The sequence below is a fragment of the Bacillus cereus group sp. BcHK124 genome (assembly GCF_027712065.1).
Taxonomy (GTDB): domain Bacteria; phylum Bacillota; class Bacilli; order Bacillales; family Bacillaceae_G; genus Bacillus_A; species Bacillus_A pacificus.
This window is the reverse complement of the sequence record NZ_JAQFPJ010000001.1, coordinates 1-56818: the sequence shown is the minus strand read 5'-3', so window position 1 is coordinate 56818 and position 56818 is coordinate 1. Positions and strand designations below refer to the sequence as shown.

The window sequence follows — 56818 nt, the reverse complement described above, 5'->3', positions numbered from 1 at the left end:
TCGCCTTCTACTCCGTCGGCGATTCCATCCACACCATCAATTATATCAATAACTCCAACTGAGAAGACGCCTACAGCTGCAACCTTCGCTAATTCTTTTCCTGCTTCTATCGCTTTATCAGTATCTCCCTCCCGTATCGCTTGCACCGTTTCAACTCCCTTTTCTGAAACATGTACAATACCTTTCCCAATTGTCGTTGCTGTATCTTGAACCGTTCCCAGTATTTCTTTGTATCCTCGCTTCGCTTGCTGTTTATCATCTGTAATGAGACCGCCTATAGCATCATACGTCCCATCAGCAAGATTCCCAACGATTTCTCCAGTTTTAACCGTAGCTTTATTAACCCCTTTTCCAACATCCTTTATGAAATTACTGTTCGTAACTTCGCCTACTACTTCTATCGCACCGCCCACTACTTCAGCTGCAGCTTTAGACACTGCTCCAGTTACTGATTTTATTAAACCCATACCGCATCCCCTTTTTCAAATAAATCATTATATAATATTATTACAATTATAATTATATAGCTGTAGTCTATATAACTACAACTTATTTCACATACTTCACTATAAATACAAGACAAACTAGCACAATAATAGCTACTGCCAACACATAAGGCGGAAGAAACTTCAAAGACCACAATGCCATCATAATCGTAGCTACTGTTAAATAAGATTGCCTTGCATCTTCTGTCATTTTTTTACGAAGGCAGAATACATACAAATAGCCAATTGGCGGCGTAATAAAGCAAAGAACATATATGATTTTAGATTTCAAATACCATTTTTGTTCCCCTAGTTTCTTTATATCTTCTTCTATTCTCTTATGCTCTTGTTCTCTCGCTTCTTCTACAAGCGGATCTTCCTCTTCTCCTCGCTTTTCTTTCATATAAGGAAGAAAGTGCATAAAAAAATAGTATGCAAATACGAACGCTCCAAAGCCAATATTTAATCTTTCTAATGGAACATGCTCACTAAAAAAGACAGCAGTAAGCGCTAAGGATAAACAGTACGTCATCATCCAAAATGAACGTTTTCTCTTTTTTCGTTCCATTTCTTTTTTATCTTGTACATGTTTTCTTTTCGAAAGCCATATTGAAATACAGCAGTCTACTACAAATAGAATAAAGATAAATATCCCGATATGTACTGTTTCTACATCCTCAAATGAAAAAACATTTGGGAATGCAACATGTAATACAATTAATGTGTACAAAATTAACCCTATAAAATAAATACGTCTCATTTTCCATCCCTTTCTTATTTCCTAACATTACGTTAACATACATTTTTTAGAAATAGACGGACAAAATATATATGTTTAAAAAAGGAGGATGCTACATGGATGATTCTGAACGTATTATTTTAGATGTGAATGGGAAAGAAATCGAAATGTTAGATACAATTCGCGCACATTTTAAAGAGAAACATGGAGTTGAACTAAGTAACGGTGCACTGCTTAGAGATTTGATGGATATTGAGTATATCCGAATTACGGAAGATCGACATAAGTATGATTAATCGATACATTGTAAGCCTAGAGCAAATTGCTCTAGGCTTACTTACATCCACACGAAAAATGCTATAATTAGGAAAAATGTGGAGGCTGTCAAAATATGAAATCTGAAAATATCTCAAAACATTTTCATACATTACATGTACAAAGGAACGAATTCCTTCCTCATCTCCATTCACTATCAAAAGAACAACTATGGTATAGGAAAGAGGACAAAAAATGGTCTATTGGTGAACACTTTTATCACTTATATTTAATTGCAAAGATGCTTAAAGTAGCAATTAAATTCTCTTTCACCCTTATCCCTTATGCAAAGCTAAGAAAAAACGCCCCATTTGCCACTGAAATACATGACATTTATGCCGAATATAAAGAAAAGCATGGCAAAGGAATGAAAGCACCTTGGATTTTAATCCCTTCAAAAAAAGTCTATCAATCTATGAATGTAACTCAATTAGAAGAATTACTTACACGTGAAACAAATGAAATAAAAAAACTCGTTCAAAATATAGAAGAAAATATTGCAGGGCATATCGTATTTTTAGATCCAATTGCTCACTATCCTAATTTGATTCAATCTATTCAACTATTAGCGATACATGAGAAACATCATTTTATGAGTATGAAATGATAAATACTCCTATAAAAATCTAAATACAAAAAGGTAAGGTGCTTTCTATAAAAAGCACCTTACCTTCTATCTCATACATCATTTAATTCCTACAAACTCTCCAACTAATCCTTTCGCCTTCTCCAAAGCTTTTTCAATTTGCTCAAATCCAGTCCCACCAGCACTGTTACGGCGCTTTACAGCCGCATACGGTGACAGCACTTCATACAAATCTTCTTCAAATAACGAGCTCATTTCTTTATACGTTGCAAGTGGTACATCTACTAAATAAATTCCTTTTTGTGTGCAGTGTAGCACTAGCTTTCCAACAATTTCATGAGCTTGACGGAATGGTAGTCCTTTGTTTGCTAAGTAGTCGGCAATTTCTGTTGCGTTAGAGAAATCTTGCGTTACAGCTTGCCCCATTTTTTCTTTGTTTACAGTCATTGTCTCTAGCATGCCTGCCATAATATGAAGGCATCCTTCTACTGTTTTTACTGTATCAAACATTCCTTCTTTATCTTCTTGCAAGTCTTTATTGTAAGCGAGCGGTAATCCCTTCATTACTGTAAGTAAACTAAATAAATTACCGTATACTCTGCCTGTTTTACCACGGATTAGTTCCGCCATATCTGGATTTTTCTTTTGCGGCATAATGCTGCTTCCCGTTGCATATTGATCGCTCATTTCAATAAATTGAAACTCTTGGCTACTCCATAAAATAAGTTCTTCGCAAAAGCGCGATAAGTGCATCATAAGCATAGAGGAGTTACTTAGGAACTCCAGTATGAAATCACGATCGCTTACTGCATCTAAACTATTTTCATACATTCCATTAAATCCAAGAAGCTCCGCACTATATTCTCGGTCAATTGGGAATGTCGTTCCTGCTAACGCTCCTGCTCCTAATGGGGAAATGTTAATACGCTTTAATGAATCTTCATAACGATTCACATCACGCTCTAACATCCAAAAATAAGCGAGAATATGATGCGCAAATGAAATTGGCTGGGCACGCTGCAAGTGCGTATAACCAGGCATAATTGTTTCAATATTATTTTCTGCTTGATGAACAAGAACAGTTTGCAATTGTTTTGTAGCTTTTATAATATGTTCTACTTTTTCTTTTAAATATAAATGCATATCTGTCGCGACTTGATCGTTACGACTTCGGCCAGTATGAAGTTTCCCGCCTACTTCACCGATTTTTTCAATTAACATCTTTTCGATATTTAAATGAATGTCTTCCGCTTCAACGGAAAAATGCAATTTATTTTGTTTCGCTTCTTCTAATACATATTGAAGACCTATCTTTATTTTCTCTGCTTCTTCTTTCGTAACGATGCCTTGCTTTGCTAGCATCGTTACGTGTGCAATACTTCCGTTTATATCTTGATTTACTAATTGTTGATCGAAGGAGATGGATGCTCCGAACTCTTCAACCCATGCTTCCGCTTCTTCTGTAAAACGTCCGCCCCAAAGTTTGCTCACGCTTCCACCTTCTTTTGATTCACTTGGCTGTATACTTTCGTCGGTAAACCGAATAATGAAATGAATCCAACTGCTGCATCATGATTAAATTCATCCTGAGCAGTATACGTTGCTAATTTTTCATCGTATAAAGAGTACTCAGATTTACGTCCTTCTACAATCGCATGGCCTTTAAATAATTTCACACGCACCATGCCTGTTACATTTTTTTGCGTTTCTTGTAAGAAAGCATTCAGCGCTTGTTTTAAAGGCGAGAACCATAAGCCGTTATAAATAAGTTCTGTTATTTTCTGCTCAATCATCGGTTTAAAATGCGCTACTTCTTTTACGAGTGTTAAATCTTCCAGTTCCTTGTGCGCCGTAATTAATGTCATCGCTGCTGGGCATTCGTATACTTCACGCGATTTAATACCAACAAGGCGATTTTCTACGTGATCGATACGTCCAACGCCATGTTTTCCAGCAAGTGCATTTAACGTTTTAATAAGTTCTGAAAGTGGGTATGCAGTACCATTTAAAGTTGTCGGTACGCCTGCTTCAAAACCGATTTCTACAAACTCTGGTTTATTCGGTGTATCTTCTAATGCTAATGTCATCTCATATGCATCTTCTGGCGGTGCTGCCCATGGATCTTCTAAAATGCCACATTCATTACTGCGTCCCCATAAGTTTTGATCGATTGAAAATGGGCTGTCTAAATTAATCGGAATTGGTACATCGTTTTCTTTTGCATAGGCAATTTCTTCTTCACGTGACCATTTCCATTCACGTACAGGCGCAATCACTTCTAAGTAAGGATTTAACGCTTGAATAGAAACTTCAAAACGAACTTGATCATTCCCTTTCCCTGTACATCCGTGTGCCACTGCAGTCGCTCCTTCTTGTTCTGCAATCTCTACTAATTTCTTCGCGATAAGCGGACGTGATAACGCTGAAACGAGAGGGTATTTCCCTTCGTATAACGTGTGCGCTTGCATCGCCATCAATGCATATTCATTTGCAAATTCTTCTTGAACATCAATCATATATGATTTAATTGCCCCTACTGAAAGTGCCTTTTCTTTTACAAATGCTAAGTCTTTACCTTCCCCTAAGTCTAAACAAAGCGCGATAATATCATAATTCTTCTCTTGTAACCATTTAATTGCAACGGAAGTATCAAGGCCTCCAGAATATGCTAATACAACTTTTTTCTTCTCCATTTTGCATCCCCCTAAAGAATAAATATTCATTTTCTTTTATAATAATTCACACTTTAACACCTTTTACAAAATGTATCAAGAGTCATTTTCAAATTTTTTCAAACAATTTCGTCGAACTTCTTTCTGTTTTTTTGTACAATATAAGCAGGAAAACGGGGGTGAACTTATGGAAAAGTATTTCTTATACGATGAACATCTCGGAATTGAAGTTCCGCATTTACAAGAAGACTGGGAAGATATCCCCGAAAAAATGCAACATGCGATTTTATTAAAATGGGAACAAGTTCGCGGAAAGATTCCTGATCGTATAAAAGAACTCGAACATTATATTAATGCAAAACAGCATCATTTAAATAACGAAGAAGACTTCGAAATTTCTTGCAAACTGAATTCAGAAATTGCCGATCTCGCTTCCATCATTAATGACCTTTGGCTTTGGTATCGACTCACTCAAAATGTATCTGAGGGGAAAGCACACCAATGAAAAAAGCATGCCCCTCAATTATTTTGGGTCATGCTTTTTTGTCGTAACACGATTTACAATATATTTCTTGTGCTGTTTTTGCCAAACACGCATCAAATGGACCAACTAATATACTTCTTTCTTTCGGCAACTTTACAAAAGCAACAAGCTCTTCTTCATATTGAATCTTTTTCTGACATGAAACACATGTTAACTCTTTTCTTTTAAACATGTCTTTTAGCATATTCTCACTCTCCTCTTTATCTATCTATATTAATATACTCTCATAATAGTTAAAATTTGTAAAAATATGACACATTATAAAGTAAATGATTCATATACTATGTACAAAAGGAGGCCTTACACTTATGCGCGCTTTCGTTATTATCGCTTTAACTTTTTTAAGTGTGATTAGCTGGGATGCGTTTTTTAAAGATAAAAATGATGATAAAAATACAACTGAATAGAAACTCTTCTTTTCTTACTTATTGGACAAACTAAAAAAACTGTCCAATTCTCCAAAATAACTTAGGCTTTTCTACAAAAATATTTAAACATAACAATTTTTGTAGATTTCCTCCGTTTATTGTCGGTTTCCATCCGCATACATTTTTTGAAAGTATGATATAATAATATAAATCTTGAAGGAAGGGATTTTGATATCATGATCGCTCGAAGGAGCATGTGGCATCGTATTGATGAATCATACACGTAGCGTATTTTCCAGCTCAGATACTTTAGTCTAGCGAAAAAAATACGAGAGTGGGGAAATTATGATTGCCCGAAGGATAATTTGGCAAAAAAAAGACTCTTCTTACACATAGCGTTTTGTTTAGGGCTTAATTGTTACTAGCTAAACAAAACAAAGAAGAGCAGGATTGCTAAATGAAGAATCCTACTCCACGTTTTGTTTAGTCGTTTTAAGACTTAAACTAAAACGAAAGTAGGGAGAATTGATGGACGAGAGGATTATTCGTTATTTCTTCAGCGACATATAGCGTAGTTAGTTTTTTCGTAAACTAACTGAAGCTACATGTGAGCTCGTAGTTAGTTTACAACACAAAAAAGGACTACTAACTACGGAAAGAAGGAATAACGATGAGGAACATCCAAAGTCGACAAATTATTAAAGAAGTTTTTATGGTTTTAATCGGTTCATTTATTTTAGCAGCAGCGCTATATCACATTCACTTCCAAAACCACTTAACAGAAGGTGGTTTTGTAGGTATCGCACTATTCATCCAAAATTTTTATGATATTTCACCATCTATTTCAACTGTAATGATGGATATCCCAATTATTCTACTATGCGCGTCATTGTTAGGTAGAAAAATGGTTGGCTATTCATTCTTAGGTTCAATTTCATTCGGAGTATTTTATTCTCTTATGGAAAATTATTCTCCATTTACGGTCGATTTATCAAACAATTTATTTATAGCTGCAGTAGTTGGCGGTGCGTTAGCTGGTATTGGACTCGGTTTTATATTGCGATTTGGCGGTGCAACCGGTGGAGACGATATTTTAACAATTGTATTAAGTAAAAAAACACGTTTTACAATTGGGCAAATTTTCTTCGTCTTTGACGCGATTGTTCTTGCGCTTTCATTATATTATTTAAATTGGACAGAAATTGCTTTTACTATTCTTTCGATTGCCGTACAGGCAAAAACATTGGATTTAATTTATTATCCAAAAACAGAAAAAGCAGAAGAAAAGCAGCCAGTATCTATTCCAATGTCCAAAAAGCATGCAACAAATTAAAAAAGCGAAAGGCTTCGGCCTCTCGCTTTTTTTATGCTCTTTTTTCCTTCTCGACTATGTGGCGCACTTGATAAAATCTATTTGCAAATTCAGTAACGTTTCTTGTTAAACGATAATTCACTGTAGACCCGATTGCCATTCCAATTACCGGAATACCTTGGAATAATTTACGACGAAGAGCATAAATCGAAAATGTTTTCAAAATTTGTTTTAAAATAATTTCAGTAGAAGCTGGTTGTAACACCGCTTCGTCTCCTTCGTAGAAGAAGGAATCTTCTTGTTCTAACTCTTGCAGTAAATTGTACCATGCGTATTGCTGAAGTCTTCCTGGTAGTAATGACGCATGAAATACTTTTAACGCAAGCATCATTTCATACGGCTTATTCACATCATGCCCAAATGACGTTGCAATAAGTTGGACAGCCTTCACATTTAACGCAATCATAACCGGAAAATCAGCTGTTAATAATAATAAACCTCCAGCACCCGTTGCTCCGCCTTGTACGAATGAATATAGGCGATGGCGTGCTGTTTGCTGCTCTGCTATGTATGTTAATTGGTCAATAGATAATGCTTTTAAATCCTCTAGTTGCTCAATCGATTCATCAAATAATCTCGATGTTCCTAAAATACGATTACGCGCATCTAACTGTGATTGTGAACTTTGAATCAATGCATGCAAATGAAAGAGCCATCCATCTGCTTTCGTAAAGAAATCTTTTCGTTTTTTCTCAGGTAGTTTCGCAATTGTAGTATGTACCCATTTATCAAACAGTTTTTGAAAATCAGTCGCTTCTTGCTCAACTAATTGCGATTCCCATTCTTTTATATTGTCTAAAATGGCTTGTTCTCGCTTCGATCGCATCGTAACAACCACCTCGTTCGATTTTTTTCTATTGTAACATATTTCTGCTTATTCTTTGCAAATATGCTTGTCTATCTTTATTCACATACCATTTTTAGTGACATAAAATATTAACAAAAAGGATGAGATAAATCACATGAATCTATCCGATATAAAAAAAGAATATCATGCAGTATTCAGTTTAGGACAAAACTGCTGGCCTGCTTGGGCATTATATCAATTCAAATTATCACCATTTTTTGGCGTTATTGATTTTATGCTAAGCCCATCATTAGAAAAAGTGAATATATTATTACAAAATCGATTTGACCGTTTTTTACAGTTAGAAAACTTATCCTTCATCTCATTTTGGGATGATGGTGCGAAATTAAGACTCCGGGACAATCTATATGAAATCGACTCCTGCCACGACTTTAAAACAGATGTAAACACACCAACTTCTTGGCCTTCTTATACAGAAATCAAACTAAATTATGAGCATCGTATTACTCGTTTTCTAAATACAATTGAAACGGCACAATCCATATTGTTTATTCGAACTGGAGGAACATACGAAGAAGCACGTTCCTTAGAACAGATTTTATCTCAAATCGTTACACATACATTCTCTGTCCTATTACTCATTCCTGAAGATGTACCAACTGTTACGGAAGAAGATTGGGGATTGCAAAATATTTGCGTTATAAAATGTCCTATTATGGATGTATTTCAGTACAATGAAGCATTTTGGAATGACTTATTTAATGGCATCGTAATTCGACCACATTCTTAAATACACGACACTTTTATTACGCAATACATTATAATCATCCTTATACAAAATAAAGTGAAACTTTAATCAGTGGGGGTTTTGTTCATCCCCCACTGATTATCAGCCCTCACCAATCGGACTTTTACGGACAGTTGATCCCCCACCTAACTTCTTTGCTTCCGCTGAATTTTGAGGTGGGGGTCTTACTGCCCGTTAAAGCGGGATAAATAAGGAGTGATTGTATATGTATCCACGTGCAAAAGCTTTCGGTCTTGCTATACATGACAGTCGCCTTCTTGTACAAGAATATCATACAGGCGATGAAACATATTACCGGCCTCTTGGCGGTTCAATTGAACTTGGTGAAAAATCAGCACATACCGTTATTCGTGAATTTCAAGAAGAGCTTCATACAGAAGTGGAAATCACCGATTATTTAGGTTGCTTAGAAAATATCTTTCATCTTGATGGAGAAATTGCTCATGAAATCATTCAACTATATTCTTTACGCTTATTAGACACATCACTATATGGAATGGAAAAAGTGAAGATACAAGATGAGCAAACAGTGTCATATGCGAAATGGATTCCCATTACAGCATTCATTCAGGAGAAAAAAGCACTATATCCAGATGGAATTTTAAACTATATTCAAAAGAAAAAAGACGAAATCCTATAGGATCTCGTCTTTCTTTTCATATATTAACCAATGTTTCCAAGACGTAGTACGTCACGAGCGATCATAACTTCTTCGTCAGTTGGAATTACAATAATTTTTACTGGAGAATGTGGGAAGTTGATGAATGCTTCCTCGCCGAATACGTTATTGCGTTTTGCATCGAAGTATACACCCATGTATTCAAGGCCTTCTAATACGCGTTCACGAATAATCGCACTGTTTTCACCTACACCAGCTGTGAAGATGATTGCGTCTACACCTTTCATACGAGCAGTGTAAGAACCGATGTATTTGTGGATACGGCTTACGAATACATCAAGTGCTACTTTCGCACGGTGATCGCCTTCTTCTTCTTTCGCAATGATGTCACGTAGGTCACTAGAGTAACCAGTAAGACCTAACATACCACTCTTCTTGTTCAATACGTTAACTACTTCTTCTACTGTTTGGCCTGTTTTTTCCATGATGTATGGAATTAACGCAGGGTCAATGTTACCAGAACGTGTACCCATTGTTACACCAGCAAGTGGAGTGAAGCCCATAGAAGTATCGATAGATTTACCGCCTTCTACTGCTGCGATACTTGCACCGTTACCTAAGTGACAAGAAAGTAAGCTTAAGCTTTCAAGTGGACGACCTAATAGCTCAGCTGCACGCTCAGTTACATATTTATGAGAAGTTCCGTGGAAACCGTATTTACGGATACCGAATTTTTCATAGTACTCATATGGTAAGCTGTATAGGAATGCAGATTCCGGCATTGTTTGGTGGAACGCTGTATCGAATACTGCTACTGCTGGTACGTTTGGTAATACTTCTTGGAATGCTTTAATACCAACAACGTTTGCTGGGTTGTGAAGTGGTGCTAAATCGCTTAATTCTTCGATATCAGCTAATACTTCATCAGTAATTAGAACAGAGTCAGCAAATTTTTCGCCGCCGTGAACAACACGGTGACCGATACCGCCAATCTCGTCTAGAGATTTAACGATTCCGTTTTCAGTTAATTTTTTAAGAAGCATATTAACTGCTACTGCGTGATCTGGAATGTTTGTAATTTCTTTTTGTTTTTCGCCATCTACAGTAATAGTGAAGATACTATCTTCTAAACCGATACGTTCTACTAAACCTTTTGTTAATACTGTTTCACTTGGCATTTCAAATAATTGGAATTTTAAGGAAGAGCTTCCTGCGTTAATCGCGATGATTTTTGACATCTAGTCTTTCGCCCCTTTTTCTCTTGGTAGTTGTGTGGATGTTTCCACAAACCGCTCGATTTTATCTGATCAAATTTACTAAATATGAAAACGTTTCATCATTAGCAAATTTTATACTCACGATTTTAATTTAAACATCGTACGACATATATTTCAAGTGAAAAAATTGTAACACCAAGAAAAAAAATATATTACAGATTTCAAAAAAATTCAGTTAAATCTTGTATATATTTAAAAATATGACATATCATATAAAACTGTACTACATGAATTACTAACCCTGTTACATATACCTGGCCTTATTTATGCGTTGCAAACCAAGTATTTAATTGGTCCATAATGTCCTCCATCGCCTTCATGTTGGAGAATTTAGGTAACTCCACTAATAACGCCTGTTTTGGCATCGTTACACTAGGGCCTTTCTTTTGGAGAACAAATATACTTTTTGCATTTTTCTCGTTTTTAAACATGGAAACAGGTAGCTGTAATAACCCCTGAATAAAGCATGTTTCTTTAATAAATGCATGCAATTTCGGTGCTTGATCACTTTCAAAAATGAAGTTCGGTACTAGGAAGAATAAGTATCCGCCTTCTTTCGTATGCTTCACACTTTGTTCAATAAATAGGTGGTGGGCATATGACATTCCTTCATCTGCTTTTAACTTATATTCACTTGCACCGATTTCATTTGGATAGTAACCAACCGGTAAGTCTGAAACGACTGCATCAACTGGATCGATATAAAGCGGTGCTAGTCCATCTTGATGGAAGAATTCGATTGCATGCTTTTGTAAATTCGCATTTACTAAAGCAAGTTTAATTAGCACTTCGTCCACTTCTACACCAAATCCACTCATCGTAATGTTTTCTTGAGCACTATTGAAAACTGTCGTCATCAAGTTACCCGTTCCAATTGCAGGGTCTAACACAGTAATTTCATTTTGACCCTTCATAAATTTATGGAATAAGTAGCTCATGAACATACCAACTGCATCAGGCGTCATTTCGTGATTCGCTTGTACGCCTTCTTTCATTCCTTTTAAGATGGCTAACTGAAATGCTTTACGAATTTCTTCACCTTTATATGTTTCTTCATTAAACGTACTATATTCACGATTCAGCCTTTCAATTGCTGATTCTGATAATTCCTCTTGTAAAATCGCTCCTTCAAACAAGTTATCCCCTGTTTCTACAAGCGCCTCTAAATATGTTACATCTAATTCTTTACGTAAAACTACCGCAGAAGAATCAAAAATAGAAAATAAAGTTTCTACTGTCTGACTCACGTACATTCCTCCTTCTCTCTTTTACACATAACTTATATCATACCATAATCTGATTTTTTCCCAAAAGAAAAAGCGACCTCTTTTTTAGAGCTCCCTTTTTAGTGATGTATGATGTAACGTCTTCTCTCGTATATCGATTCCATATAGCAATATATGAGAGAAGACGACCTCTTTCAAAGAGGTCATCTTCCTTCACATTATTTTGCAGCTTTTGCTGCTTCTAATGCTGCTTCATAGTTTGGATGGCTTGTACCTTCGCTTACGTATTCTACGTAAACTACTTTGTCGTTGCTATCTACTACGAATACCGCACGAGCAAGTAAACGAAGCTCTTTCATTACTAAGCCGTAAGCTTCACCGAATGAAAGGTCGCGGTGGTCAGAAAGTGTAACAACATTTTCTAAACCGTTTGCTGCACACCAGCGTTTTTGAGCAAATGGTAAGTCAACGCTAATTGTTAATACTTTCGCGTTTTCAATACCTGCTGCATCTTGGTTAAAACGACGTGTTTGTGCATCACACACACCTGTGTCGATTGAAGGTACAACACTAATTAATTTCACTTCACCTTTGTATGTTTCTAAACTTACTGGAGATAAGTCATTTGCTAGCACTTGGAAGTTTGGCGCTTGATCGCCAACTTTAACTTCTGTTCCAACTAAAGTCATTGGGTTACCTTTAAAAGTTACGTTTGCCACTTGAAAATCCTCCCTTATTTAAACAAAATATGTACAATGTAAATGATAGTTTGTCCCTATCGATAATGCAAATAAAATCGCTTTATTTACAAAAAAATTAAAGAAGCTAATCCATTGATTAGCTTCTTTATTCGTTAAATTTGAAATTCCGGATCGTCTTCTTTTCGTTTATCCATCATTTCTTTCACTTTATCAACAGCTTGTGGCGCTAATTCAATTATTTTATCGATGACGTGTGTTTGCTTATCTAAATGTAACACTTTTACGCCTTCTCCATTTATAACGAGAAAAGCAACAGGATTAATAGAAACTCCTCCACCACTTCCCCCGCCAAATGGATGACGGCCTGAATGTTCTATTTTACCAAATTCACTTCCACCTGCAGCAAATCCGAAGCTAACTTTTGAAACGGTAAGAATTACACTTCCATCTGCCGCTTTAATTGGATCGCCTACAATTGTATTTACATCAGTCATTTGTTTTAAATGCTGCATTGCAGTTGTCATTAAACCTTGAATTGGATGGTCCATTCTATATCCCCCCTTATGCTTGAACAGAGTTTTCAGTCGTACCAGATCTTTGTTTTCTCATAAACGCGATTAATTTAATACCTGTTTTTATAGCACGGAATATACGAAAGGATGCTGTTAATTCACATCTTGACGCAAACCCTTTCCCTTGAAAAACAGGAGTAATTTCAAATTCTGGTACGTCGACAATATGCATATATTGTCCTACAACTCCAGCAGCCATTCCTTTTGTCCCCCATGCATATCCGGTAACAATTCCAGTACTAGCTGCATCACCTGCACCAATTTGCGTGTGCCATCTCCAACCATTGATTTTCACTCGTTTGAGAAAATCTTTAACGATAGTATGAACTTCTTGAAGCTTTTTTATCAGTTCCCCGATGCTATCAAGTTGTGCCATAATTTTATTATCGAGCCCGCCATCCTCTTCAGCTTTTTCGATTTTTTGCCCTGTTTTCTTCTGTTGCTTCTCAATTCTTTCCAACACATCAAATGTATAGCGAATCATCCATATTTTCACTTGAAACAAACATTGCTTTTCCATTTCTGAATATAAAAATGTCACTTTAAGCTTTATTTTCGACAATAGTATAAGCAAAATAAAAAGGAGAAGAATTATTATTCCAATTACGAACCACTTCATACGTATCATCCTTTCACTCCGTACCCATTATCGACAACTTTATTCATCATTAAACAGAGTTTCATAAGATTGAATATAAAAATTTTTCTAAAAATAAAAAGGTATTTTGACAATTTATATCGAAATATATTATTTGAACATATCATCAGGGAACGGACTCTAATGATATGTAGCACGAAGCATAGAAAATTTAACTGCAGTGGAGGGATACATAATGGCAGATCGTCGCAATTTATTTTTCTTTTATGGTGATGACAAAGCAAAGCTCGTTGAAAAAATGAAACCAATCTATCGTATTTTAGAAGAGAATGGATTTACCATATTAGATCATCCAAAAAATGCAAACGCTATCGTCAGTGTTGGAGATGATGCAACTTTCTTACAAGCCGTTCGTAAAACTGGTTTTAGGGAAGATTGTTTATACGCAGGGATTTCTACGAAAGATGAAATTTCATTCTACTGCGATTTCCATATTGATCACGTTGATATAGCCCTTCAAGAAATTACAAAAAATGAAATTGAAGTGCGAAAATATCCAACAATTGAGGTAGATGTGGATGGCAGCACATCCTTCCATTGTTTAAATGAGTTCTCATTACGTTCTAGCATTATTAAAACGTTCGTTGTAGACGTTCACGTTGATAATTTATATTTCGAAACATTTAGAGGTGACGGTTTAGTTGTTTCTACCCCAACAGGAAGTACAGCTTATAATAAATCGTTACGTGGTGCAGTTGTTGATCCGCTTATCCCTTGCTTCCAAGTAAGTGAATTAGCATCTTTAAATAACAACACATACCGCACGCTCGGTTCACCGTTCATTTTAAATCACGAACGTACATTAACTTTAAAACTAAGACCAGACGGTAACGATTATCCTGTTATCGGTATGGATAATGAAGCGCTTAGCATTAAACAAGTGGAAAAAGCTGTTGTACGCTTAAGCGATAAACAAATTAAAACAGTTAAATTAAAAAACAACTCTTTCTGGGAAAAAGTACAGAGAACATTTTTATAGTATTAAAATAACCGTAGAATTATGGTGGCCCATAATTCTACGGTTATTTATTTACCTCGATTGGCGCGAACAACAACCTCTCGCTATCCGGCCGTTATTCTTGTCAGTTTTTGTCGGTAAGTCGATATATTTCGAGTTACCGTCGATATATTCCGATAATCGCTCATATATTTTTACGCATCTTTTCTATAGACGACTTTGCCATCTATTACGGTCATCTCTGCTTGTACTTCTTTTATTTCTTCTGCCTCTATTTCAAAAATATTGCGGTCTAATATCGTAAAGTCCGCTTCATATCCTTTTGTAATTTGCCCTCGCTTCTCTTCTTTTCCAATTGCATAGGCACTTCCTGTTGTAAATAAAGAGACAGCCTCATATGCCGTTAACCTTTCCTCTGGCATATAGCACACACCGTCAATAAAACTTCTGCGTGTAACAGCGCTATATATGCCTAGAAACGGATTCACTTGCTCAATTGGAGCATCCGAGCCCCCGTTACAGTGTAATCCCGCTTCCAGTAACGTCTTCCAAGCGTACGCATAACGAAGACGATGCTCGCCTAGTTTTTCAATGACTGATGGAAAATCCGATGAAACAAAGACTGGTTGTATATCAATAATGGCTTGTAAGTTTTTCATTCTTTCAATCAACTCTTCACGAGCTAGCTGACAATGAATAATGCGGTCACGTAATCCTTCTGCTGGCGGATACAATTCAAGCGCATCAATGACATATTCAAGCGATAAGTCACCGATAGTATGAATCGCAACTGGCATATGTAAATCTCGTGCTTTCTTCACTAATTCCGCAAGTTCTTCACGTGAGAAAATCGCAACCCCATTCGTTTCCTTCGCATCTTCATACGGTTCACTTAATAATGCTGTTCTTCCGCCAAAAGAACCGTCAGAAAAAATTTTCATTGCCCCAAATTCAATATAATGCTCATTTTCATATTCCTTTCGTTCCTGTGCTACTTCATGGTGAACGAGTAAATGTGCTTTAAATGGCATTTCCTTTATGACATGAGAAAACGCATTGTGCGTTTTTCTAAAACCACCGTAATAATTCAAATCTTCCGTATGCCCACCAACGAGACCATATTGCCAGCAATCTTTAATCGCTGTTTGCAAAGCGCTTTGTAAATAAGCTTCATCAATTTCAGGCTGCACATGTTTAATTAACTCTTGTCCTTGTTCATATAAAAGCCCTGTTAACATATTTGATGAATCACGGCCAATTTTCCCGCCTTTTGGATCTTCTGCCTTTTCTGTTATATTTGCTTCTTGCAGTATGTATGAATTCACCCATGTAACGTGACGGCAAACTCTCTTTAATAAAATGGGATGTTCTTTCGAAATTTCATCTAAATCACGCGCGTGAACATCTTTCGTATCTGTAAAGTTATTCTCATTCCAACCTTCTCCAATAATCCAAGAACCTTTTGGTGCTTCTTCTACGCGCTTCCGAACGAGAGTCAGCACTTCGCTATACGATGTACAATTTGATAAATCTAGACGAAGTAATCTCTCCCCGTGACCAATAAGATGCATATGGCTATCAACGAGGCCTGGAATCATCGTTTTGTCTTCTAAATCGTACAATGTAACCGCAACATATCGGTTTTCTAACTCTTCTTTACTTCCAACATCAACGATCATACCGTTTTCAACGTAAATAGCGTCCACTTTTTCATTTTCTTCTCTCATTGTGTAAATGGTGCCGCCATACCAAATTTCCCCCATATATTTCATCTCCTTTATTTTTTATTGTATAAAAAAAAGCACCATTTCAAAACATGGTGCTTTTCTAAACATTACTTTTGTTCAGTAGTAGACGTTGTAATTTGCCATTCAATATTAAATTTATCTTTTACTTGTCCGTATGCTGGGCTCCAGAACGTTTCTTGAAGTGGCATAATAACTTCGCCACCCTCTTGTAACTTATTGAATACTTCTTTCGCTTTTTCCGCGTTACTAATTTGAATTGCAATTGTTACTTGAGATCCAATTGCATGCCCTTTACCTGGGAATGTATCAGAAATCATAAGGTCCGTATTACCAACTTTTAAAGTAGCGTGTAAAACGCGCTCTTTTGCTTCAGCTGGAACCGGGTATTCTGGATTTTCAGGCATATCACCAAACGTTTGCATGACTTCTACTTTTGCATCTAACGCCTCTTTATAAAACTGTACAGCTTCTTGCCCACTACCATCTAAAACTAAGTACGGATTAATACCTAAAATCATACGGACACCTCATTTTTCAATTTATAAAATCGAACTTACGTTCGTTTTTATAATATCATATGCTTAATACTTCATTCAACTATTTATTTCACTATTTTCAACATTATTTTGACGGAATCTCCATCTCTTGTTTTCTAAGCTCAATACGGCGGATTTTTCCAGAAATCGTTTTTGGTAGTTCATCTACAAATTCAATTTTACGAGGGTATTTATATGGTGCAGTGAGTTCTTTGACGTGTTGTTGGAGTATTGGAATTAATGTTTCTTCGTTCTTTTCTATATTCTCTCTTAATACGATAAATGCCTTCACGACACTTCCGCGAATTTCATCAGGACTTGCGACAACTGCACATTCTCTTACGTAAGGATGCTTTACGAGCGCATCTTCTACTTCAAACGGCCCGATTGTATAACCAGAGCTAATAATAATATCATCACCGCGCCCTTCAAACCAGAAATAGCCTTCTTCATCTTTCTTCGCTTTATCACCAGTAATATAATAATCACCGCGGAATTGCATCGCTGTACGCTCATCGTCTTTGTAATATTGTTTAAAGAGGGCTGGCGTTTCAATGTGAACTGCGATATCACCAACTTCGCCTACTTTAACCGGAACACCTTCCTCATTTACGATATCAACGTGGTTGCCTGGCGTTGGTTTTCCCATTGATCCTGGTATAATATCCATCCCTTTCATTACACCAACAAGCAATGTATTTTCCGTTTGCCCATAGCCATCTCTCACTGTAATATGAAAGTGCTTTCGGAACGTTTCAATGACTTCTCTATTTAACGGCTCACCTGCGGATACAGCGCTATGTAACGCCCCTAAATTGTACTCGCTTAAATTTTCTACCTTTGCCATTAATCTATACTCAGTCGGCGTACAACAAAGCACATTCACCTTATTATCGTCTAATAAATTTAAATACGTTTTCGGTTCAAACTTACCGTGGTATACAAATCCTGTTGCCCCTGATCCTAGAGTTGCTAAAAACGGGCTCCAAATCCACTTTTGCCAGCCTGGACTAGCCGTCGCCCACACAACATCATTCTCTTCAATTCCGAGCCAATTTGGAGCGCTCGTACGTAAATGAGCGTATGCCCACGCATGTGTATGAACAACACCTTTTGGATTTCCTGTCGTTCCTGACGTGTAAGATAAAAAGACCATATCTTCTTTATCTGTCTTTGCCATCTCTAACATGTCACTTTCTGTTTCTAACGCTGTTTTTAAATTGATCCATCCATCTACTGACTGCTCGCTCAGAACGAATTTTTGAAGGGATTCCATCGCTTCTATATCATCAAACTGTCCAATGTACGGCTCATAACTTACGATTGCTTTTACTTCCCCGTGTCCAATGCGGTATTCAATATCCTTTTTGCGTAACATTTCCGAACTCGGAATTACGACAAATCCTGCTTTAATCGCAGCGATATACGTCATGTATGCTTCAATTAAACGCGGCATCATAATGAGGAGCTTGTCCCCTTTTTGCAGACCACTCTTTATAAAAGCGTTTCCAATTTTATTTGCACCTTTCATTAACTCAGCGTATGTAACTTCTCGTCGATTCCCTTTATCATCTTGCCAAATCAAAGCAAGCTTCTCTTTATCACCTGTATATTTCTCTATTTCAGAAACTAAATTATAAGACGGTGGTGCCAACAATTCCTCTCTCTTCATAAACATCCTCCTTTTTCTTTATGCCTCCCTTATATAATAAAGAATTTTCTGTCAATTTTGAACCCTCTTCTTTTGACAAATTTTTCAGTTCTGTCGAATTGGTAAATGAAATTATATGAACGATTTTTCACATATATCGAACACAACTTAGAATATATCAACGAAAAATTAACTATATCGACGTTTCGACAAAGGATATCGTCTTGCCGACAAATAGTGACACAACACAAAAAAGAAAGAGCGGGAGAACCCGCTCTTTCTAAGCCATCTTATATGAGATTATTTTTGGAAACCGCCTAATTGTTGCTCAGCTAGTGAAACTAGACGTTTAGTGATTTCACCACCAACAGAACCGTTAGCGCGAGCTGTTGCATCAGCTCCAAGTTGAACACCAAACTCTTGAGCGATTTCGTATTTCATTTGGTCTAATGCTGATTCAGCACCAGGAACCGCTAATTTATTTGTGCTACGTGACATGTTATATCACCTCCTTGTGAGTATAGAGTGTGATAAATAACATGACTTCATACACGGTTTATATATGGTAATTTATGGTTTTAGAAAAGTTCTTCAAACTTTTCTTCTTCCGCCACTACTTCAACTGTTTGTAATACCATTGTTTCTTTGTTCGCTACAGCTTCTTCGATTAATGGTGTGAAATCGTATTTCGCCTCAAAACGATTCGCTTTTTCACGCTTCGGCTTCGTCGCTGGGCTTGCTGGTGTGAATACTGTACAGCAGTCTTCGTATGGACGAATTGAAATATCATATGTGCCAATTTCTTCAGCGATTTTAATAATTTCTAATTTGTCCATCGTAATAAGCGGACGAATAACCGGATAGTTTGTTACTTCGTTAATCGTATGCATACTATCTAACGTTTGGCTTGCTACTTGTCCAAGACTTTCACCAGTCGTGATCGCAAGTGCGTTACGCTCCTCTGCGATACGCTCTGTAATACGCATCATCATACGGCGCATAACTGTCATTGAATAGCTAGATGGGATTTCTTTATTGATCGTTTTTTGCACTTCTGTAAATGGAACAAGGTGAAGTGTTACACGTTTACAGTATTTCGTTAACTCTTGTGCTAAATCGATTACTTTTTGTTTTGCGCGCTCACTTGTGAAAGGTGGGCTATGGAAGTGAACTGCTTCCACAGATACGCCGCGTTTCATCGTTAAGTACGCTGCTACTGGGCTATCGATACCACCAGAAAGAAGTACCATTACTTTTCCGCCAACGCCAACTGGTAAACCGCCAGCTCCCATACGCTCATCGCACATAATGTAGCTGTAACCACTGCGAATTTCTACACGTACATTTACATCTGGATTATGAACATCTACAGTAATATCTTCTGTATTTTCTAGAATGTGTCCACCAATCTCAGGTAATAATTCCATTGTTCTCATTGGGAAATGCTTATAAGAACGGTGTACAGTAATTTTAAATGTTTTCACATCGCCTTTTACTTGTAAGAAAGCTGCTAATGCACCTTTTTTAATATCTTCTAATTCTGATGGTACTTTCATCGCTAAGTTAAACTTATGAATACCAAATACGTCTTTTAATCTTTCAGATACCGCTTCATGATCTTCGCCATTTAATTGGATGTACATACGGTCATGTGTTGCATCGATTTTAATATTTGGGAATTTTTTCAGTTTAAACTTCACGTTATCTTTTAATGTGCTTACAAATTTAGAACGGTTCTTACCTTTAGTCGTCATCTCTCCATAACGAACTAAAATATATTCATATGTCATCATATTCCTTTACCTCATCACTTCATATAATTTTGGCATCGTCTCTTTCACAATACCTTCAAATTGCTTTACTTCTTCCATCGTGTTTTCTGGCGCCAAACTAATGCGAATAGCACTTGCAGCAGCGGCATGCGGTACTCCCATTGACACTAACACTCTGCTCACTTCATTTGCTTTTGAAGAACAAGCAGATTTCGTTGATACATATACACCGTGTTCTTCTAAAGCATGAACGACCACTTCTGGTTTTAAACCTACAAATGATACATTTAAAATGTGCGGTGCTGCATATGCAAGCGACGTATTAATCGTTACATCTTCCATTTCTTTAAAGAAACGAACAAGCTCTGCTTGTAAACTTTGCAAATGAGCTACCTTTTCTTTCACTTGTTCCATTGTCATGCGAAGTGCTTTCACCATCGCTACAATGCCAGGTAAATTTTCTGTACCAGAGCGATACTTCAGCTCTTGTTGACCACCTGATAAAATTGGATCTAACCTTACGCCATCACGTACATAAAGAAGACCCGTTCCTTTTACACTGTGGAATTTATGTCCAGATATTGAGCAAAGATCAATATGAGAAGCGTATAAATTAAGCGGTACTTTTCCTATCCCTTGTACATGGTCCACATGGAATCTTATTTTCGGATAATTCGATAATAAAGTTCCAATTTCAGCAACGGGCTGAATTGCTCCAGTCTCGTTGTTCACGTGAATAATTGACACAAGAATCGTATCTTCACGAAGCGCTCGTTTTACATCCTCTACCGATACAACACCATGCTCATTAACCGGTAAATATGTTACATCAAAACCGAGATCTTCTAATTGTTTATATGCTTCAAACACAGACGCGTGTTCAATATTTGTTGTAATGATATGTTTACCGCGCGAACGATTCCTCATCGCTATTCCTTTAATCGCAAGGTTATTTCCTTCCGTTCCACCTGATGTGAAAATAATTTCAGAAGGTTTAACGTGAAGAAGCTGCGCTGCAATTGTTCTTGATTGTGTTAATAGACGCTCTGCCTCTCCTCCAAGCGAATGAATAGAAGAAGGATTCCCAAAATATTTCCCCGCAACCGTTACGTACGATTGAAGAGCTTCTGGATATGGCTTTGTCGTCGCACTATTATCAAAATAGATCATCGTTCTTCCCCTTTCAGCGCTGTCACATCATATAATCATATCACAAATACGTGTCATTACGCTAAGACTACTCAAAGGTTCCGTTATATTTTAAAACGAATAACCTTACTGTATTCCGCTCTTCATTATAGCAACATCGCCTGCAAAATTACACAAAAAAACAAACCCTTATGAAAGGGTTTGTTCATTGTCTACATATTCAGCTATTTTTTGAACAACGCCAGGCTCAAGTTGCTCTAGTACAGAAGCCGCTTGTTCTAAAGCTGCATCGTATTGATATTCACGGAATAATTTCTCCGCATAATTTAAGCTCTCTGCAAGGTTTTCATCATGACTGCGGTAACGATTACCGTATTGAATTAATTTTTCAACTAAATACGCTTGTCCAATTAACTCTTCTGTCATTTCAGCAACACCATTAACAGTTGTGTAAGCTTCTTCTAAACTGCTATTTACAGCATTCATATTTAACGGCTTCACTTCTAATTGCTCATATACAGCTTGCATTGCCATTTGTCCTCTTTTTAAATCTTCCATAATGCTCTCTGGAAGACCTGGCAAATTCGACTTTTGCATAAAGCGTTTCGTTTCGAAAATAGTATTTCGCATTTCTTGTAACTTCTCACGTGCTTCAAATTCTTCTTTGCGCATCGTTTGCAGCATTTCTTTATATTCTGCATGAAGTACTTTTAATGTTTCACATTGCTCATAAATCTCTTCTAGTTCCTCACGAATAATAGAGAAGGCAATATCTTGTTCCGCAACGCGTAATTGCAGCATTTCAAAACGTTTCATTAAAATGTGCATTTGCTTTTCAATTACTTTTTGAGACTCAATGTCCTTATCTTGCAACTGATAGCTTTGTTTCACAAGCTGTGTTTCTGCTTTTGTTTCAATCGTTTCAGTGCGAATTTCTTCTAAGTCTTCATAAACAGAAAGTGTTTTTTGCTCCACATAATGTCTCGCATGTACTTCTTGTTCTAGTTGATCATAGAAGCTATCTAAACTCGTTTTTAAGTTTTCTACTTTTTCAGCCGCTTCCGTTATGTGAAGCTCCTGTATATCCATTAAACATATTTGTAGTTGTTTCTTCATATCGCGAACTTCTTTAGGGATTTCCAAATACTCTAATACATAACCTTGTCTTACCATGTCATTATGTCCGTGTAATAAATCTTCCAGCTGAACTGGTAACGTCGCTTGACACTCTACCAATAAATCTGGAATTTGGTGAATAATGATTTCTAAATCTGCTAAACCTTCTTCCAAACTAATAACAATTTCTCTCGCTTTTAAATAGTCACCATTATTTGTTGCTTCTTCAAAGGTTTTAAATTTCTCAGATTCAGCGTCTAGCATCTCTTCGATTTTCTGCTCTGCTGCTCCATACATATGTCTATGAGCAAGAACACTCTTCTTCATACTACGATATGTATCACGTAACCCTTCGATTTCCGAGCTATTTTTTTCATGGCTTTCTAACAATTGCTGTAATTCATTTAAAATGTCTGTAATACGATTATCAGCGTCATCTAAACCACTTATGGATTCATTCATCGCATGCTTTGCTTTTCGGAAGGAGAATTGCGAGGCGAATTTTCGCGCTTGCGCTAAATCTTTTTCAGCTTTTGGAATGGTTGTTGATACAATTTCATCCCATTCTTCACGCCATTTACCAAACAGTTCTTCTGTTTGACCCGTCATATTTAAATCTTTCACCCGTTTTAGTTCATCTGCCACAGGTTTATCTTTTATCTCTTGTTTCCACTGCTCAAGTGCTTCAATATCTTTATATGAACGATTTCTTATCACAAGCTCTATCATGAGCAGCACTAGAATAGAGCTTACTACAATGATAACGATCGTCAGGATAGAATCCATGCAAAAAAGCCTCCTAGTTATATCTCTTTTTTTGTCCGTTCCGTTTATGAAATGGAAGGCATTATGTATAAAAAGGGAATTCCCCTATATTTAACAACTAACAATGTACTAATCATACCATGTAATGGTTTGTTTTTGACCTAGTTTTTTTTAAAATTTCATGTTTCTTTCAATGCAATTGTAATCTTTCTCAATATTCTGTTTGGATTACCTCTCATCATCAAATGAATGAACTAAATACCCTTCTTCCATATGAGATGCGAAATATATTTTACGTACAAGTGGCGGTTCAATAGAAATCGCATGCACATTTCCTTGTCTTACCGCTTGCTCTACTAATATTTCTGGAAGTAACGTAATACCAAGTCCAGCACTGACCATCGCAAGCATCGGTTCTGCATAAGAAGTTTCAAATGCAATAATCGGTTTCGCACCTATCCCTTGAAACAGATTCGTAATCATTTTTCTAACATCACAGATTTCTGGGTATACGATTAACTTTTCATTTTGCAAATCTTCCATTCGAATTACTGTTTTCTCTTTATAAAGATGATCACTTGAAACGACACACACAATTTTTTCTTCTCGTATTTCTTTTATACACGTAGCACCTTCTACTACTGAATCGATGAACATCGCTTCAATCTTCCGTTCTTTAAAAAGTCCTATCAGTACTTTCGTATGCTCAATTTTCCATTCTATTTCGAACCCGTCACCTAATATATCTTTACATTTTGCTATGTAATGTGCTGCTAAACTTGGCAATATCCCTATAGAAATGTTCCTCTTCTCTTGAAACTTCTTCATTTCGGCTTTCACTTCATGTATGTGTCCCAAAATCGGTAACATTCTTTTTATAAATAACTCTCCAGCCTCCGTTAACTCCACTCCTTGCGCGGAACGCTTCAGTAAAGTAACTTCTAAATCGGCCTCTAACCTTTGAATTTGTTTACTAAGCGCCGGCTGAGAAATATGTAAAATTTTACTCGCCTTTGATAAATTTCGCGTATTTTTCACTTCAATAAACGATCGTACTGCCTCTAAATCCATCGTACACACCTCTAACAAAAAGTTATAACTGTCATAAAAAATCGATATTTCCTTCTATAAACAATTACTCTTTATACTTATTTCATCAACTTACTATAACGAAATGTAAAGGGGAAAGATACTCTTGAACAAAAAACAAATGCTACTCGGATCCCTCCTATGCTTACTTGCCGTAACGGCTTGGGGATTTATGTTTCCTGTCATGGCAAACGCCTTACAGTTTATCGATCCGTTCTTCTTCACAACGATTCGCTATGGATCAGCAGCTATTATTTTTCTTATTCTGTTATTACTTACCGAAGGGACAAAGTCACTCCGCTTAGAAAAGAAAACACTTTCGTTACTTTTTTACGGAACAGTCGGTTTCGCAGGATATGGTTTTCTCGTTTTCTACGGACAACAACTTGCCGGACCGTCTGGAGCCATCCATGCCGCGATGATTCAGTCTCTTATGCCACTCATCGCTTTATTATTGCAGTGGATAACTAAAAACAAGCGCCCACAAAACTACACTTTCCTTTGTATGTTCGTTGCACTTATCGGTGTTATGCTTGTCATTTCAAAAGGAAATATTCACTTATTATTTGGAGCTGCCAGTCACCTCTCAACAAATATACTTATGCTGTGCGGCGTTACTTGCTGGGTCATTTATACAAACGGTGGTGCTAGTTTTCAATCTTGGTCGCCACTTAGGTATACGACGTTAACTTGTTTATTTGGCTCAATTTCACTCATCACTATCGTCACTTTTTTAACTTATACAAACGTCGTTACTGTACCTTCACTATCGACAATTATGAACGTTCGTTTTGAACTCTTATATATGTCTATTATTGCAGGCGTTATCGCAGTATTTTGCTGGAACGCAGGAAATCGCTATATTTCATCTATTAACGGCATATTATTTATGAATTTAGTTCCTGTGCTTGCACTTATCGGTTCCATCTTTCAAGGTTATACAGTCGAAAAAATTGAAATTGCCGGAGCTTCATTAACAATTATCGCGCTATTATGCAACAATTTATGGCAAAGAAAAGAAAGCACAGAAATCCCCACCTCCGTTCGTTAGGTGGGGATTTCTCACATATGAACAGCTCTTGGCCATTCCTGATACATATTCGTTATACATAATGTTTGTTCCATCCATTGTTCAATTTCTTTCGTGTACATTTCTAAGAAAAAGGTCTCAGATGGAAAAGAATGCAGCACTTCTGATATATATTGCGGATATAAAAACGGCATATTCATCATGCCTTTTAATTGCGTCATAAACATTGTAAAAGATACCTTCTTAAACTCTTGTTTCATTTGTCCTTGTCTAATTACTTGCTCTATATAATATCTTTCTTTAGAAAAATAAACGGTCATCACTTCGCGAATTAATGTCGTATCAAGCGACAGCTCTCGGTAAAAGAAACGTGTCAGCTCCCTATTATCAAATTGATATCGTAAAATCCCGCGCACCATTTGCACCATTACATCTTTAGCCGACAAATACTCCCTCTGTTCAAAGGATGTTTCAATCACATGAATATACCCTTCTAAAAAATTAGTAATAAGCTGCTCTAATAGGCCCTGCTTTCCAGCAAAATAATATGAAATATTCGCTACATTCACATCCGCTCGCTTTGCAATGTCTCGCACCGACGTTCCATCATACCCTTTCGTGTTAAACAACGATATTGCCGCATCGATTACTTTTTGTTTCGTCTGTTTCATGCGCTCACTTCCTCTCACTGAACAGCTATAGTGTAAATTTCTTGACTTTTAAGACAAATTCCTTTAATTTTCTATCGACAAAGTCATGTGAAATACATCGTATTTTGCTAATATTTTACACATCTCGATAAAAAAGGAGCTGTTTCCATGTTTACTAAAGAAAGTTATGCAGGATCTCGCGTGCAGCAATATGAGACAGTAATAAAACAACTGGATGCATTATTAACTGGCGAATCAAACGTAGTCGCAAACTTATCAAATGCGTCCGCATTATTAAACCAATTTTTAGATCGCGTTAATTGGGTTGGCTTTTACGTAACAGAAGGAAATCAGCTTGTTCTTGGACCATTCCAAGGAATGCCTGCTTGCGTGCGCATTCCATTTGGACGAGGCGTTTGCGGCGTTGCAGCTGAAACAAAAACAACGCAGCTTGTAGCAGACGTCCACCAATTCCCAGGGCATATCGCTTGCGACAGTGCTTCAAATTCAGAAATTGTCGTACCGATTATTAAGGATGGGAATGTCATTGGTGTACTTGATATTGATAGTCCTGAAAAAAATCGTTTCGACGAAATAGATCAGCGCTATTTAGAAAAGTTTGTGGAAACACTCCTAAAACATATGTAACAAAAAAGAGCTAGTTATCGATTAAGTACATGACGTACAAAACCGATAGCTAGCTCTTTTTTTATTGATTACTAACAGTAGATATTTTCTTTAACGCTTGCTCTAAATCAGAAGCGATATCCTCCCACGATTCTAAACCGACAGATAAACGTATTAAATTATCATAAATGCCCATTTCTTGTCTTAACTCAGCTGGAATCGCAGCGTGCGTCATCGTTGCCGGATGCTGAATTAACGTTTCTGTATCTCCTAAACTTACCGCAATTGTAATAAAGTGAAGCTCATTAATAAACGCCTGCGTCTCTTCTTTCCCGCCTTTAATTGAAAAAGATATAACGCCGCCCCCACGTTTCATTTGGCGAGATGCTAACTCCCCTTCTGGATACCAAACACCTTCTACCGCATCATGATTTTTTAGGAACGATACAATTTTTTCCGCATTATCACAATGGCGGTCCATTCTTACCGCTAGTGTCTTTAATCCGCGTAACAATAACCACGCATCAAACGGCGCCATAATACCGCCGATATCTTTTCGCATCGGGCGAATCTTTTCAGCTAACGCTTTCGTTTTACAAATTGTTACACCCGCTACAACGTCACCGTGACCCCCAATATATTTTGTCGCACTATGAACAACGGCGTCACAGCCAAGTTCAAGCGGTCTTTGTAAATAAGGTGAACAAAACGTATTGTCAACAATGACAAGTAAACCATTTCTCTTCGCAACCTGAATCACTTGTTTTAAATCAATTAATTTCATTGTCGGATTAATCGGTGTTTCAACGAAAATAAGCTTTGTATTTGGGCGAATTTTATTTTCAATCTCAGCCTCTGTCTCCATATCACAAAACGAATGCGTAATCATAAATTTTTCTTCCAACACTTCCAAAAAGCCGTACGTGCATCCGTATAATCCATTTGAACAAATAATATGATCTCCAGCTTTTAGAAAACCAATTAAAGTTGCGGAAATAGCTGCCATACCGGATCCGAAAGCAAGCGCTTCTTCTCCTCCTTCTAACACCGCCATACGTTCTTCAAATAATTTCACAGTTGGATTTCCAAGTCTTGAGTAAATATAAGATGGATCCACTCCCGCAAAACTCGCCTCTCCTTGCTGCGCAGTCTCAAATGTAAATGTAGACGTTTGAAATAAAGGCGGTGTCAAACTTCCTTTATGTTCCTCTGATGTATAACCGTGATGAATTAACGCTGTCTCCATATGCTTCTTTTTCATAAAAACATCCCCTTTTATGTTTTTATTGCCGCATATTCACCAACAAAAATTTGATGAACGTTTTTACCACATTTTATGTAAGCGTTTTATTTGTGTTTCTATCTCTTCTTTTATATCGTTTTAAATTCCTTCTTGTTCATTTCCAAAATTTATATGCATAAAACAAAAACGTACTCGCTTGACGAAACTCTGGGTAAAAGATATAATAGCGTTTGTGTAAAATAAAAAGGCAGCCTTGTAATGTGAGTTTATCGTTTGTATTTTGTTCCTCTGCGGAGGTGTATCTCGTAACTCCCTGCTGCTGGAGCGAAGGTACATGAAAACAAAATGCCCGTAAATATCGATTACGTCTGTTTTTATTTTACGTAAATAAAAACATTTTAAAGGAGGAGTCAACTATGGCTCGTTATACAGGTCCAGCTTGGAAACTGTCTCGTCGTCTTGGAATCTCTCTAAGCGGCACAGGAAAAGAATTAGAAAAACGCCCTTACGCACCAGGTCCTCACGGTCCTAACCAACGTAAGAAACTTTCAGAATACGGTTTACAATTACAAGAGAAACAAAAACTTCGTCACATGTACGGCATGACTGAGCGTCAATTCCGTCGCACATTTGACCAAGCAGGTAAAATGCCTGGTAAGCACGGCGAAAACTTCATGATCCTTCTTGAAGCTCGTCTTGACAACTTAGTTTACCGTATGGGCTTAGCTCGCACTCGTCGTGCAGCTCGCCAATTAGTAAACCACGGTCACATCATGGTTGATGGCGCTCGCGTAGATATCCCATCTTACCGTGTAAAACCTGGTCAAACTATCAGCGTTCGCGAAAAATCTAACAACCTTGTTGTTGTTAAAGAAGCGATCGAAGTTAACAACTTCGTACCAGAATACTTAACTTTCGATGCTGACAAATTAGAAGCTACTTACACTCGTCACGCTGAGCGTGCTGAGTTACCAGCTGAAATCAACGAAGCATTAATCGTAGAGTTCTACTCTCGTTAATGACAAAAAGCCAATCCTGTGGATTGGCTTTTTTCGTTTATATATAAAATAAAATTATTTATTTTCCTCTTTCTGAACATATACATAAGCATCTTTCTGCTCTTTATGTACATCCACCTTCGAATTCTCTGCAAGCTGACCCGCATTTAGCAAAGAAAAAATAATGAGCGCTTCTAGTGACATTTCGTTTTACCACTCCTTTCTAGTTGTTATACATTTATCATACCGCTTACATGTGATTTCCGTATGAACTCGAAAAGGAGATTACAACAAAATGGTTACAAGTATATGAATGCACGCTATAATAACCATAAAATAGGAGGTTGATTCATTGTGACGATAAACCAAATGGTTCAGTTAGGCAGTGCATGTATGTTGTTTATTACTTCCGCGCTTATTAATTGGTATCAAGGAAGTAATTTAATAGATGATCCTGATGAATGGAAATATAGCGCTAAGTTTACGAATTACTTCAAAGGCACCGTTTCAAATTACGAAGATATTTATCAAATCGATTTCTTTATATATGCAGCAAAATTTTATCCAACAGCATTTATTGTTATGCTCATTAGCTTACTTTATATGCTCGTATTAATTCTTCATATTCTATTTACAAGAACTCATAAGGCAATCTAAATTCATACATAAAAACCCCGAATCATAAACTTTTCAGCCTATAATTCGGGGTACTATTTGTTTATATTCGTTTCTGATTAGTAACGAATTAAGAAATATTTCTTTTTACCGCGGCGAATGATTGTGAATTTACCTTCGATGCGGTCTTTTTCTGTTACAACGTAGTCTAATGCTTGTGTACGCTCACCGTTTACGTAGATTGCACCGTTCGTTACATCTTCACGTGCTTGACGTTTTGATGGAGAGATTTTGCTTTCTACAAGTAAGTCGATTAATACTGTATCTTCTGCAGTACGTTCTACAGATGGTACGTCTTTGAATCCTTGCTCGATTTCGCTTGCAGTTAGTTCTGCTACAGAACCGCTGAATAATGCAGCTGAAATTTTAATCGCTTGCTCTAATGCTTCTTCGCCGTGAACAAGTTTTGTCATTTCTGCACCTAATGCTTTTTGTGCTGCACGTTTTTCTGGTGCTTCGGCTACTTGCTTTTCAAGCTCAAGAATTTCTTCATGAGATAAGAATGTAAAGTATTTTAAGTATTTAACAACGTCTCGGTCATCTGTGTTAATCCAGAATTGGTAGAACTCGTAAGGAGTTGTTTTCTCTGGGTCTAACCAAATTGCACCGCCTTCTGTTTTACCAAACTTCGTACCATCAGACTTAGTAACAAGTGGAATTGTTAAACCGAATGCTTTCGCATCTTCTTCTGATTTACGGATTAATTCAAGACCAGCTGTAATGTTACCCCATTGGTCACTACCACCGATTTGTAGGCGGCAATTATGGTGTTGGTATAAGTTTAAGAAGTCGTATGATTGTAAAATCATGTAACTAAACTCAGTAAATGAAATACCAGTCTCTAAACGAGATGCTACTGTATCTTTTGCTAACATATAGTTTAAACCGAAGTTTTTACCGATATCGCGTAAGAATGAAATAACATCTAAGTTACCAAGCCAATCATAGTTGTTAGCCATTGTTGCTGGGTTGTCCACGTTTTCGAACTCTAAGAAGTTTGAAAGTTGGTTTTTAATGCTTTCTGTGTAGTAAGCAACTGTATCTTTCGTATTTAATGTACGCTCTGCTTTTTTACCACTTGGGTCACCGATCATACCAGTACCACCGCCAACAAGTGCGATTGGTTGGTGACCAGCTAATTGGAAACGACGTAACATTAATACTGGTAACATATGACCGATGTGTAAGCTATCCGCTGTCGGGTCGAAACCACAGTATAATTTAACGCTTTCTTTTTCTAATAATTGCTCAAGGCCCTCAGCGTCTGTTTGCTGATTAATTAGACCGCGAAATTCAAGATCTTGTAAAATACCCATATCCTACATACTCTCCTTTAAGTTCATTACTGGCGTGAAGGTTAAAAACATAAAAAAATCGCCCCTTCAAATAAGGGACGATTTTGATTATCGCGTTACCACCCTAGTTGCAGACCAAAAAAAGCCTACCACCTTATTTACATAACGGCTTAGCACCGTCTCTTCCCTTTTGAATACAATTCAATCGAAAAAAGATGCTCTAGGGGCGTAATTCGCGATCATCTATGTGCTGATTTTCACCGGCCATCAGCTCTCTAAAACAGGGAAATGATCACTACTTCTCCCTTTCCACGCTCAATTATTCATATACTTTTCTTTATACCATCATTTATATAGGCGTGTCAAATAGGGGTCGGGTTTCCCTCCTTGCCAATCCTTTACAGCGTCATAAAGAGTATCGTAATAAGAGAAAGAATTGGAACCCCAACTAATAACGATACGTGAAACACAACTGATAAATCATTCCCAATTGTCGCTTCCACAGGATCTTTCGCCGGGGAACCAAGAAACCCGATTAATCGATCGAATCGACTTACCGTTTTTGGAAAGTCCGGTACTTCTACATGGTCACTATCTAAATGCTGTTTTAATTTATATTCACTCTTAAAGGGATTTTCGCTCAATTTCATCCACCTCCAGCAATTGTTTCAATTTCTTTATCCCGTTATGGAGTCTCGATTTCACTGTTCCAATCGGAATGTTTAATATCTCTGCAATTTCTTTTTGCTGCATATCATGATAATAAGAGAGAATAAGGACAGCTCGCTGGTCTTCCGGAACTTTCAAAATTGCTTCCCTTACTGTGAGCCGATCTTCGTGAGAAAATTCTTTTTCCTGAATCGGCACTAAAAACGGCAAAAGTGTACGCCACTTTTTTCTCCTATTTAATTTATTAATCATAAGACGATAACCAATTTGAAATAAATACGTTTTTATTTTTCCCTTTTCAGGTTCATACATATGTTTCTTACGCTCTAGCGTCAAAAACGTATCTTGGACAAGGTCGATACTCAATTGTTCATCTCGGTTAAATCGATATAAAAATGTGTATAGCGCTGGTTTGATTAAAATATATAGTTTTTCCCCAGCCTGCTTATCTCCACTTTGATACGCAAGCATGAGCTCCTCCTCAATCCCAATCTGCGCCATGATTTTTGATCTCCTTGATACCTTTTAACGTTAACGAAATGCGGGAAATTAAATAGCAACTTGCGACAATAATCCATACTTGTGATTGATTCGTAAAAAATTGAACGTACGGATTTTGAATTGTCTGGCCGGTTGAAACTAAAATATTTAACGCTTGCACACATATGCATGCATACACTGCCAGGCAAGCCGAAATCGTATCAAATACATTCCAGCGAAAATATACTTTTGTTTTTGTAAAATCAATTTTATATCCTTTTTTCCGTACTATATGCTTTCTATCAAACGGAATAATGATGGAAAACATAACAATCATCATAACTCCAGCTGTGATCATCGACACTTTAAATCCGATTGGCATCGGTAATAGTAAACCACAAGAAAATACAGCTATAATTCCAATTAAAGCAAAAGTAAGAAGTAATTTATTAGACATAAAAAAAGCCTCCCTCATCTATTCTTTCATAAATGTATACAGACGAGGAAGGCACTTCGTTCAAATATTATTTTATTTTTTCAGCCATAATCTTTTATCCAAACCAGTCCTCTTTAAATAGTACATAATGGTTTTCCAAAAATAGCTCATTGTATTTAGGGAATAAGCGTTTCACTTGATTCTCTAATTTAAATCCTATTTGCTCCATAGATCTGCATGAATTGATATTTTTATCCCATGCCTGTGCACGGATCTCATCCACATCTAAAGTTGAAAATAAGTAATTATATATTAAATTCCTTGCTTCTCGATTGACACCTGTACGCCAAAACTTACGTGCAATCCGCTGAGCCTCTGCACTCACAATTAACTTTTTATTTTCATTCACCGTTGGCACAGAAATCCAATATGTCCCTATCATTTCCTTTGATTGTTTCATTATAATTGACCAAGCTATAATCTCTTCCAAATTTTTATAAGTGTGTAACAGCTCTTTCATTTCATTACTATCTTTCGGGATCGTATTCGCTGTCCAACGATGCATATCAGGATCTTTCATTACCTCATACCACTGTTTGTAATCCTTTTCCGGTTCTATAGAACGTAAGCACACTATGTCTCCTTCTAAATTTGGTATCTTCATCTACGTTAACTCCTTTACTATTTACAAAAAGAAAGGTCTGAACATTATTTCGTTCAGACCTTTCTCTCTTAATCTTCCATCGTTGATAAGTCACCTGTTGGTAAGTTTAACTCCCACGCTTTTAATACGCGGCGCATAATTTTACCGCTTCTCGTTTTCGGTAATTTATCTCTAAATTCAATTTGTCTTGGCGCTGCATGAGCTGCTAGACCTTTCTTTACAAATTGACGAATTTCTTCTTTTAATTCTTCAGATGGTTCGTAACCTGCACGAAGCGCGATAAATGCTTTAATAATTTCGCCGCGCACCGGATCAGGAATACCGATTACACCAGCTTCTGCAACGGCAGCATGCTCGATTAATTTGCTTTCTACTTCAAATGGTCCAACGCGCTCACCTGACGTCATAATTACATCGTCAATACGCCCTTGGAACCAGAAGTATCCATCTTCATCCATGTATGCAGAGTCACCTGATACGTACCAATCGCCTGGCATGAAGTAAGACTCATACTTTTGTTTGTTATTCCAAATTCCACGCATCATCGCTGGCCAACCTTTACCAATTGCTAAGTTACCCATTGTGTATGGAGGCACTTCATTTCCTTCATTATCAACAATCGCTGCTTTTACACCTGGAATTGGTTTACCCATTGAACCTGGACGGATTTCCATACAAGGGTAGTTACAAATAACTTGTCCACCTGTCTCTGTCATCCACCACGTATCATGAATACGAAGTCCAAATGCGTTCATACCCCATCGAATTACCTCTGGATTTAACGGTTCACCAACGCTTAATACGTGGCGCACTTGTGATAAATCATATTTTTTAATTGCATCTTGTCCAGCACCCATTAACATACGGAACGCTGTTGGTGCGCTATACCAAACTGTTACGCCGTAATCTTGCAGCGCTTCATACCAAGCTTCTGGACTAAAACGTCCGCCTAAAATAACATTTGATGCTCCGACTAACCACGGTGCGAAAATACCGTAAGCTGTACCAGTTACCCAGCCTGGGTCAGCTGTACACCAATATACATCGTCTTCTTTTAAATCTAATACCCATTTCGCCGTTTGATAGTGCTGAACCATTGCGTTTTGCGCATGGAGCACACCTTTTGGCTTACCAGTAGAACCAGACGTATAATGTAGAATCAAACCGTCTTCACGGCCTAACCATTCAATATGTAATTCTTTTGAAGCTTGTTCAAATAAAGGGTTGAACGCTACTGTCTTACCGCCTTCTTCTACATGATCCCCAACAAGGAAAACTGTTTTTAAAGCTGGTAAATCATTTAATGGTACACGCTCTAACAATTCAGGTGTTGTAATTAACACTTTTGCTTCGCTATCTTCTAAACGATCGCGAACTGCGCCTTCCATAAATGCTTCAAATAACGGACCAACAATTGCCCCTAATTTCACTGCACCAAGAAGTGCGAAATATAACTCTGGGGAACGCGGCATAAAAATAAAAACGCGATCGCCTTTTTCTACATCACCATAATTTTTTAGGACGTTTCCTGCTTTATTAGAAAAATCCTTCATTTCCTTAAATGTATACTTCTCTTTTCGCGATCCATCTTGATAATAAAGGGCTACTTTATTCTTTCGATCGGATTTCGCATGCTTATCAATTGCCTCATACGCCATATTTACTCGGCCTGTTTCATTCCAAGTAAAGTTTTTATTAACCTCTTCCCAGTTAAAATTTGCGTATGCCTCATCATAATTCGGCAAATTATTTTCTCCTTTAATGACAGGAAGCGTTTCTACTTTCATACTTTACATCCCCCTCCTATGTATTCTATTATCTATTATAATAACATTATTTAAAATTTTCAGTATATTTGTTGATTTTTAGACAAATTTTTAATGACAAAATTCGATTCACATCGCATATATTATAAAGTACGATATGAATAGATTCACAAACCCTCAAGGTGGTGAGCAATACATTGATCCATAAAAAAATATATAATGCTAGAAACTTAAAAACAGCGAAAGGCACTTTAATTATTGAAGGGCCTGTCTCTACACATAACTTAGAAATGTATGAATTTCATCCAGATTTAGTTGCGTTTCGTCCTGCCGAGCAGCAATATAAAGCAATTGTCGAAATTTCTAAATTGCCAGAAGCTCGTCTCATTATTGCTAGACATGACCAAACGATTGTTGGATATGTTACATACTTGTATCCTGATCCACTTGAACGATGGTCAGAAGGAAAAATGGAAAACTTAATTGAGCTTGGGGCAATTGAAGTGGTCCCAGCCTTCCGCGGGAGTTCTGTCGGAAAGAACTTACTAGAGGTTTCTATGATGGACGATTATATGGAAGATTACATTATATTGACGACTGAATATTATTGGCACTGGGATTTGAAACAAACAGGCTTAAATGTTTGGGAGTACCGAAAAGTAATGGAAAAGATGATGAATGCTGGCGGGTTACAATGGATGGCTACAGATGATCCTGAAATTTGTTCACATCCTGCTAACTGTTTAATGGTCCGCATCGGTAAACGCGTTGATACGGATTCTATTCAAGCATTTGATCGTCTACGTTTTCACAATCGTTTTATGTACTAATAAAGGGGGCAACTGGAATGATTGTAGAAGAAATTATGAATCAAGATGTAGTGACATTACATCCAAACGATACAATCGAAACAGCAATCCGAACGATACGTACGAAAGGCATTCGGCACATTCCAATTGTCGATCAAAATAATCATGTCGTAGGCATTATTTCTGATCGGGATGTAAGAGATGCAAGTCCGTCTATTTTAGATGAACAAGTTTCACTCGATATGCTGAAGCAACCGCTTGAACTGATCATGAAACATCCTGTTATGACTTGCCATCCTCTCGATTTCGTTGAGGAAATTGCTACTTTATTTTTTGAAAATAAAATTGGCTGTCTTCCTGTTACAAAGGCTGGAAAGTTAGTCGGAATCATTTCTGAATCGACTGTACTGCATACGTTAGTGAAATTAACAGGGGCACATCAACCGAGTTCACAAATTGAAATTCAAGTAAAAAATGAACCTGGTATTCTTGGAAAAGTCGTTGCTATTTTTAGCGATTTACAAATCAATATCGTGAGCGTTCTCGTCTACCCAGCAAAAGATGAGAATGATAAAGTACTCGTTTTCCGCATTCAAACGATGAATCCGCTAAAAGTGATTGATGCACTTGAAACAGAAGGCTACCGCGTATTATGGCCGAACATTATGGGGATGCAAGCATGAGTAGCGCGTTTATTTATTCGGATGACTTTCGGGGCTATTCATTTAGCCCTGATCATCCTTTTAACCAACTGCGCGTCACACTTACGTATGATTTATTACAAAAGGGTGGTTTCATCTCTCCTTCCCAAATCATTTCACCAAGGATGGCTACAGATGAAGAAATTGCCTACATTCATACAGAGGAGTACATAAATGCGGTAAAACGTGCTGGAGAAGGTAAGTTAGAAAAATCAATTGCGATGACATATGGACTCGGAACAGAAGATACACCGATGTTTCCAAATATGCACGAAGCAAGCGCATTACTCGTTGGTGGTACGTTAACAGCTGTCGATGCTGTTCTTTCCGGGAAAGTAAAACACGCGCTTAACTTAGGAGGCGGCTTACATCATGGCTTCCGCGGCAAAGCATCTGGCTTTTGCATTTATAACGATAGCTCTATCGCAATGAAATATATTCAAAAGAAATACGGTTTACGCGTTTTATATATTGATACAGATGCTCATCACGGTGATGGTGTACAGTGGTCTTTTTATGACGATCCTAACGTATGCACCATTTCACTACATGAAACCGGTCGATATTTATTCCCTGGAACTGGAGCTGTAAATGAACGTGGACAAGGTAATGGTTATAGTTATTCTTTTAACGTTCCACTCGATGCTTTTACAGAAGACGAATCTTTCTTAGATTCCTATCGAACTGTCGTAAAAGAAGTGGCCGCATACTTTAAACCGGATATTATTTTAACGCAAAATGGCGCTGACGCACATTACTACGATCCACTTACACACCTTTGCGCAACGATGAATATTTACCGTGAAATACCGAAGCTCGCTCGCGAAATCGCTAACGAATATTGCGAAGGTCGTTGGATTGCTGTCGGCGGCGGTGGCTATGACCACTGGCGCGTCGTCCCAAGAGCTTGGGCACTCATTTGGCTCGAAATGAACAACATCCAAAACATCTCAGGTTATCTCCCTCCAGAATGGATTGAAGCTTGGAAAGGACAAGCAGAAACAGAACTTCCCCTCACATGGGAAGATCCAGACAACATGTATAAACCTATCCCCCGCAAACCAGAAATTGAAGAAAAGAACGCATTAACTGTAGCGAAATCCCTTGAAATTATTCGGAATAATATGACAAAATCTTTGTACTAAACGAAAAGGAGGCTCGTTTTTGAATAGCCTCCTTTTATTTATAGCTTGCTATTATTGTCGTTTTTTGTCGGTAAGTCGATATATTTTAATAATCGCTGATATATTTCAAGTTGCGCCGATATATTTTGATAATCGCTGATATATTTCAAGTTGCGCCTATATATTCTAATAATCGCTGATATATTTTTATGTACTAACGGACTTTATAAGGAAAGGTCGTGATATTATGTGGACACAACAAATGATCCACACGAAACGTGGCACATTTGAACTTTTTACAAAGGGAAATGGCGAACCACTTTGCATTACACATCACTATTCACAATTTAATGAAACGGGTGATTACTTTGCGGATGTTTTCACTTCTACGCATCGTGTATTCCTCATTAATTTACGAGACGCTGGTAACTCTGTAAAAGCCAATTCAGAAAAAGAATTAAGTATGACTGAAACCATTCACGATTTAGAAGCGATACGAGAATCTTTACAACTTCCAATATGGCATTTCGCCGGCCATTCAACAGGTGGTATGCTCGGACTTTTATACGCGATTACCTATCCACATTCCTTACAATCATTAGTCGTGGTCGGAGCCGCAGCAAGTAACTACACGGAAACACCATTTTGTATTTATCATCCAGAACATCCGCAGTTTCATTATATGCAACAACTCATCGAAAACTTAAAAAGCCCTCACCTTACAAATGAAGAACGAAAAGAACTAGCTACTAAGAGAACAAAATTATCATTGTATAAACCAGAAAACTACAACTCTTATTTTGATAAACCGATCAAAAAAATAATGTCTGCTAGCCGAATAAATGCTTTTTCTCACGAATATCCAGCATTTAATTTACGAGAACATTTACCTTCTATGAAAACAAAGACACTTATTATATGCGGAAGACACGATGTGCAGTGCCCAATTCAGTATTCTATCGAGATGCATGAGGGTATACGTAATTCTATTTTTGTGACATTTGAAGAGAGTAACCATTATCCCTTTTTGGAAGAAGCTGCTCAGTTTACTTCTACTACTCGAACATTTTATAAATAGCTACATCAGTACCGTTATTATTAAGGAAAGCTCACAGTCTCTGTAAGACTATGAGCTTTTTTCAAAAGAAGTATTTCAACTAGTAACAATTAAAAGAAGAACACACAAAACCACTAAACCTAAATCAATAAATACTGCCTTTTTATCTCCTTCTTTTAAACTTATTAGAAAACTAGAAACTATTTTAATTGCAAAAAAGACCATCATAAATAACCCACCGAAATGATCATTCGTAAAATCTTCATCATAAAACATTTGTATTGCACCGATAATTAATAAGATAAGTATGATATTGGTTCCAATCTTTAGAGCCTTGTTTGATTTATTATCTTTTAATATATCCCCCAAAATGTAGCACGCCCTCTCAAACTATCTTGTGTGTTGGCACAGATGTTTTATCCCCTTTTACATTTTAACATAAATTACCTTATATATACTTTTACTTACAGTTATAGACATGCACGGCAATGATAATGTTTCCTTCATTGCAACATGCTCATAACTTTAAAGAAATAGAGAATGACTCGCTGGAAGGACATAAGTAAAAGCTAATTTTTGCCTTCCTCCCCCACCCTATGCTACATTTAACCCGTTATATCAATATGAATAGGGTGGGATTACATATGAACAAACCTAAAATTGGGATGATTGGACTTGGAAGTATTGCACAAAAAGCTTATCTTCCAACACTTACAAAAGAAACAGATTGGAATTTTGTAGGGGCGTTTACACCTAACGCGGAGAAAAGAAAACAAGTTTGCCAGCAATACCGCATTCAAGACTTCCATTCTATTGAAACGTTAGCTTCGGAATGCGATGCAATCTTCGTTCATAGTTCAACTGCATCGCATTATGAAATCGTTTCTGAACTTCTGAAAAAAGGAATCGATGTTTACGTTGATAAGCCGCTAGCTGCTACAGTAGAACAAGCTGAGAAACTAGTTGAGTTGAGCGAAAAGTATAACCGAAAGTTAATGGTCGGATTTAATCGCCGATTCGTTCCTATGTATGTTGCAGCAAAAGAGCAAGCTCATAATATTTCATGGGTTCGAATTGAAAAACACCGCACAAATAAAGTCGGACCATATACGTACGACTTTACGATGTTAGATGATTACTTACATATTGTAGATACCGCTCGCTGGTTAGCTAACGATGAGCTTAACGTCGTTCATAATATGATGCAAATCAATGAAAAGAATGAACTTCTTTACGGACATCATACATATACAACGCCAAGTGGACTGTTACTTTCTACCGCAATGCATCGCCATGCCGGTACAAATTTAGAACAAATTGAACTTGTCACAACAGGAAAAATCATTCGCGTAAAAAACATGAACGCATTTGAAGTTGAGCAAGAAAATGCAGTTTCTCAAATTGGTTCCCCATCATGGGATACGACGTTAAAACAACGTGGTTTTGAAGATGCTGTTCATCATTTCATTGAATGTGTGCAAGGAGATACAAAGCCTATTGTAGATGGATTAGAAGGATTAAAAACGCAGCAAATGTTGCAATCTCTTCTGAATGATGTAAACAAAAATTAAAACGGATACATTTTTCAGAATTTACTTTCATTCCCATTCCCTCTTTATTTCTCACGCAAATTTCTATAGAATATGTTGATAGGAATTATAAATTTCATAATGAATCGTGGAAAGGATGGGATTAACACATGTGGAACGAGTTTAAAAAGTTCGCTTTCAAAGGGAATGTCGTTGATTTAGCTGTCGGGGTTGTAATCGGTGCTGCATTTGGTAAAATCGTTAGTTCTTTAGTAAAAGATGTTATTACACCATTACTTGGTATGGTATTAGGTGGCGTTGACTTTACAGATTTAAAACTTACATTCGGTAAGTCATCTATTATGTACGGTAACTTCATCCAAACTATTTTTGATTTCTTAATTATTGCAGCGGCTATCTTTATGTTTGTTAAAGTGTTCAACAAACTAACATCTAAAAAAGAAGAAGAAAAAGAGGAAGAAATTCCAGAACCAACAAAAGAAGAAGAACTTCTTAGCGAAATTCGCGACTTATTAAAACAACAAAACTCTTCTAAAGATAGAGCATAATTGAACGGATAAAAAGGCATGTCCCGAGAGGAACATGCCTTTTTTATATGCTATAACGTTTCCGAATTCATATGAATAAATAAAATAATACCAGCAACCATAAGTACCATAATACTACTTGCAAATAGTGTAATCCCCATAAACATTAAACTTGTGCTCATATCCACCGATACACTTTCAATAAAAATAGAAATTACATACGTGATAAGGGCAATTCCTGCAAGAATACTTCCTGGAACAAATCGCTTTAAACCATTTTGTTTTAACGTCATATATGCAAAAATAGCAGTCATACAAAGCGTAATTATCCAAAGAACGATCATCTCTTCTCCCCCCTCACAAGCCTTTTCTTTCTATTATACATGACATTGCCCTATAATAGTTAAAATTGCACTTATGTGACATATAACAAGGAACAATACCATTTTGTAGCGAAGTCACCAATAAGCCATATACTCGGGAGGATTTCAATTGGAAGATGATATTGTAGGATACTTTAAACAAGTAGAGCGATATGATTATATTATAATTGACTTAGACAAAAAGTTTTTTTACATGGAAGTTGTGCAACTAAAAACAAATATAACTTCGCTAAAAATATCACTTAACTTAGATAAAGATGAAACTATTATTGCTGGCAATGTGAAACAATATGATCCTTCTCGGTTAGAACAATTCATACAAAACTTTAAACACACTGCACAAACATGTCTTGAACATAATTTACGAAGTCCTGAAGAACTTTTTGCATTTTGGAAAGGAAATTGACCACCAGAAAAATGGATATTTTTCATATATATTGATATAATTACCATATATATATATTCTTTATAAGGGAGTGTTCATAATGATTTGGATTTCACTAATCGTATTAGCCTATTTCATCATTCTCGTCCCAATACAGTATAACTACATTAAAATACTCAAAGAAAAACAGAAGAAAATGAATATGTCACAAAACGAACTATATGACAATATGTCTTATGAAGAATCCCAAATACATTACCATTACCAAAGTAACGTATTTACAATACCTGCTTCACTTGTCGCAAGTATTATTTATAGAGTGAAACATGCAGCATAATATGTACGCTGTAAAATTATTGTTTGAATCTGTTCATTCTGGTGAGTCTGATCCTACGAAAATGGATGAGCATTATGAAGAAAATCACGATACACTTTTTGAAGAAAGTATTATTCTTGTTAAGGCACACAGTTTGGAAGAGGCCCATGCACTAGGTGAACAAATCGCTATACAGTCTGAGCATACGTACGATAATATGTACGGTGAGCAAGTAACGTGGGCGTTTCGAAAACTATTACATGTGTTTGAATTAGACGATACACCATTTGAAACTGGAAAAGAATTATACGCAAGATTTTTACACGTTAAGAAAAATGAAACGGTGGATACTATAGTTCAAACATACTATCCTGAATATAAATAAAAGCTCACAGCAATCGCTGTGAGCTTTTTTATACTTACTTCGTTGAATCTCTAAATTGGATACGGTGAGGTAAGATAACAGTGTGATCTTCCACTTTTTCTTTGTTCATATACTTTGTTAATAGACGCATTGCTACTGCACCGATATCATACATCGGTTGTACAACTGTTGAAAGTTGCGGACGAACCATTAATGCAAGGCGTGTATTATCGAAACCAAGTACTTCTACATCAGTTGGTACGTTTAATCCAGCGTCTTGTGCTGCGTGGATTACACCTAGTGCCATTTCATCAGAAGATACGAAGATTGCTGACGGCTTCTCATCAAGGCCCCAAAGCTTTTCGAATGCTTCGATACCTGAATCATATGTGTAATCTCCATCTATTACAAGATTTTCATCATATGAAATACCTGCTTCTTCTAGAGCTTTTTTATAACCTTGTAATTTCTTCGCGCTTCCCGCTTTATCAATGAAAGGACCAGAGACGAAACCGATACGCTTATGTCCTTGTTCAATAAAGTGCTTCATTGCGTCGTAAGCTGCTTGTGTATAATCAATGTTTACTGATGGCGTTTCATTTTGCTCATCAAATGACGCTGCTAATACGATTGGTACTGGAGACTTTTTAAATTCTTCAATGTGAATGTCTGTAATATCTTCACCCATGAAAACAATTCCGTCCACTTGTTTTCCAAGCATCGTATTTAATAAATGGAACTCTTTCTCTTTGTTTTGGTCAGAGTTACTTAAAATGATGTTATATTTGTACATTGTTGCGATATCTTCAATTCCACGAGCAAGTTCTGCATAAAACGTATTTGAGATATCAGGAATAATAACACCTACTGTAGTTGTCTTCTTACTTGCTAATCCACGTGCTACCGCATTTGGGCGGTATCCTAAACGATCAATTGCTTCTAATACTTTCTTTCTTGTTGTAGGCTTTACATTTGGGTTACCGTTCACAACGCGTGACACGGTAGCCATTGAAACGTTCGCTTCGCGCGCTACATCATATATTGTTACGTTCATCTCATCGCACACTCCTTCTATTTTTGCTATCTATTTTTATGTATCGGTTACTTGAATGAAAAAAAGACATCAACTCTATTTGCAGATGCCACCAATCGTCCCGAGTTCTTCCTTTTACTAATGATACGATAAAAACGCAGGGTCATACAATATTTTCCCGCAAAAGTTTCGAAAAAATTCGCTTCTTTTCTCGTATTTTCGTATTTTTCATGAAAAAAAGGGTATTTTTTGTAAAAATATAGATGTTTCATAAGTAGAAATCTTATTTTAAGCAGTACGCTAGCTAGTAATTGAAATTTATATCAGCGATTTTTTGAATATATCGACTTACCAACAAAAATCGACAATGATAGGGGTAAATTGAGATTAGTACAGCGGAAATATGGAGCGTATTACGTGACGCCCTGTCCCATCGTCCCCTTTCATTTACAGTAAAAAAAGACAGTTTAAACACTGTCTTTTTTTATAAGAAGGAAACAAACGGTTTATCGCTGTTTTTCTCTTTTATAACAATTGCCTCAATTTTATTCTCGGACTTTATCTGCAATTGTACTTTTGCATCTTTCGGTAATTGGTCTAACATACTTTGAGCGGCGAGTTGAGTAAGAGCCATTAATTCTGTTTTACCGTTATATTTAATAACAATATCCATATTTAATGTATCCATTTGATTTTTCTTATAAGAAACTTTAGCATTTACTGGGATAAAGTCTCCAGGAGAAAAACCTTTCATTGCCTCAGCAAATTTATTTATTTTTTCATTATCTTCTCCATGTGCTTGTGTAAATTCATCGGAAGGATATGAATACGCTTTTTCTTCAATTGCATTCCAATTTCCAAGGTTCGTATCATTCTTTTGAACGGTAGCACTAGCAATATACGTGCCATTTTTTAAAGAACTTGTACTTTCTTGCTTAAAGATAGCAAACGTAATTGGAGATTTATTATACTTGTCATTTTTATGAATAGCTTCAATAAGTTGCTTAGCAACTTCAGTCCCCTTAGACATTGCCTCTTCATTGGATACACTTGAAGACATAGCTAACCCAATTACAACGCCGGATAAACTTAATTCATTTGAATTCTGTTTCCCGAAATAGTCTTGTTCTATAATATTTGTCAAAACAGGTGCTTCTACTTTTGCGACTAGTTCATCAACTAACTTCTCAGGAATATACTGATTTAATTGAAGCACATGGTTTTCTGTATCAAATTGCTCTTTTGCAATATTCATTAAACCATTTTCATACTCTGCTAAATCTAATTTAGAATTTGTTTTTACATTAGCTGTATTTATAACCTTTTGTTCTTTTAAAGGAATTACAGTTCTATAATAATCTTTAGAAACAGCAGTTCTCGGAATCATACTTTTTTCTTTCGTATCCTTTTGTATAACTTCATCCTTCTTACTAATCGTATCATTACTACAAGCTCCTAGTAATAAACTTACGACCGCGAAGGATAATGCCATTTTCTTCATTACTTAAAACCTACTTTCAACAATCTAGTTATTTAATTTGAACTAATAACAGTGTACCATTAAATATATTTCAACAAAAACAAAAAAAAGAAGCAAGCACCTTTCGCTTGCTTCTTTTTACTTAATATTCTCTTCTAAAACATCTTTTTTAATGTTCCAATGAGACGTATTCCATACTACCATCCCATCTTTTATGTATAACACTTGCGGAGATTCATGTTTCATGCTGTACTGTTCTGCAACACGATTCGAAACATCTCTCGCATCTTGTACGTATAAGTAGTACGCTGGTACCGCTCTTTCTTCACTACAATAAGCTTGAAATTCTGTATAGGCACCATGACTAATCGGGCATGTCGTACTATGTTTAAAAAGAACATAAGGCTCGTTTTTTTCTATTAATACTTCGAGCTCTTCAATTGTTTCAAGTTTTGTCATATTCATTACGATTCACCTCTCATACGAAGTCTAGAGCGCTTCTCTTTCTTTTCAGCTTTTTTCTCAAGTCTTTCTAATTTACGCTCTTCTTTTTCAACCTTTTTCTCTTGCCTTGTCGCACGATAATGATTGTATACTTCAATTGCTGCGCTACTCCACTGTACAACTTGCGCTACTTTATCTGCATTATTTTCAATTTCGTCCGTAACAGACTCTGATACATTACGAAGTTTCGTATTTAAGGAATGGATTGTCGTTCCAATTCCATCTACACCCGATACTACTTTATTTAATGATTGTGACTTCTGTTGAATGTCATCAGCTAACGCATTTGTTTTATGTAATAATTGCTCCGTCTCTACGCTAATTCCTTGCATTTGCTTTTCTAAACCTTCTAACGTACTTGCAACGTTTTCTAACGTCTTCTGAACCGATAACAACGTTCTGCATACATACACTACTAATACAGCGAAAGCAACCGCGATAATAGCCGCACTTACATATAAAAGAACTTGCATTTCATCACTTCCTTTATCTTTTTCATACTTTCCCCTATTATACAATCATTTTCCGTTTCGTTCTAATCCCTATCTTTTCATTAGAATTTTCATACTTATTCGTTAACTTTAACATAAATCATTCAACAAATTCCACTAAGTAGGTTACAATAGGAGAGGATACATAATTAGTAGGGAGGCTTTACATATGAAAGATCCACGCATTGAAAAGTTAGCATACAATTTAATTAACTACTCTATTCGCTTACAAAAAGGCGAAAAAGTATTAATTGAAAACTTTGGCTTACAAAAAGAACTTGTAACTGCACTTGTTAAAGAAGCATATGCAGCTGGTGGTTTCCCATTCGTTTCTTTAAAAGATCATCAAGTAGATCGCTCTTTATTAATGGGTGCTACTGAAGAACATTTTGAACAAATCGCAGCCTATGAAGCAAGCGTAATGAAAGATATGGACGCTTATATCGGTCTTCGCTCTGGCGATAACATTAACGAACAAGCTGACGTGCCAAGTGAAAGAATGCAAATTCATGGTCAGACAGTTGGTAAGAAAGTTCATAGAGACATTCGCGTTCCGAAAACACGCTGGGTTGTTCTTCGCTACCCAAATGCTTCTATGGCACAGCTTGCGAAAATGAGCACAGAAGCTTTCGAAGACTTCTACTTCGAAGTATGTAACTTAGACTACGGTAAAATGGATAAGGCGATGGATAGCCTTGTTACATTAATGAATAAAACAGATAAAGTGCGCCTAACTGGACCTGGAACTGACTTAACATTCTCTATTAAAGACATTCCAGCAATTAAATGCTCAGGTCATTTAAACATTCCAGACGGTGAAGTATACTCTGCACCAGTTCGTGATTCTGTTAACGGTACAGTTTCTTACAACACGCCATCTCCTTACAACGGTTATACATTTGAAAATGTACAACTTAAGTTCGAGAACGGACAAATCGTTGAAGCAACTGCAAACGATACAGAGCGCATTAACAAAATCTTCGATACAGACGAAGGCGCACGCTACGTTGGTGAGTTCGCAATCGGCGTAAACCCATACATCTTACATCCAATGGGAGACATCCTATTCGATGAAAAAATCGATGGCAGCTTCCACTTCACTCCTGGACAAGCTTACGACGATGCATGGAACGGTAACAACTCGAACATTCACTGGGATTTAGTGTGCATCCAACGTCCTGAATACGGCGGCGGCGAAATTTACTTCGACGACGTACTAATCCGTAAAGACGGACGATTCGTTGTACCTGAATTAGAAGCTTTAAACCCAGAGAACTTAAAATAATGAAAAACGCTCGGGATTTTTTCCGAGCGTTTTTTAATATTTTAATAAGTCTTTCGCCACATCTTCTGGCACTTTAAAACTCATTTTCTTATTTTTCATTTTAACTTCAACATAAGGGACATCTTTATATACTGTCATCGTACCAATTTCATGTAACTCCTTTTTATCTTTACTCGACTCCGATAATTTTGTTGTACCTTCTTGATACATTTTAAATGTTTTCCCTTGCGGAGTATCTAAAGGAGCCGACTGCATTTCCCACTTATCCATTTTCATGACTTCAAACAGCTTTTCAATTTCTTTCTTATCGGTAATTACTTTCTTTTCACTTGAATCAGTAAGTGATTCAATTTCAACTTTTTGTGCCTTTTCTAAGTTTAGATCCGTCTTTTCCTTCTTTGTACTACATCCTAGTAAAAGAAAGGATGCGGTTAGCAGAAATACAAATAACATAAGGACTTTTTTCATTTCTAATTCTCCTAACTATATAGAGCTACTTTTCTCGCCTTTCGTTTGCTGAAAATGAAAATAATATAAAAGCACCACTGCGATCGTACCTATTAATATTGGTACATATAAAGGCAGATCCCATTTCATATATACTCTAGTGCAACCAACAAGCACAAATAATATTTCTAAACAAAACAAAGGTTTTACATATTTCATTTCTTCCCTACCATTTCTATTTTCACATTTGGATTCTCTTTCTCAATAAGCGCCAAAAATTCATTCATATGTTGCGGCATCGCAACCATATGTACTTTATATGCATTTGTCGTAATTTCAAGAGATTTCCCAACTTGACGAATGATTCTTATCTCTTTCAATACGATATCATCATTTAAAATACCGTACTTTAATACACCATTTTCTACTTTATGCTGTTTAATAAATACTTCCCAAACGAGTGGTACATTTACAAGGAAGCATAAACCCATTCCAATTAACGCTGTCATCCACTGCTCTTTATTTGTGACAATCATGACAAGTGGATACACAAACATAAAAGCTAACGTGAGACAAACGAAAATGACTACTGACTTACTTCTTTGAATCGGAAAGTTCATACACGCACCCCCTAACCTAAATTATACCACTTTTTCCATTTTAGTTCATAAAAAAAGGTCATTTCTACATGACCTTCTTAAACAATATATCTATAAAATTTCTTATCCACCTGCAACACTGGAAAACTTTTTGGCAACTCATCTATACTCACACTTTGAAAATCATTCTTTTCATAAAAGCGATGTGCTGCTAAAAATTTAACTGTCGTTCCTAAGTAAATGTCTTTCAGCTTTTTATTCTCAGCCCACGAAATTGCTGTTTGGAGCAACTTATGTGATGCGCCCCACTCTTTTCCGCGAAATTCTTTTTTTACGAACATTTTTCTTAACGCTACTTGATGATTCCCAATATCTAATAAAGCTACTGTTCCAACTACTTTCCCATCATAAATTGCTACCCAAAAGTTCCCATGATTCCTTTGATAGAACGTTTCTATTTCAAGTAGGTCTGGCTGCTCTTCTTTCGTAATGGGAACATTGTACTCTTTTTGCTGAATATGAACGATAAGATCTACTACTTCATCTTGAAACGTACTTTCATACGGAATAATGCGTATCTTCTCGTTCATCGAATCTCCTTCCACTCTGAAGCTAGTAAACTATATACTGCGACATCATGAAAATGATCATATAGCCATTCTTCATCTCTTAAAACACCATCTAACTTAAACCCTAAACGTTCTGGAATAGCGCGACTTTTCACATTTTCAACACCGCATCTAATTTCCATTTTATTTAATTTTAAATTCTCAAATGCATAGTGAAGTACAGCCTTCACGCTACGCGTCATAATACCTTTCCCGCCAGCATCTTCTGCCAGATAGTAACCGAGACTTGCCGCTTTCTTCCCCCAGCTCACTGGATGAATACCTACCATCCCAACGAGCTTTCCTTTATAACGTATGCCACTTTCAAAACCGTCTCCCTCTGCAAACTTCTTTAACCACATCGGACAAATCTCATTATAAGCATCAGCAGATTTCGTCCCATCTATCCAAGGAAGCCATCTTCTTAAATGGTTACGGTTTTGATCTATTAATTGATATAATCCCTCTTTATGATGCTTCTCTAATAATTGTAATTCGATTTCGTCGTCTACCCGGAGTGTGAACATGTTTTTTAGCTCCCTTTTTTATTTTTCTTATTATTCTAACATTTTTTAAATGAAAAATGTTCAATATTCACACTTCCCTTTTTTTATTTGTATAAAACCAGAAGAACACAATACTCCCGTAATAACTAATATCATCCCTATACATTGTGCGGGTGCTATATTTACTCCCTCTACAAAAGAAATAATCATTGTAACTACAGGCACTAGATTAAAAAATAAAGATGTCCTTGCTGCACCAATTTGAGCAATTCCATTATTCCACCATAAGTAACCAAGCACACTCATTCCAATTGCCATAAAGAGAATTGCTCCCCATGCCAACAAAGGAATTTCTAAAACTGGTACTATACTTTTTTGTGTAGAAGATATGATCATAAAGGCAAGTGCACCAATAGTCATCGTATATGTCGTCGTTTGTATTGGATTACCAGTTTTAATAAACCTTCTGCCTAGCACGCCGTATAACGCCCAGCAAATATTCCCTAATAAAATATAAAAATCCCCTTTTGAAAATGATAAATGTGGTAGTATTGTAAACGAACCTTGTGTAAGTACAAAAACAACGCCAATTAATGCAAGTAACATTCCAATACCTTGGCGCTTCACAATTTTCTCTCGTAAAATGACACTTGCTAACAGCGTCGTAACGAGAGGATTTGTCGCCATAATAAGTGCACCATTAACAGCTTCTGTATATTTCATTCCTAGAAAGAAAAAGAAGTTAAAGCCGAATACACCAACAATACCTAGCAAAAGATAATAGGTCCTATTCTGCATCCATACTTCCAAATCAAAATCTTTTCGTATTTTTAACAAACATAACATCACAAATGCAGCAATCCCAAAACGCCATGCTGCTATATGAATTGCTTCGAAATACTGCACCGCATATTTCGAAGCATTAAATGTCCCACCAGTAAATATCGCAAAACCTAATAACTGCGTATATACTTTATTTTTCATTGCCGGCCTCCAAGTCTTTTTCTTCTAAAAAACCGTAATAAATTTCTAACTTCTCCTCCGTTAGCTGAACAACTTTTTGTAATTGTTCCTGCTGTTCTTTTAACCTTTCTAAATGAGTTGTTAAAATTGAAATTCTCTTTTTTACTTTCGCTGGTACTTCCTCTTTCTTCTGCCTAATTTCCTCTATAATGCACCCATCACTTGCAAACTCAGCCATCTCTTCTAATGACATTCCGGTTTGTTTTAATGAATATAAAAATTTTAATAAACGTACATCGCCTTCTGTATATTGACGAATACCGCTATTTCGCGTTGGTGGTGGTAATAAACCTAATTTCTCATAGTAGCGCAAAGTGTGAATGCCCATCCCTGTTAATTCTGCTACTTCACCGATTTTATACATGTTCTCTCCCCCTTGTTTTTACATATTCATCTTACAACCTAGAGTTAGCTCTAGGTCAATACGAAAATAAAAATCCACTATATACGATTGATATCTAGATATGAATCATATATAGTTAAAGTATGGAAAAAAATGATAATTTTATAATTCAATTACGTAAAGGTGTTTTTGATCTCGCTATTTTATCTTTAATAAGTAAACAACCTATGTACGGATACGAAATTACAAGTGCATTACAAGATATCCCTGTATTTCATATCCCAAACGGTTCGATTTATCCTATATTAAATCGAATCACGAAAAACAATTGGGCCGTTTCCTATTGGGAAGAGTCCGGTGATGGACCAAAAAGAAAATACTACCGAATTACAGACGAAGGGAGAGAAATTTTACATAATCGCTTACATGATTACGAGGAAGTGTATCAAGCTCTAATGTTACTAGCTAAAGGAGAGGATAAAAAATGAACAAAGAACAATTCTTTGCAAATGAACTCATTGCTTCTTTCTTACATGACCTTCACAAAGGTTTAATGAACTTACCTACATCAGCAAGAGAGCAACACATGCTAGAAATCAAATCCGATTTATACGAAAATGCATTATGTAAAGAAAGTGAAGGGATACCATTAGGAATCATTCCTTCACAAGTGATTGAAGAATTTCTTCCTCCAAAAGAATTAGCAAAGGAAATTGCAGCAGAATATACAGACGTTATTCAAGATGTACAGCAATCTACAAATACATTTATTAAATACTTTACAGGTTTTTCAATTGCTCCACTTGGCGCTCTATCAATACCGATTGTACTTGGTTTTATCAATATTTCAGCCTGCTTGCCATTTTTACTAGCCTTTATCGCCAGCAACATTTGGTTTATTTGTAGAAAAAATCATTGGAATACAAAGCAATTACAATTTTTAAAAACAGTGATTTCCTTTAGTACTAGCGCTTTGATTGCACTTCCATTTGCATTTTTCGCGATTCGAATTATGATTACAAAACAATTCGATATGTTTTCATTCTATTATTTAATTGGATATGTACTTTTTAGTTCAATTTATATCGTTTTGTTAAAACAACTCTACAAAAAGAATAAACAATACCAACCTATCAATGCTTTTTAAATGTATCGAACACAACAAAAAAGACGCACAGCCACCGCTATGCGTCTTTTCTATTACTTCTCTGCAACTTGAACTTCTTTTACGTAAGCTGCTTCGAATTTTTGGATGTCTCCTGCGCCCATGAAAATGAGAACGCCGTTTTTATGTTTCTTTAGTACATCCGTTGTTGTATCTGTAATTAATTCTGCACCGTCAATACGCTTTTGCAGATCTTCGATTGTTAATTCACCCTTGTTTTCGCGCGCTGATCCGAAAATATCACATAAGTATACTTGATCCGCTTTGCTTAGGCTTTCAGCGAACTCATCTAAGAACTTTTCTGTACGTGAGAATGTGTGTGGCTGGAATACAGCGACAATTTCACGCTCTGGATGTTTTTGACGAGCTGCTTCAATCGTTGCATTAATTTCTGTCGGATGGTGTGCGTAGTCATCGATAATAACTTGCTCTCCCATTGGCTTTTCATTAAAGCGACGTTTTACGCCTTCAAAAGTTGTTAGCTGATGCTTAACTGCTTCTACATCAACGTTTTCATAATGGCAAAGCGCGATTACTGCTAATGCATTTAATACGCTGTGGTTGCCGTATCCTGTAATTTTGAACGTGTCATAGTACGTATTACGAACGAATACATCGAAAATAGTACCATCTGTTCTCTTTTGAATGTTACGTGCTTGGAAATCATTATCTTCTCCAAATCCATAGAAAATAACAGGTACTTTCGCTTGAATTTTTTGAAGTTCTTCATCATCTCCACATGCAATAATGCCTTTTTTCACTTGCAATGCCATCTCTTGGAATGCACTGAATACATCATTGATATCTGTGAAATAATCCGGATGATCAAAATCAATGTTTGTCATAATCGCATAGTCTGGATTGTAAGACAAGAAATGACGACGATACTCACAAGCTTCAAATACAAAATACTTACTATTTTCTACCCCATGCCCTGTTCCATCTCCAATAAGGTAAGATGTAGGGTGTGCACCTTGCATTACATGGGCTAACAAACCAGTTGTTGATGTTTTTCCATGTGCACCAGTTACAGCAACACTTGTGTATTGATTCATAAGGTCACCTAAGAAGTGATGGTAACGATGTACTGGGATATTTAATTCTTTTGCTGCTACGATTTCTTCATGCGTATCAGGAAATGCATTTCCTGCAATAATCACTTGTCCTTCTTTTACATTACTTTTATCAAAAGGAAGAATCGAGATACTACGCTTTTCCAACGCTGTTTGTGTAAAGAAACGCTTTTCATAATCAGACCCTTGAACAGTATGCTTCATGTCATGAAGAATTTGCGCTAATGAACTCATTCCTGTTCCTTTAATTCCTACAAAATGGTAAACTGTCATCTTAAAGAACCTCCAACATTTCGAACTAATACAACGGCCTATCTATAAGACAGTATATGAATCTTTTCTTATTTTGGTAATCATCATACATTTTTGATGTAGTGAAGTTATTCTTCCCTTCACTTATCAGGATAAACTCGTACGTACTTCTTTTTTATGTCCATAACAAATCCATTATAGCAAAAAAGAAGCCGCTATACTATGATAACAGAAAAACTGATAGGGTCAATCACCTATCAGTTTTTCTCTCTTTTACATATCTTCTCTTTTTTCTAATTGAACACGCTCTAAACGTGGGTTTGGACGATATTTACGACCAGCTTTCGCTTCTGGTTTTCCATTTAATTCTACATTATCACCAGTAAAGCCAATATTCATTTTTAATAAGCTACTTCCTACTCCGTATATATCAACAGGTACGTTTTGAGCTTCAAATTCACGAATACGCTTCTCATCAAATCCACCAGTTACAACGATGTCTACATGCTGGAATCCTTCTTCATCAAGTGCTTTACGAAGTGCGAATACGAGCGATGGGTTTACACCACGTGGATCGAATGTTCCAAGCACTTCTGGGTGGCGAATGAAGTATTGATCAATCATCGTACGAGACGTATCTACACGTACACCTTTTAATGTTGATCCAAATTCACGCGCTACGCGAAGTGCGTCTGTAATGACATCATTGTTGTAATCAATTAATACAACTAATTCATCTTCTGGGAATTTCTTATGATATGCTTTTGCTGCTTCCACAACATCACCATTAAACATTTGAATTAATGCGTGAGGCATCGTCCCCATACCACTTTTGCCCCACCATTCATTCATCGCATGCGTCGCTTGTGCGCTCATGCCTCCGATGTATGCTGCATAACCATCACCAGCTTGTTGTGTATAATGATCATCACGATCTCCCATGAAAATAACTGGTTTTTCTTTATCTACACTACGTGCAGCTTGGACAACGTTATATACGTTTGTCGCAACCGATGTACGACGAGCTAAAATCCCATCAATGACACCTTCTAAAAATCCGAAATTTTCATAAGGACCATGAATTGTTAACACTGTTTCAAATGGACTAATTTTATCGCCATCTTTTAAAGAGTTAATTTCAAGTTCCTCAGGATTTTTAGCGAATGTTTGTAGCAATGCAATGACTTCATCCGTTCCGCAAAGAACTGCATTTTCCTTTTGGAAAAATTGCATCGTTACAACACTTTTCGGGCGAAATTCTTCGATGATTTCTCTAGTCTTTAAAAAGTAAACGGCTGAAAACCAACCTTCTCCAACACGTTCGTCAAATTTAAATGTTTTATTTGTTAGTCTATTTATTTCACCTTTTAATTTTAATTCAATTTCTTTCATGTCGCTTTACTCCCTACTTTACTATCCAACATTTTCTCTTAGTATACAGCAAAACCGTTTACTATACATTTGTTTCCTGCATAGCGGCAAATTCATCCTCTGAAATAAGGACATCTCTTGGCTTCGTTCCTCTACCTTCAGAAATAATTCCTTGCGATTCCATCTCTTCAATGAGACGTGCCGCGCGATTATAACCGATGCGGAATTTTCGCTGTACAGAAGATGTGGACGCTCCCCCTTGTTCTACAACAAATTGACATGCATCAAGGAACAATTCGTCTTCCGACTCAGCCTGTTCTGTTTTCGCTAATAAATCCTCTTGCTTAAATAAGTAATTCGGTTTCATTTGCTTTTTCACATGATCAACTGTCTTTTCAATCTCATCATCCGATACATATACACCTTGTACACGAACTGGCTTAGATGTACCGTTCCCTAAGAATAACATATCACCACGGCCAAGTAATTTCTCCGCGCCCCCAATATCAATAATCGTACGCGAATCAACTTGAGATGATACAGTAAACGCAATACGCGTTGGAATGTTTGACTTAATTAAACCTGTAATAACATCTACAGATGGACGCTGCGTCGCTACTAATAAATGAATACCACAAGCACGTGCTTTTTGCGCAATACGACAAATCGCTTCCTCAACATCACCAGGTGCTACCATCATTAAGTCGGCTAACTCGTCAATGACAATAACGATATAAGGTAATGTCTCTCCCGGAATTTCTCGCTCACTTACAATCGTATTGTAACGAGTTAAATCACGAGCTCCTGCGTGCGCAAATAATTCATAACGGCGCTCCATTTCTTCAACTGCCCATTTTAATGCAGCTGTCGCTGCTTTTACATCCGTAATAACAGGTGCTACAAGATGTGGAACAGAATTGTATGGTGCAAGCTCAACCATCTTCGGATCAATTAACATTAACTTCACTTCATGTGGTTTCGCTTTATATAAAATGCTCGTTAAAATGGCGTTAATACACACACTTTTACCAGAACCTGTTGCACCCGCAATAAGTCCGTGTGGCATTTTTCGAATATCCGTTACAATTGGATCACCTGAAATATCAAGTCCAAGCGCAACTGTAAGCGGTGATTCGCTCTTTGTAAACACAGGACTTCTTAAAATTTCACGAAGAAATACTGGCTTACTTTCTTTATTTGGAACTTCGATTCCAATCGCACTCTTCCCTGGAATCGGCGCTTCAATACGAATATCTTTTGCCGCTAAACTTAGCTTAATATCATCACTTAAGTTTGTAATTTTATTTACTTTCACACCTGGATCTGGCTGTACCTCAAAACGAGTTACTGCTGGACCTTGCGATACATTAATAACATGTGCGCCAACGTGGAAATTATTAAACGTTGTATCTAATAATTCTTTCTGTTCTTCCAACCATTCCGTATTATCTAACGCTGCTTGCTGCGGAATCGATAGCAATGTTAATGACGGAATCGTATACGTCGGTGGTGTTTGCAATACATTTCGCACATCATTCTCTCTTTGATTTACAACATATGCTTTCTCTTCTACTTCCGTACTTGAAATTGGCTTTTGTACTTGTTGAGATTCTACTACCACTTGCTGCACTGGACGTTCTTCTACTTGTGGTTCTACTACTACTTGTTGCATTGGTTTTTCTTCTGTTTGTGGCTCTACTACTACTTGCTGCACTGGGCGTTCTTCTACTTGTGGTTCTACTACTACTTGTTGCATTGGTTTTTCTTCTGTTTGTGGCTCTACTACTACTTGTTGCATTGGTTTTTCTTCCACTTGTGGTTCTACCACTACTTGCTGCATTGGTTTTTCTTCCACTTGTGGTTCTACTGCCACTTGCTTCATTGGTTTTTCTTCCACTTGTGGTTCTACTGCCACTTGCTTCATTGGTTTTTCTTCCACTTGTGGTTCTACCACTACTTGCTGCATTGGTTTTTCTTCTACTTGGTGTACAGGCTTATTCTCTACTCGTTCTTTCATAGAAGGTTGCATTGCATTCGTTCTAGCCGCATGTCTTTCCACTAATCGCGCTCTATCTTGTTTCAACATAACAACATTGAATGGTACGTGACGCTTTTTCTCACGTTTAGGTTCTTCTTTTTGTACAACTGGTGGCTCTTCTGCGACCGGTGTTTCCTCTGCAACTGGTTGTTCTTCTTCAATCACTGTTTCTTCCACAACTGGTTGTTCTTCTTCAATCGCTGCTTCTTCTACAACTGATTGTTCTTCTTCAATCGCTGCTTCTTCCACAACTGGTTGTTCTTCTTCAATCGCTGCTTCTTCTACAACTGATTGTTCTTCTTCAATCGCTGCTTCTT

Annotated in this window: 67 protein-coding genes and 1 other annotated feature (1 of these 68 cut by a window edge); of the genes, 23 read left to right on the top strand and 44 right to left on the bottom strand. The window is 36.8% G+C overall.

Going from position 1 to position 56818, the window contains the following annotated elements:
- Both PDK19_RS00335 and PDK19_RS00330 read right to left on the bottom strand, forming a co-directional pair.
- On the bottom strand, window positions 1–467 hold the 5' portion of the coding sequence (locus PDK19_RS00335) for a hypothetical protein (RefSeq protein ID WP_049112489.1). The gene continues 205 nt to the left of window position 1, outside the view; the window shows 467 of its 672 coding nt (coding positions 1–467); the start codon lies at window positions 465–467; the stop codon falls past the left edge of the window.
- A gap of 82 nt (window positions 468–549) precedes the next feature.
- On the bottom strand, window positions 550–1245 hold the full coding sequence (locus PDK19_RS00330) for a hypothetical protein (protein ID WP_049112490.1): 696 nt from the start codon (window positions 1243–1245) through the stop codon (window positions 550–552).
- Between the two features lie 95 nt (window positions 1246–1340).
- Here PDK19_RS00330 and PDK19_RS00325 point away from each other — a divergent pair, with 95 nt between their 5' ends.
- Both PDK19_RS00325 and PDK19_RS00320 read left to right on the top strand, forming a co-directional pair.
- Window positions 1341–1520, top strand: coding sequence for a hypothetical protein (locus PDK19_RS00325; RefSeq protein WP_014893480.1), 180 nt, complete (start codon window positions 1341–1343; stop codon window positions 1518–1520).
- 95 nt (window positions 1521–1615) lie between these two features.
- Complete coding sequence (locus tag PDK19_RS00320; RefSeq protein WP_014893479.1) at window positions 1616–2146, top strand: DinB family protein; 531 nt, start codon at window positions 1616–1618, stop codon at window positions 2144–2146.
- Window positions 2147–2224: 78 nt separating this feature from the next.
- On the opposite strand, the gene argH is transcribed toward PDK19_RS00320, so the two are convergent.
- A complete protein-coding gene (gene argH, locus PDK19_RS00315) occupies window positions 2225–3616 on the bottom strand; it encodes an argininosuccinate lyase (protein ID WP_270706425.1) in 1392 nt (463 codons plus the stop codon).
- Entirely contained in the window at window positions 3613–4818 is a 1206-nt protein-coding gene (locus PDK19_RS00310) for an argininosuccinate synthase (RefSeq protein WP_000412314.1), read from the bottom strand. Before PDK19_RS00310 ends, argH begins: the two co-directional genes overlap by 4 nt.
- Before the next feature lie 166 nt (window positions 4819–4984).
- Here PDK19_RS00310 and PDK19_RS00305 point away from each other — a divergent pair, with 166 nt between their 5' ends.
- Window positions 4985–5302 (top strand): hypothetical protein, encoded by a 318-nt coding sequence (locus tag PDK19_RS00305; protein ID WP_014893478.1) that lies wholly within the window; start codon window positions 4985–4987, stop codon window positions 5300–5302.
- A gap of 28 nt (window positions 5303–5330) precedes the next feature.
- Here the strand turns inward: PDK19_RS00305 and PDK19_RS00300 are convergent, their stop codons facing one another.
- Window positions 5331–5525, bottom strand: coding sequence for a hypothetical protein (locus tag PDK19_RS00300; RefSeq protein WP_000910290.1), 195 nt, complete (start codon window positions 5523–5525; stop codon window positions 5331–5333).
- Between the two features lie 854 nt (window positions 5526–6379).
- Here PDK19_RS00300 and PDK19_RS00295 point away from each other — a divergent pair.
- Window positions 6380–7042, top strand: a complete 663-nt coding sequence (locus tag PDK19_RS00295; protein WP_001244531.1) for a YitT family protein — start codon at window positions 6380–6382, stop codon at window positions 7040–7042.
- A 31-nt stretch (window positions 7043–7073) separates the two neighbouring features.
- Here PDK19_RS00295 and PDK19_RS00290 read toward each other — a convergent pair whose 3' ends face one another.
- On the bottom strand, window positions 7074–7907 hold the full coding sequence (locus tag PDK19_RS00290) for an EcsC family protein (protein WP_001256870.1): 834 nt from the start codon (window positions 7905–7907) through the stop codon (window positions 7074–7076).
- Between the two features lie 136 nt (window positions 7908–8043).
- On the opposite strand from PDK19_RS00290, the gene PDK19_RS00285 reads away from it, so the two are divergent.
- Together PDK19_RS00285 and PDK19_RS00280 are read left to right on the top strand one after the other, a co-directional pair.
- On the top strand, window positions 8044–8679 hold the full coding sequence (locus PDK19_RS00285; RefSeq protein WP_001053726.1) for a DUF1796 family putative cysteine peptidase: 636 nt from the start codon (window positions 8044–8046) through the stop codon (window positions 8677–8679).
- A gap of 223 nt (window positions 8680–8902) precedes the next feature.
- Window positions 8903–9337, top strand: a complete 435-nt coding sequence (locus PDK19_RS00280; RefSeq protein WP_000283477.1) for an NUDIX hydrolase — start codon at window positions 8903–8905, stop codon at window positions 9335–9337.
- 23 nt (window positions 9338–9360) lie between these two features.
- On the opposite strand, the gene ackA is transcribed toward PDK19_RS00280, so the two are convergent.
- The 5 genes from ackA to PDK19_RS00255 all read right to left on the bottom strand — a co-directional run bounded on the left by ackA (window position 9361) and on the right by PDK19_RS00255 (window position 13720).
- Window positions 9361–10554 carry an acetate kinase gene (ackA, locus tag PDK19_RS00275; protein WP_000034576.1) on the bottom strand — a complete coding sequence of 398 codons (1194 nt, stop codon included), beginning with the start codon at window positions 10552–10554 and terminating at the stop codon, window positions 9361–9363.
- A gap of 299 nt (window positions 10555–10853) precedes the next feature.
- On the bottom strand, window positions 10854–11840 hold the full coding sequence (locus PDK19_RS00270) for a class I SAM-dependent methyltransferase (protein WP_000084356.1): 987 nt from the start codon (window positions 11838–11840) through the stop codon (window positions 10854–10856).
- Window positions 11841–12037: 197 nt separating this feature from the next.
- Window positions 12038–12538, bottom strand: coding sequence for a thiol peroxidase (gene tpx / locus PDK19_RS00265; protein ID WP_000024530.1), 501 nt, complete (start codon window positions 12536–12538; stop codon window positions 12038–12040).
- 134 nt (window positions 12539–12672) lie between these two features.
- Window positions 12673–13068 carry a GerW family sporulation protein gene (gene ytfJ, locus PDK19_RS00260; RefSeq protein WP_000350002.1) on the bottom strand — a complete coding sequence of 132 codons (396 nt, stop codon included), beginning with the start codon at window positions 13066–13068 and terminating at the stop codon, window positions 12673–12675.
- A 13-nt stretch (window positions 13069–13081) separates the two neighbouring features.
- The gene (locus tag PDK19_RS00255; protein ID WP_014893477.1) at window positions 13082–13720 is read right to left on the bottom strand and encodes a DUF2953 domain-containing protein; all 639 of its coding nucleotides are present in this window, start codon (window positions 13718–13720) and stop codon (window positions 13082–13084) included.
- A gap of 205 nt (window positions 13721–13925) precedes the next feature.
- On the opposite strand from PDK19_RS00255, the gene PDK19_RS00250 reads away from it, so the two are divergent.
- A complete protein-coding gene (locus PDK19_RS00250; RefSeq protein WP_000785165.1) occupies window positions 13926–14729 on the top strand; it encodes an NAD kinase in 804 nt (267 codons plus the stop codon).
- 173 nt (window positions 14730–14902) lie between these two features.
- Here PDK19_RS00250 and PDK19_RS00245 read toward each other — a convergent pair whose 3' ends face one another.
- The 8 genes from PDK19_RS00245 to PDK19_RS00210 form a co-directional block, all read right to left on the bottom strand.
- Window positions 14903–16471, bottom strand: coding sequence for an amidohydrolase (locus PDK19_RS00245; protein ID WP_049113448.1), 1569 nt, complete (start codon window positions 16469–16471; stop codon window positions 14903–14905).
- Between the two features lie 71 nt (window positions 16472–16542).
- The gene (locus PDK19_RS00240) at window positions 16543–16974 is read right to left on the bottom strand and encodes a VOC family protein (RefSeq protein WP_000600360.1); all 432 of its coding nucleotides are present in this window, start codon (window positions 16972–16974) and stop codon (window positions 16543–16545) included.
- Between the two features lie 103 nt (window positions 16975–17077).
- Complete coding sequence (mbcS, locus tag PDK19_RS00235) at window positions 17078–18664, bottom strand: acyl-CoA synthetase MbcS (protein WP_270706422.1); 1587 nt, start codon at window positions 18662–18664, stop codon at window positions 17078–17080.
- Between the two features lie 279 nt (window positions 18665–18943).
- Window positions 18944–19141 carry an alpha/beta-type small acid-soluble spore protein gene (locus tag PDK19_RS00230; RefSeq protein WP_000091639.1) on the bottom strand — a complete coding sequence of 66 codons (198 nt, stop codon included), beginning with the start codon at window positions 19139–19141 and terminating at the stop codon, window positions 18944–18946.
- An 80-nt stretch (window positions 19142–19221) separates the two neighbouring features.
- Window positions 19222–20436, bottom strand: a complete 1215-nt coding sequence (gene thiI / locus PDK19_RS00225; RefSeq protein WP_000989285.1) for a tRNA uracil 4-sulfurtransferase ThiI — start codon at window positions 20434–20436, stop codon at window positions 19222–19224.
- A gap of 6 nt (window positions 20437–20442) precedes the next feature.
- Window positions 20443–21585, bottom strand: a complete 1143-nt coding sequence (locus tag PDK19_RS00220) for a cysteine desulfurase family protein (RefSeq protein ID WP_000638965.1) — start codon at window positions 21583–21585, stop codon at window positions 20443–20445.
- A 168-nt stretch (window positions 21586–21753) separates the two neighbouring features.
- Entirely contained in the window at window positions 21754–23466 is a 1713-nt protein-coding gene (ezrA, locus tag PDK19_RS00215; protein ID WP_000377298.1) for a septation ring formation regulator EzrA, read from the bottom strand.
- A gap of 207 nt (window positions 23467–23673) precedes the next feature.
- Window positions 23674–24516, bottom strand: a complete 843-nt coding sequence (locus PDK19_RS00210) for a LysR family transcriptional regulator (RefSeq protein ID WP_270706419.1) — start codon at window positions 24514–24516, stop codon at window positions 23674–23676.
- 124 nt (window positions 24517–24640) lie between these two features.
- On the opposite strand from PDK19_RS00210, the gene PDK19_RS00205 reads away from it, so the two are divergent.
- Window positions 24641–25585: a DMT family transporter gene (locus tag PDK19_RS00205; RefSeq protein ID WP_001036062.1), complete on the top strand. Its 945-nt coding sequence runs from the start codon at window positions 24641–24643 to the stop codon at window positions 25583–25585.
- A gap of 11 nt (window positions 25586–25596) precedes the next feature.
- On the opposite strand, the gene refZ is transcribed toward PDK19_RS00205, so the two are convergent.
- Window positions 25597–26235: a forespore capture DNA-binding protein RefZ gene (gene refZ / locus PDK19_RS00200; RefSeq protein WP_000814933.1), complete on the bottom strand. Its 639-nt coding sequence runs from the start codon at window positions 26233–26235 to the stop codon at window positions 25597–25599.
- A 147-nt stretch (window positions 26236–26382) separates the two neighbouring features.
- On the opposite strand from refZ, the gene PDK19_RS00195 reads away from it, so the two are divergent.
- Entirely contained in the window at window positions 26383–26862 is a 480-nt protein-coding gene (locus tag PDK19_RS00195; protein WP_014893476.1) for a GAF domain-containing protein, read from the top strand.
- 61 nt (window positions 26863–26923) lie between these two features.
- Here the strand turns inward: PDK19_RS00195 and megL are convergent, their stop codons facing one another.
- Window positions 26924–28102 carry a methionine gamma-lyase gene (megL, locus tag PDK19_RS00190; protein ID WP_000726591.1) on the bottom strand — a complete coding sequence of 393 codons (1179 nt, stop codon included), beginning with the start codon at window positions 28100–28102 and terminating at the stop codon, window positions 26924–26926.
- A 398-nt stretch (window positions 28103–28500) separates the two neighbouring features.
- On the opposite strand from megL, the gene rpsD reads away from it, so the two are divergent.
- Window positions 28501–29103, top strand: a complete 603-nt coding sequence (rpsD, locus tag PDK19_RS00185) for a 30S ribosomal protein S4 (protein WP_000135311.1) — start codon at window positions 28501–28503, stop codon at window positions 29101–29103.
- Window positions 29104–29157: 54 nt separating this feature from the next.
- Here the strand turns inward: rpsD and PDK19_RS00180 are convergent, their stop codons facing one another.
- Window positions 29158–29286 carry a hypothetical protein gene (locus PDK19_RS00180; RefSeq protein ID WP_000050944.1) on the bottom strand — a complete coding sequence of 43 codons (129 nt, stop codon included), beginning with the start codon at window positions 29284–29286 and terminating at the stop codon, window positions 29158–29160.
- 150 nt (window positions 29287–29436) lie between these two features.
- On the opposite strand from PDK19_RS00180, the gene PDK19_RS00175 reads away from it, so the two are divergent.
- On the top strand, window positions 29437–29739 hold the full coding sequence (locus tag PDK19_RS00175) for a YjdJ family protein (protein WP_049113491.1): 303 nt from the start codon (window positions 29437–29439) through the stop codon (window positions 29737–29739).
- A 77-nt stretch (window positions 29740–29816) separates the two neighbouring features.
- On the opposite strand, the gene tyrS is transcribed toward PDK19_RS00175, so the two are convergent.
- From tyrS to acsA, 6 genes are all read right to left on the bottom strand, one after another.
- Complete coding sequence (tyrS, locus tag PDK19_RS00170; RefSeq protein WP_000512078.1) at window positions 29817–31073, bottom strand: tyrosine--tRNA ligase; 1257 nt, start codon at window positions 31071–31073, stop codon at window positions 29817–29819.
- 70 nt (window positions 31074–31143) lie between these two features.
- Window positions 31144–31373: a binding site (T-box leader), on the bottom strand.
- Window positions 31374–31450: 77 nt separating this feature from the next.
- Window positions 31451–31696, bottom strand: coding sequence for a hypothetical protein (locus PDK19_RS00165; RefSeq protein ID WP_001293796.1), 246 nt, complete (start codon window positions 31694–31696; stop codon window positions 31451–31453).
- Window positions 31677–32222 carry an RNA polymerase sigma factor gene (locus tag PDK19_RS00160; RefSeq protein ID WP_000057179.1) on the bottom strand — a complete coding sequence of 182 codons (546 nt, stop codon included), beginning with the start codon at window positions 32220–32222 and terminating at the stop codon, window positions 31677–31679. The genes PDK19_RS00165 and PDK19_RS00160 overlap by 20 nt, the downstream gene beginning before the upstream one ends.
- Window positions 32203–32658: a lipoprotein gene (locus PDK19_RS00155; protein WP_000066437.1), complete on the bottom strand. Its 456-nt coding sequence runs from the start codon at window positions 32656–32658 to the stop codon at window positions 32203–32205. Before PDK19_RS00155 ends, PDK19_RS00160 begins: the two co-directional genes overlap by 20 nt.
- A gap of 94 nt (window positions 32659–32752) precedes the next feature.
- Window positions 32753–33301 carry a GNAT family N-acetyltransferase gene (locus PDK19_RS00150; protein WP_000701302.1) on the bottom strand — a complete coding sequence of 183 codons (549 nt, stop codon included), beginning with the start codon at window positions 33299–33301 and terminating at the stop codon, window positions 32753–32755.
- Between the two features lie 68 nt (window positions 33302–33369).
- A complete protein-coding gene (gene acsA, locus PDK19_RS00145) occupies window positions 33370–35088 on the bottom strand; it encodes an acetate--CoA ligase (RefSeq protein WP_000862042.1) in 1719 nt (572 codons plus the stop codon).
- A 176-nt stretch (window positions 35089–35264) separates the two neighbouring features.
- Between acsA and acuA the strand changes: the two genes are divergently transcribed.
- The 4 genes from acuA to PDK19_RS00125 all read left to right on the top strand — a co-directional run bounded on the left by acuA (window position 35265) and on the right by PDK19_RS00125 (window position 38779).
- Entirely contained in the window at window positions 35265–35897 is a 633-nt protein-coding gene (acuA, locus tag PDK19_RS00140; RefSeq protein ID WP_000581400.1) for an acetoin utilization protein acetyltransferase AcuA, read from the top strand.
- A 17-nt stretch (window positions 35898–35914) separates the two neighbouring features.
- Window positions 35915–36559, top strand: coding sequence for an acetoin utilization AcuB family protein (locus PDK19_RS00135; protein WP_002190901.1), 645 nt, complete (start codon window positions 35915–35917; stop codon window positions 36557–36559).
- Window positions 36556–37722: an acetoin utilization protein AcuC gene (gene acuC, locus PDK19_RS00130; RefSeq protein WP_000092800.1), complete on the top strand. Its 1167-nt coding sequence runs from the start codon at window positions 36556–36558 to the stop codon at window positions 37720–37722. The genes PDK19_RS00135 and acuC overlap by 4 nt, the downstream gene beginning before the upstream one ends.
- Window positions 37723–37927: 205 nt before the next feature.
- The gene (locus PDK19_RS00125; protein WP_270706677.1) at window positions 37928–38779 is read left to right on the top strand and encodes an alpha/beta fold hydrolase; all 852 of its coding nucleotides are present in this window, start codon (window positions 37928–37930) and stop codon (window positions 38777–38779) included.
- A 75-nt stretch (window positions 38780–38854) separates the two neighbouring features.
- Here PDK19_RS00125 and PDK19_RS00120 read toward each other — a convergent pair whose 3' ends face one another.
- Complete coding sequence (locus PDK19_RS00120; protein ID WP_000502321.1) at window positions 38855–39127, bottom strand: hypothetical protein; 273 nt, start codon at window positions 39125–39127, stop codon at window positions 38855–38857.
- A 275-nt stretch (window positions 39128–39402) separates the two neighbouring features.
- Between PDK19_RS00120 and PDK19_RS00115 the strand changes: the two genes are divergently transcribed.
- Entirely contained in the window at window positions 39403–40329 is a 927-nt protein-coding gene (locus PDK19_RS00115; protein ID WP_049111874.1) for a Gfo/Idh/MocA family protein, read from the top strand.
- Window positions 40330–40457: 128 nt separating this feature from the next.
- On the top strand, window positions 40458–40856 hold the full coding sequence (gene mscL / locus PDK19_RS00110) for a large-conductance mechanosensitive channel protein MscL (protein WP_000267018.1): 399 nt from the start codon (window positions 40458–40460) through the stop codon (window positions 40854–40856).
- Window positions 40857–40906: 50 nt separating this feature from the next.
- Here the strand turns inward: mscL and PDK19_RS00105 are convergent, their stop codons facing one another.
- Window positions 40907–41179, bottom strand: coding sequence for a DUF3917 domain-containing protein (locus PDK19_RS00105; RefSeq protein ID WP_000636593.1), 273 nt, complete (start codon window positions 41177–41179; stop codon window positions 40907–40909).
- A 148-nt stretch (window positions 41180–41327) separates the two neighbouring features.
- Here PDK19_RS00105 and dhp61 point away from each other — a divergent pair, with 148 nt between their 5' ends.
- From dhp61 to PDK19_RS00090, 3 genes are all read left to right on the top strand, one after another.
- Window positions 41328–41624 carry a protein Dhp61 gene (dhp61, locus tag PDK19_RS00100; protein WP_000389134.1) on the top strand — a complete coding sequence of 99 codons (297 nt, stop codon included), beginning with the start codon at window positions 41328–41330 and terminating at the stop codon, window positions 41622–41624.
- A 79-nt stretch (window positions 41625–41703) separates the two neighbouring features.
- Window positions 41704–41940, top strand: a complete 237-nt coding sequence (locus PDK19_RS00095; RefSeq protein WP_000637881.1) for a DUF3949 domain-containing protein — start codon at window positions 41704–41706, stop codon at window positions 41938–41940.
- 1 nt (window position 41941) lies between these two features.
- The gene (locus PDK19_RS00090) at window positions 41942–42304 is read left to right on the top strand and encodes a DUF4288 domain-containing protein (RefSeq protein WP_041184570.1); all 363 of its coding nucleotides are present in this window, start codon (window positions 41942–41944) and stop codon (window positions 42302–42304) included.
- A 34-nt stretch (window positions 42305–42338) separates the two neighbouring features.
- On the opposite strand, the gene ccpA is transcribed toward PDK19_RS00090, so the two are convergent.
- From ccpA to PDK19_RS00070, 4 genes are all read right to left on the bottom strand, one after another.
- Window positions 42339–43337 carry a catabolite control protein A gene (gene ccpA, locus PDK19_RS00085; RefSeq protein ID WP_001103292.1) on the bottom strand — a complete coding sequence of 333 codons (999 nt, stop codon included), beginning with the start codon at window positions 43335–43337 and terminating at the stop codon, window positions 42339–42341.
- Between the two features lie 463 nt (window positions 43338–43800).
- Window positions 43801–44817: a CamS family sex pheromone protein gene (locus PDK19_RS00080; RefSeq protein ID WP_000738019.1), complete on the bottom strand. Its 1017-nt coding sequence runs from the start codon at window positions 44815–44817 to the stop codon at window positions 43801–43803.
- A gap of 117 nt (window positions 44818–44934) precedes the next feature.
- The gene (gene ytxJ, locus PDK19_RS00075) at window positions 44935–45261 is read right to left on the bottom strand and encodes a bacillithiol system redox-active protein YtxJ (RefSeq protein ID WP_001057460.1); all 327 of its coding nucleotides are present in this window, start codon (window positions 45259–45261) and stop codon (window positions 44935–44937) included.
- The gene (locus PDK19_RS00070; protein WP_001197726.1) at window positions 45261–45773 is read right to left on the bottom strand and encodes a DUF948 domain-containing protein; all 513 of its coding nucleotides are present in this window, start codon (window positions 45771–45773) and stop codon (window positions 45261–45263) included. Before PDK19_RS00070 ends, ytxJ begins: the two co-directional genes overlap by 1 nt.
- 187 nt (window positions 45774–45960) lie before the next feature.
- Here PDK19_RS00070 and PDK19_RS00065 point away from each other — a divergent pair, with 187 nt between their 5' ends.
- Window positions 45961–47076: an aminopeptidase gene (locus PDK19_RS00065; protein ID WP_000654739.1), complete on the top strand. Its 1116-nt coding sequence runs from the start codon at window positions 45961–45963 to the stop codon at window positions 47074–47076.
- Between the two features lie 33 nt (window positions 47077–47109).
- Here PDK19_RS00065 and PDK19_RS00060 read toward each other — a convergent pair whose 3' ends face one another.
- From PDK19_RS00060 to PDK19_RS00030, 7 genes are all read right to left on the bottom strand, one after another.
- Complete coding sequence (locus tag PDK19_RS00060) at window positions 47110–47544, bottom strand: hypothetical protein (protein WP_000757108.1); 435 nt, start codon at window positions 47542–47544, stop codon at window positions 47110–47112.
- Between the two features lie 15 nt (window positions 47545–47559).
- Window positions 47560–47742 carry a hypothetical protein gene (locus PDK19_RS00055; protein WP_000878352.1) on the bottom strand — a complete coding sequence of 61 codons (183 nt, stop codon included), beginning with the start codon at window positions 47740–47742 and terminating at the stop codon, window positions 47560–47562.
- On the bottom strand, window positions 47739–48143 hold the full coding sequence (locus PDK19_RS00050; RefSeq protein WP_001010639.1) for a PH domain-containing protein: 405 nt from the start codon (window positions 48141–48143) through the stop codon (window positions 47739–47741). Before PDK19_RS00050 ends, PDK19_RS00055 begins: the two co-directional genes overlap by 4 nt.
- Before the next feature lie 77 nt (window positions 48144–48220).
- Window positions 48221–48712: a GNAT family N-acetyltransferase gene (locus tag PDK19_RS00045; RefSeq protein WP_001003139.1), complete on the bottom strand. Its 492-nt coding sequence runs from the start codon at window positions 48710–48712 to the stop codon at window positions 48221–48223.
- On the bottom strand, window positions 48709–49257 hold the full coding sequence (locus PDK19_RS00040; protein WP_270706407.1) for a GNAT family N-acetyltransferase: 549 nt from the start codon (window positions 49255–49257) through the stop codon (window positions 48709–48711). The genes PDK19_RS00045 and PDK19_RS00040 overlap by 4 nt, the downstream gene beginning before the upstream one ends.
- A 60-nt stretch (window positions 49258–49317) precedes the next feature.
- Window positions 49318–50220: a DMT family transporter gene (locus PDK19_RS00035; protein ID WP_049111881.1), complete on the bottom strand. Its 903-nt coding sequence runs from the start codon at window positions 50218–50220 to the stop codon at window positions 49318–49320.
- Window positions 50210–50623, bottom strand: coding sequence for a MerR family transcriptional regulator (locus tag PDK19_RS00030; protein WP_000276601.1), 414 nt, complete (start codon window positions 50621–50623; stop codon window positions 50210–50212). The genes PDK19_RS00035 and PDK19_RS00030 overlap by 11 nt, the downstream gene beginning before the upstream one ends.
- A 122-nt stretch (window positions 50624–50745) precedes the next feature.
- Between PDK19_RS00030 and PDK19_RS00025 the strand changes: the two genes are divergently transcribed.
- Both PDK19_RS00025 and PDK19_RS00020 read left to right on the top strand, forming a co-directional pair.
- On the top strand, window positions 50746–51090 hold the full coding sequence (locus PDK19_RS00025; protein ID WP_000414139.1) for a PadR family transcriptional regulator: 345 nt from the start codon (window positions 50746–50748) through the stop codon (window positions 51088–51090).
- A complete protein-coding gene (locus PDK19_RS00020) occupies window positions 51087–51749 on the top strand; it encodes a hypothetical protein (RefSeq protein ID WP_270706404.1) in 663 nt (220 codons plus the stop codon). The genes PDK19_RS00025 and PDK19_RS00020 overlap by 4 nt, the downstream gene beginning before the upstream one ends.
- Window positions 51750–51802: 53 nt before the next feature.
- On the opposite strand, the gene murC is transcribed toward PDK19_RS00020, so the two are convergent.
- The 3 genes from murC to PDK19_RS00005 form a co-directional block, all read right to left on the bottom strand.
- Window positions 51803–53113, bottom strand: coding sequence for a UDP-N-acetylmuramate--L-alanine ligase (murC, locus tag PDK19_RS00015; RefSeq protein ID WP_000219470.1), 1311 nt, complete (start codon window positions 53111–53113; stop codon window positions 51803–51805).
- Window positions 53114–53365: 252 nt separating this feature from the next.
- Window positions 53366–54484, bottom strand: coding sequence for a nicotinate phosphoribosyltransferase (locus PDK19_RS00010; RefSeq protein ID WP_000658369.1), 1119 nt, complete (start codon window positions 54482–54484; stop codon window positions 53366–53368).
- A gap of 61 nt (window positions 54485–54545) precedes the next feature.
- Window positions 54546–56818: DNA translocase FtsK (locus tag PDK19_RS00005; RefSeq protein ID WP_270706402.1), on the bottom strand; the 2273-nt coding region annotated here is incomplete at its 5' end.

What these genes read in the sequence shown, in the direction of transcription:
- PDK19_RS00330 (WP_049112490.1), bottom strand. Translation starts at nt 1,245, where the DNA reads ATGAGACGTATTTATTTTATAGGGTTAATTTTGTACACATTAATTGTA.
- PDK19_RS00325 (WP_014893480.1), top strand. Translation starts at nt 1,341, where the DNA reads ATGGATGATTCTGAACGTATTATTTTAGATGTGAATGGGAAAGAAATC.
- PDK19_RS00320 (WP_014893479.1), top strand. Translation starts at nt 1,616, where the DNA reads ATGAAATCTGAAAATATCTCAAAACATTTTCATACATTACATGTACAA.
- PDK19_RS00310 (WP_000412314.1), bottom strand. Translation starts at nt 4,818, where the DNA reads ATGGAGAAGAAAAAAGTTGTATTAGCATATTCTGGAGGCCTTGATACT.
- PDK19_RS00305 (WP_014893478.1), top strand. Translation starts at nt 4,985, where the DNA reads ATGGAAAAGTATTTCTTATACGATGAACATCTCGGAATTGAAGTTCCG.
- PDK19_RS00300 (WP_000910290.1), bottom strand. Translation starts at nt 5,525, where the DNA reads ATGCTAAAAGACATGTTTAAAAGAAAAGAGTTAACATGTGTTTCATGT.
- PDK19_RS00295 (WP_001244531.1), top strand. Translation starts at nt 6,380, where the DNA reads ATGAGGAACATCCAAAGTCGACAAATTATTAAAGAAGTTTTTATGGTT.
- PDK19_RS00290 (WP_001256870.1), bottom strand. Translation starts at nt 7,907, where the DNA reads ATGCGATCGAAGCGAGAACAAGCCATTTTAGACAATATAAAAGAATGG.
- PDK19_RS00285 (WP_001053726.1), top strand. Translation starts at nt 8,044, where the DNA reads ATGAATCTATCCGATATAAAAAAAGAATATCATGCAGTATTCAGTTTA.
- PDK19_RS00280 (WP_000283477.1), top strand. Translation starts at nt 8,903, where the DNA reads ATGTATCCACGTGCAAAAGCTTTCGGTCTTGCTATACATGACAGTCGC.
- ackA (WP_000034576.1), bottom strand. Translation starts at nt 10,554, where the DNA reads ATGTCAAAAATCATCGCGATTAACGCAGGAAGCTCTTCCTTAAAATTC.
- ytfJ (WP_000350002.1), bottom strand. Translation starts at nt 13,068, where the DNA reads ATGGACCATCCAATTCAAGGTTTAATGACAACTGCAATGCAGCATTTA.
- PDK19_RS00255 (WP_014893477.1), bottom strand. Translation starts at nt 13,720, where the DNA reads ATGATACGTATGAAGTGGTTCGTAATTGGAATAATAATTCTTCTCCTT.
- PDK19_RS00250 (WP_000785165.1), top strand. Translation starts at nt 13,926, where the DNA reads ATGGCAGATCGTCGCAATTTATTTTTCTTTTATGGTGATGACAAAGCA.
- PDK19_RS00245 (WP_049113448.1), bottom strand. Translation starts at nt 16,471, where the DNA reads ATGGGGGAAATTTGGTATGGCGGCACCATTTACACAATGAGAGAAGAA.
- PDK19_RS00240 (WP_000600360.1), bottom strand. Translation starts at nt 16,974, where the DNA reads ATGATTTTAGGTATTAATCCGTACTTAGTTTTAGATGGTAGTGGGCAA.
- mbcS (WP_270706422.1), bottom strand. Translation starts at nt 18,664, where the DNA reads ATGAAGAGAGAGGAATTGTTGGCACCACCGTCTTATAATTTAGTTTCT.
- PDK19_RS00230 (WP_000091639.1), bottom strand. Translation starts at nt 19,141, where the DNA reads ATGTCACGTAGCACAAATAAATTAGCGGTTCCTGGTGCTGAATCAGCA.
- thiI (WP_000989285.1), bottom strand. Translation starts at nt 20,436, where the DNA reads ATGATGACATATGAATATATTTTAGTTCGTTATGGAGAGATGACGACT.
- PDK19_RS00220 (WP_000638965.1), bottom strand. Translation starts at nt 21,585, where the DNA reads ATGATCTATTTTGATAATAGTGCGACGACAAAGCCATATCCAGAAGCT.
- ezrA (WP_000377298.1), bottom strand. Translation starts at nt 23,466, where the DNA reads ATGGATTCTATCCTGACGATCGTTATCATTGTAGTAAGCTCTATTCTA.
- PDK19_RS00210 (WP_270706419.1), bottom strand. Translation starts at nt 24,516, where the DNA reads ATGGATTTAGAGGCAGTACGATCGTTTATTGAAGTGAAAAATACGCGA.
- refZ (WP_000814933.1), bottom strand. Translation starts at nt 26,235, where the DNA reads ATGAAACAGACGAAACAAAAAGTAATCGATGCGGCAATATCGTTGTTT.
- PDK19_RS00195 (WP_014893476.1), top strand. Translation starts at nt 26,383, where the DNA reads ATGTTTACTAAAGAAAGTTATGCAGGATCTCGCGTGCAGCAATATGAG.
- megL (WP_000726591.1), bottom strand. Translation starts at nt 28,102, where the DNA reads ATGAAAAAGAAGCATATGGAGACAGCGTTAATTCATCACGGTTATACA.
- rpsD (WP_000135311.1), top strand. Translation starts at nt 28,501, where the DNA reads ATGGCTCGTTATACAGGTCCAGCTTGGAAACTGTCTCGTCGTCTTGGA.
- PDK19_RS00180 (WP_000050944.1), bottom strand. Translation starts at nt 29,286, where the DNA reads ATGTCACTAGAAGCGCTCATTATTTTTTCTTTGCTAAATGCGGGTCAG.
- tyrS (WP_000512078.1), bottom strand. Translation starts at nt 31,073, where the DNA reads ATGGGTATTTTACAAGATCTTGAATTTCGCGGTCTAATTAATCAGCAA.
- PDK19_RS00160 (WP_000057179.1), bottom strand. Translation starts at nt 32,222, where the DNA reads ATGGCGCAGATTGGGATTGAGGAGGAGCTCATGCTTGCGTATCAAAGT.
- PDK19_RS00155 (WP_000066437.1), bottom strand. Translation starts at nt 32,658, where the DNA reads ATGTCTAATAAATTACTTCTTACTTTTGCTTTAATTGGAATTATAGCT.
- PDK19_RS00150 (WP_000701302.1), bottom strand. Translation starts at nt 33,301, where the DNA reads ATGAAGATACCAAATTTAGAAGGAGACATAGTGTGCTTACGTTCTATA.
- acsA (WP_000862042.1), bottom strand. Translation starts at nt 35,088, where the DNA reads ATGAAAGTAGAAACGCTTCCTGTCATTAAAGGAGAAAATAATTTGCCG.
- PDK19_RS00135 (WP_002190901.1), top strand. Translation starts at nt 35,915, where the DNA reads ATGATTGTAGAAGAAATTATGAATCAAGATGTAGTGACATTACATCCA.
- acuC (WP_000092800.1), top strand. Translation starts at nt 36,556, where the DNA reads ATGAGTAGCGCGTTTATTTATTCGGATGACTTTCGGGGCTATTCATTT.
- PDK19_RS00115 (WP_049111874.1), top strand. Translation starts at nt 39,403, where the DNA reads ATGAACAAACCTAAAATTGGGATGATTGGACTTGGAAGTATTGCACAA.
- mscL (WP_000267018.1), top strand. Translation starts at nt 40,458, where the DNA reads ATGTGGAACGAGTTTAAAAAGTTCGCTTTCAAAGGGAATGTCGTTGAT.
- PDK19_RS00105 (WP_000636593.1), bottom strand. Translation starts at nt 41,179, where the DNA reads ATGATCGTTCTTTGGATAATTACGCTTTGTATGACTGCTATTTTTGCA.
- PDK19_RS00095 (WP_000637881.1), top strand. Translation starts at nt 41,704, where the DNA reads ATGATTTGGATTTCACTAATCGTATTAGCCTATTTCATCATTCTCGTC.
- PDK19_RS00090 (WP_041184570.1), top strand. Translation starts at nt 41,942, where the DNA reads ATGTACGCTGTAAAATTATTGTTTGAATCTGTTCATTCTGGTGAGTCT.
- ccpA (WP_001103292.1), bottom strand. Translation starts at nt 43,337, where the DNA reads ATGAACGTAACAATATATGATGTAGCGCGCGAAGCGAACGTTTCAATG.
- PDK19_RS00080 (WP_000738019.1), bottom strand. Translation starts at nt 44,817, where the DNA reads ATGAAGAAAATGGCATTATCCTTCGCGGTCGTAAGTTTATTACTAGGA.
- ytxJ (WP_001057460.1), bottom strand. Translation starts at nt 45,261, where the DNA reads ATGAATATGACAAAACTTGAAACAATTGAAGAGCTCGAAGTATTAATA.
- PDK19_RS00070 (WP_001197726.1), bottom strand. Translation starts at nt 45,773, where the DNA reads ATGCAAGTTCTTTTATATGTAAGTGCGGCTATTATCGCGGTTGCTTTC.
- PDK19_RS00065 (WP_000654739.1), top strand. Translation starts at nt 45,961, where the DNA reads ATGAAAGATCCACGCATTGAAAAGTTAGCATACAATTTAATTAACTAC.
- PDK19_RS00060 (WP_000757108.1), bottom strand. Translation starts at nt 47,544, where the DNA reads ATGAAAAAAGTCCTTATGTTATTTGTATTTCTGCTAACCGCATCCTTT.
- PDK19_RS00055 (WP_000878352.1), bottom strand. Translation starts at nt 47,742, where the DNA reads ATGAAATATGTAAAACCTTTGTTTTGTTTAGAAATATTATTTGTGCTT.
- PDK19_RS00050 (WP_001010639.1), bottom strand. Translation starts at nt 48,143, where the DNA reads ATGAACTTTCCGATTCAAAGAAGTAAGTCAGTAGTCATTTTCGTTTGT.
- PDK19_RS00045 (WP_001003139.1), bottom strand. Translation starts at nt 48,712, where the DNA reads ATGAACGAGAAGATACGCATTATTCCGTATGAAAGTACGTTTCAAGAT.
- PDK19_RS00040 (WP_270706407.1), bottom strand. Translation starts at nt 49,257, where the DNA reads ATGTTCACACTCCGGGTAGACGACGAAATCGAATTACAATTATTAGAG.
- PDK19_RS00035 (WP_049111881.1), bottom strand. Translation starts at nt 50,220, where the DNA reads ATGAAAAATAAAGTATATACGCAGTTATTAGGTTTTGCGATATTTACT.
- PDK19_RS00030 (WP_000276601.1), bottom strand. Translation starts at nt 50,623, where the DNA reads ATGTATAAAATCGGTGAAGTAGCAGAATTAACAGGGATGGGCATTCAC.
- PDK19_RS00025 (WP_000414139.1), top strand. Translation starts at nt 50,746, where the DNA reads ATGGAAAAAAATGATAATTTTATAATTCAATTACGTAAAGGTGTTTTT.
- PDK19_RS00020 (WP_270706404.1), top strand. Translation starts at nt 51,087, where the DNA reads ATGAACAAAGAACAATTCTTTGCAAATGAACTCATTGCTTCTTTCTTA.
- murC (WP_000219470.1), bottom strand. Translation starts at nt 53,113, where the DNA reads ATGACAGTTTACCATTTTGTAGGAATTAAAGGAACAGGAATGAGTTCA.
- PDK19_RS00010 (WP_000658369.1), bottom strand. Translation starts at nt 54,484, where the DNA reads ATGAAAGAAATTGAATTAAAATTAAAAGGTGAAATAAATAGACTAACA.